The organism is Bacillus sp. M5A3_1b, assembly GCF_053345335.1.
The window spans coordinates 112,971-170,641 of the sequence record NZ_JBKEZY010000007.1; the positions used below are offsets into that span (position 1 = coordinate 112,971).

At 33.8% G+C, this 57,671-nt stretch carries 60 protein-coding genes and 15 pseudogenes (2 of these 75 cut by a window edge); 15 read left to right on the forward strand and 60 right to left on the reverse strand.

What is annotated here, in order from left to right; all coding sequences use genetic code 11:
* Positions 1-1,157: pseudogene (locus ACLBWW_RS20190) on the forward strand (IS1182 family transposase) (it extends 253 nt beyond the left edge of the window).
* 129 nt (positions 1,158-1,286) lie between these two features.
* Here ACLBWW_RS20190 and ACLBWW_RS20195 read toward each other — a convergent pair.
* The 11 genes and pseudogenes from ACLBWW_RS20195 to ACLBWW_RS20245 form a co-directional block, all read right to left on the reverse strand.
* Positions 1,287-1,643 (reverse strand): annotated as a pseudogene (locus ACLBWW_RS20195) (JAB domain-containing protein); the annotation flags it as partial.
* A gap of 178 nt (positions 1,644-1,821) precedes the next feature.
* On the reverse strand, positions 1,822-2,382 hold the full coding sequence (locus ACLBWW_RS20200) for a hypothetical protein (RefSeq protein WP_447614198.1): 561 nt from the start codon (positions 2,380-2,382) through the stop codon (positions 1,822-1,824).
* 637 nt (positions 2,383-3,019) lie between these two features.
* A complete protein-coding gene (locus tag ACLBWW_RS20205; protein WP_447614199.1) occupies positions 3,020-3,466 on the reverse strand; it encodes a hypothetical protein in 447 nt (148 codons plus the stop codon).
* Between the two features lie 124 nt (positions 3,467-3,590).
* Positions 3,591-4,466 (reverse strand): hypothetical protein, encoded by an 876-nt coding sequence (locus ACLBWW_RS20210; RefSeq protein ID WP_447614200.1) that lies wholly within the window; start codon positions 4,464-4,466, stop codon positions 3,591-3,593.
* A 335-nt stretch (positions 4,467-4,801) separates the two neighbouring features.
* Positions 4,802-5,815: a DUF262 domain-containing protein gene (locus tag ACLBWW_RS20215; protein WP_447614201.1), complete on the reverse strand. Its 1,014-nt coding sequence runs from the start codon at positions 5,813-5,815 to the stop codon at positions 4,802-4,804.
* Between the two features lie 5 nt (positions 5,816-5,820).
* A complete protein-coding gene (locus ACLBWW_RS20220; RefSeq protein WP_447614202.1) occupies positions 5,821-6,429 on the reverse strand; it encodes a hypothetical protein in 609 nt (202 codons plus the stop codon).
* 759 nt (positions 6,430-7,188) lie between these two features.
* Positions 7,189-7,425: pseudogene (locus tag ACLBWW_RS20225) on the reverse strand (nucleoside triphosphate pyrophosphohydrolase); the annotation flags it as partial.
* A gap of 386 nt (positions 7,426-7,811) precedes the next feature.
* Positions 7,812-8,798: an HNH endonuclease gene (locus ACLBWW_RS20230; protein WP_447614203.1), complete on the reverse strand. Its 987-nt coding sequence runs from the start codon at positions 8,796-8,798 to the stop codon at positions 7,812-7,814.
* A gap of 122 nt (positions 8,799-8,920) precedes the next feature.
* Positions 8,921-10,129, reverse strand: coding sequence for a DNA cytosine methyltransferase (locus ACLBWW_RS20235; protein ID WP_098877628.1), 1,209 nt, complete (start codon positions 10,127-10,129; stop codon positions 8,921-8,923).
* Between the two features lie 2 nt (positions 10,130-10,131).
* Positions 10,132-11,205 (reverse strand): DNA cytosine methyltransferase, encoded by a 1,074-nt coding sequence (locus ACLBWW_RS20240; RefSeq protein WP_447614204.1) that lies wholly within the window; start codon positions 11,203-11,205, stop codon positions 10,132-10,134.
* A 55-nt stretch (positions 11,206-11,260) separates the two neighbouring features.
* Positions 11,261-11,488 (reverse strand): single-stranded DNA-binding protein, encoded by a 228-nt coding sequence (locus tag ACLBWW_RS20245; protein WP_002125643.1) that lies wholly within the window; start codon positions 11,486-11,488, stop codon positions 11,261-11,263.
* 446 nt (positions 11,489-11,934) lie between these two features.
* Here ACLBWW_RS20245 and ACLBWW_RS20250 point away from each other — a divergent pair, with 446 nt between their 5' ends.
* The gene (locus tag ACLBWW_RS20250; protein ID WP_447614205.1) at positions 11,935-12,900 is read left to right on the forward strand and encodes a restriction endonuclease PLD domain-containing protein; all 966 of its coding nucleotides are present in this window, start codon (positions 11,935-11,937) and stop codon (positions 12,898-12,900) included.
* A gap of 185 nt (positions 12,901-13,085) precedes the next feature.
* Here ACLBWW_RS20250 and ACLBWW_RS20255 read toward each other — a convergent pair whose 3' ends face one another.
* The 3 genes from ACLBWW_RS20255 to ACLBWW_RS20265 are packed head-to-tail and all read right to left on the reverse strand — an operon-like array spanning position 13,086 to position 16,343.
* Positions 13,086-14,060: a tripartite tricarboxylate transporter substrate binding protein gene (locus ACLBWW_RS20255; protein WP_447614206.1), complete on the reverse strand. Its 975-nt coding sequence runs from the start codon at positions 14,058-14,060 to the stop codon at positions 13,086-13,088.
* Entirely contained in the window at positions 14,057-14,734 is a 678-nt protein-coding gene (locus ACLBWW_RS20260; RefSeq protein WP_048545545.1) for a response regulator, read from the reverse strand. The genes ACLBWW_RS20255 and ACLBWW_RS20260 overlap by 4 nt, the downstream gene beginning before the upstream one ends.
* Positions 14,735-14,753: 19 nt before the next feature.
* The gene (locus ACLBWW_RS20265; RefSeq protein ID WP_048545550.1) at positions 14,754-16,343 is read right to left on the reverse strand and encodes an ATP-binding protein; all 1,590 of its coding nucleotides are present in this window, start codon (positions 16,341-16,343) and stop codon (positions 14,754-14,756) included.
* 225 nt (positions 16,344-16,568) lie between these two features.
* Here ACLBWW_RS20265 and ACLBWW_RS20270 point away from each other — a divergent pair, with 225 nt between their 5' ends.
* On the forward strand, positions 16,569-17,891 hold the full coding sequence (locus ACLBWW_RS20270; protein WP_000035846.1) for an MFS transporter: 1,323 nt from the start codon (positions 16,569-16,571) through the stop codon (positions 17,889-17,891).
* A gap of 536 nt (positions 17,892-18,427) precedes the next feature.
* Positions 18,428-19,375, forward strand: coding sequence for a class A beta-lactamase BlaIII (blaIII, locus tag ACLBWW_RS20275; protein WP_048545552.1), 948 nt, complete (start codon positions 18,428-18,430; stop codon positions 19,373-19,375).
* Between the two features lie 217 nt (positions 19,376-19,592).
* On the opposite strand, the gene ACLBWW_RS20280 is transcribed toward blaIII, so the two are convergent.
* The 5 genes from ACLBWW_RS20280 to ACLBWW_RS20300 form a co-directional block, all read right to left on the reverse strand.
* Positions 19,593-19,751, reverse strand: a complete 159-nt coding sequence (locus tag ACLBWW_RS20280) for a hypothetical protein (protein ID WP_002087303.1) — start codon at positions 19,749-19,751, stop codon at positions 19,593-19,595.
* A gap of 156 nt (positions 19,752-19,907) precedes the next feature.
* On the reverse strand, positions 19,908-20,069 hold the full coding sequence (locus ACLBWW_RS20285; RefSeq protein ID WP_162937125.1) for a hypothetical protein: 162 nt from the start codon (positions 20,067-20,069) through the stop codon (positions 19,908-19,910).
* A 287-nt stretch (positions 20,070-20,356) separates the two neighbouring features.
* A complete protein-coding gene (locus tag ACLBWW_RS20290) occupies positions 20,357-20,881 on the reverse strand; it encodes a hypothetical protein (protein ID WP_048545554.1) in 525 nt (174 codons plus the stop codon).
* Positions 20,882-21,267: 386 nt separating this feature from the next.
* Complete coding sequence (locus tag ACLBWW_RS20295; RefSeq protein ID WP_048545555.1) at positions 21,268-21,651, reverse strand: DUF1433 domain-containing protein; 384 nt, start codon at positions 21,649-21,651, stop codon at positions 21,268-21,270.
* 81 nt (positions 21,652-21,732) lie between these two features.
* On the reverse strand, positions 21,733-22,119 hold the full coding sequence (locus ACLBWW_RS20300; RefSeq protein ID WP_048545557.1) for a DUF1433 domain-containing protein: 387 nt from the start codon (positions 22,117-22,119) through the stop codon (positions 21,733-21,735).
* A 58-nt stretch (positions 22,120-22,177) separates the two neighbouring features.
* On the opposite strand from ACLBWW_RS20300, the gene ACLBWW_RS20305 reads away from it, so the two are divergent.
* The 3 genes and pseudogenes from ACLBWW_RS20305 to ACLBWW_RS20315 all read left to right on the forward strand — a co-directional run.
* Positions 22,178-23,359: a cytoplasmic protein gene (locus tag ACLBWW_RS20305; protein WP_048545559.1), complete on the forward strand. Its 1,182-nt coding sequence runs from the start codon at positions 22,178-22,180 to the stop codon at positions 23,357-23,359.
* A 12-nt stretch (positions 23,360-23,371) separates the two neighbouring features.
* Complete coding sequence (locus ACLBWW_RS20310; protein ID WP_000968640.1) at positions 23,372-23,755, forward strand: hypothetical protein; 384 nt, start codon at positions 23,372-23,374, stop codon at positions 23,753-23,755.
* A gap of 175 nt (positions 23,756-23,930) precedes the next feature.
* Positions 23,931-24,170 (forward strand): annotated as a pseudogene (locus ACLBWW_RS20315) (tyrosine-type recombinase/integrase); the annotation flags it as partial.
* An 82-nt stretch (positions 24,171-24,252) separates the two neighbouring features.
* Here the strand turns inward: ACLBWW_RS20315 and ACLBWW_RS20320 are convergent.
* From ACLBWW_RS20320 to ACLBWW_RS20330, 3 genes and pseudogenes are all read right to left on the reverse strand, one after another.
* Positions 24,253-24,534: a hypothetical protein gene (locus tag ACLBWW_RS20320; RefSeq protein WP_000242739.1), complete on the reverse strand. Its 282-nt coding sequence runs from the start codon at positions 24,532-24,534 to the stop codon at positions 24,253-24,255.
* A 21-nt stretch (positions 24,535-24,555) separates the two neighbouring features.
* Entirely contained in the window at positions 24,556-24,747 is a 192-nt protein-coding gene (locus ACLBWW_RS20325) for a DUF4176 domain-containing protein (protein ID WP_000639126.1), read from the reverse strand.
* Positions 24,748-25,071: 324 nt separating this feature from the next.
* Positions 25,072-25,722: pseudogene (locus ACLBWW_RS20330) on the reverse strand (Yip1 family protein).
* A 451-nt stretch (positions 25,723-26,173) separates the two neighbouring features.
* Here ACLBWW_RS20330 and ACLBWW_RS20335 point away from each other — a divergent pair.
* Complete coding sequence (locus tag ACLBWW_RS20335) at positions 26,174-27,268, forward strand: response regulator aspartate phosphatase (protein WP_048545564.1); 1,095 nt, start codon at positions 26,174-26,176, stop codon at positions 27,266-27,268.
* A complete protein-coding gene (locus ACLBWW_RS20340; protein WP_048545566.1) occupies positions 27,268-27,552 on the forward strand; it encodes a hypothetical protein in 285 nt (94 codons plus the stop codon). The genes ACLBWW_RS20335 and ACLBWW_RS20340 overlap by 1 nt, the downstream gene beginning before the upstream one ends.
* Positions 27,553-27,706: 154 nt before the next feature.
* On the opposite strand, the gene ACLBWW_RS20345 is transcribed toward ACLBWW_RS20340, so the two are convergent.
* The 7 genes and pseudogenes from ACLBWW_RS20345 to ACLBWW_RS20375 form a co-directional block, all read right to left on the reverse strand.
* Complete coding sequence (locus ACLBWW_RS20345) at positions 27,707-28,162, reverse strand: SMI1/KNR4 family protein (RefSeq protein ID WP_048545568.1); 456 nt, start codon at positions 28,160-28,162, stop codon at positions 27,707-27,709.
* 14 nt (positions 28,163-28,176) lie between these two features.
* A pseudogene (locus ACLBWW_RS20350) lies at positions 28,177-28,281 on the reverse strand (HNH endonuclease); the annotation flags it as partial.
* On the reverse strand, positions 28,277-28,798 hold the full coding sequence (locus tag ACLBWW_RS20355; RefSeq protein WP_048545570.1) for a SecY-interacting protein Syd: 522 nt from the start codon (positions 28,796-28,798) through the stop codon (positions 28,277-28,279). The gene ACLBWW_RS20355 and the pseudogene ACLBWW_RS20350, both read right to left, overlap by 5 nt.
* A gap of 28 nt (positions 28,799-28,826) precedes the next feature.
* Positions 28,827-28,967, reverse strand: a pseudogene (locus ACLBWW_RS20360) (hypothetical protein); the annotation flags it as partial.
* Between the two features lie 104 nt (positions 28,968-29,071).
* Positions 29,072-29,263: a hypothetical protein gene (locus ACLBWW_RS20365; RefSeq protein WP_048545572.1), complete on the reverse strand. Its 192-nt coding sequence runs from the start codon at positions 29,261-29,263 to the stop codon at positions 29,072-29,074.
* A gap of 11 nt (positions 29,264-29,274) precedes the next feature.
* Positions 29,275-29,367: pseudogene (locus ACLBWW_RS20370) on the reverse strand (DUF4176 domain-containing protein); the annotation flags it as partial.
* Between the two features lie 13 nt (positions 29,368-29,380).
* Positions 29,381-30,049, reverse strand: a complete 669-nt coding sequence (locus ACLBWW_RS20375) for a hypothetical protein (protein WP_048545574.1) — start codon at positions 30,047-30,049, stop codon at positions 29,381-29,383.
* A 127-nt stretch (positions 30,050-30,176) separates the two neighbouring features.
* On the opposite strand from ACLBWW_RS20375, the pseudogene ACLBWW_RS20380 reads away from it, so the two are divergent.
* Positions 30,177-30,440: pseudogene (locus ACLBWW_RS20380) on the forward strand (tyrosine-type recombinase/integrase); the annotation flags it as partial.
* Positions 30,441-30,497: 57 nt separating this feature from the next.
* On the opposite strand, the gene ACLBWW_RS20385 reads toward ACLBWW_RS20380, so the two are convergent.
* From ACLBWW_RS20385 to ACLBWW_RS20395, 3 genes and pseudogenes are all read right to left on the reverse strand, one after another.
* Positions 30,498-30,887 carry an immunity 50 family protein gene (locus tag ACLBWW_RS20385; protein WP_000566920.1) on the reverse strand — a complete coding sequence of 130 codons (390 nt, stop codon included), beginning with the start codon at positions 30,885-30,887 and terminating at the stop codon, positions 30,498-30,500.
* An 11-nt stretch (positions 30,888-30,898) separates the two neighbouring features.
* Positions 30,899-31,369: an HNH/endonuclease VII fold putative polymorphic toxin gene (locus ACLBWW_RS20390; RefSeq protein ID WP_371399647.1), complete on the reverse strand. Its 471-nt coding sequence runs from the start codon at positions 31,367-31,369 to the stop codon at positions 30,899-30,901.
* Positions 31,366-32,323: pseudogene (locus ACLBWW_RS20395) on the reverse strand (cytoplasmic protein); the annotation flags it as partial. The gene ACLBWW_RS20390 and the pseudogene ACLBWW_RS20395, both read right to left, overlap by 4 nt.
* A 270-nt stretch (positions 32,324-32,593) precedes the next feature.
* Here ACLBWW_RS20395 and ACLBWW_RS20400 point away from each other — a divergent pair.
* Positions 32,594-33,388, forward strand: coding sequence for a hypothetical protein (locus ACLBWW_RS20400; protein ID WP_048545576.1), 795 nt, complete (start codon positions 32,594-32,596; stop codon positions 33,386-33,388).
* A gap of 180 nt (positions 33,389-33,568) precedes the next feature.
* On the opposite strand, the gene ACLBWW_RS20405 is transcribed toward ACLBWW_RS20400, so the two are convergent.
* The 19 genes and pseudogenes from ACLBWW_RS20405 to ACLBWW_RS20495 form a co-directional block, all read right to left on the reverse strand.
* On the reverse strand, positions 33,569-33,949 hold the full coding sequence (locus ACLBWW_RS20405) for a BA_1872 family lipoprotein (protein WP_048545577.1): 381 nt from the start codon (positions 33,947-33,949) through the stop codon (positions 33,569-33,571).
* Between the two features lie 80 nt (positions 33,950-34,029).
* Positions 34,030-34,314, reverse strand: coding sequence for a DUF4176 domain-containing protein (locus ACLBWW_RS20410; RefSeq protein WP_000250499.1), 285 nt, complete (start codon positions 34,312-34,314; stop codon positions 34,030-34,032).
* Between the two features lies 1 nt (position 34,315).
* Positions 34,316-34,525, reverse strand: coding sequence for a hypothetical protein (locus ACLBWW_RS20415; RefSeq protein ID WP_098068697.1), 210 nt, complete (start codon positions 34,523-34,525; stop codon positions 34,316-34,318).
* A gap of 14 nt (positions 34,526-34,539) precedes the next feature.
* A complete protein-coding gene (locus tag ACLBWW_RS20420; protein ID WP_447614207.1) occupies positions 34,540-35,808 on the reverse strand; it encodes a T7SS effector LXG polymorphic toxin in 1,269 nt (422 codons plus the stop codon).
* A complete protein-coding gene (locus tag ACLBWW_RS20425) occupies positions 35,805-36,167 on the reverse strand; it encodes a DUF3958 family protein (protein ID WP_048545583.1) in 363 nt (120 codons plus the stop codon). The genes ACLBWW_RS20420 and ACLBWW_RS20425 overlap by 4 nt, the downstream gene beginning before the upstream one ends.
* 40 nt (positions 36,168-36,207) lie before the next feature.
* On the reverse strand, positions 36,208-36,483 hold the full coding sequence (locus ACLBWW_RS20430) for a TIGR04197 family type VII secretion effector (RefSeq protein WP_048545836.1): 276 nt from the start codon (positions 36,481-36,483) through the stop codon (positions 36,208-36,210).
* A gap of 159 nt (positions 36,484-36,642) precedes the next feature.
* Positions 36,643-36,939, reverse strand: coding sequence for a WXG100 family type VII secretion target (locus ACLBWW_RS20435; protein ID WP_048545585.1), 297 nt, complete (start codon positions 36,937-36,939; stop codon positions 36,643-36,645).
* Positions 36,940-37,123: 184 nt separating this feature from the next.
* A pseudogene (locus tag ACLBWW_RS20440) lies at positions 37,124-37,332 on the reverse strand (ornithine cyclodeaminase family protein); the annotation flags it as partial.
* 10 nt (positions 37,333-37,342) lie between these two features.
* A complete protein-coding gene (locus ACLBWW_RS20445) occupies positions 37,343-37,606 on the reverse strand; it encodes a DUF4176 domain-containing protein (protein WP_048545587.1) in 264 nt (87 codons plus the stop codon).
* 252 nt (positions 37,607-37,858) lie between these two features.
* Positions 37,859-38,530, reverse strand: coding sequence for a hypothetical protein (locus ACLBWW_RS20450; protein ID WP_048545589.1), 672 nt, complete (start codon positions 38,528-38,530; stop codon positions 37,859-37,861).
* 1 nt (position 38,531) lies between these two features.
* Positions 38,532-39,914: a T7SS effector LXG polymorphic toxin gene (locus ACLBWW_RS20455; RefSeq protein ID WP_048545591.1), complete on the reverse strand. Its 1,383-nt coding sequence runs from the start codon at positions 39,912-39,914 to the stop codon at positions 38,532-38,534.
* Positions 39,911-40,273 (reverse strand): DUF3958 family protein, encoded by a 363-nt coding sequence (locus ACLBWW_RS20460; RefSeq protein WP_048545593.1) that lies wholly within the window; start codon positions 40,271-40,273, stop codon positions 39,911-39,913. Before ACLBWW_RS20460 ends, ACLBWW_RS20455 begins: the two co-directional genes overlap by 4 nt.
* Positions 40,274-40,313: 40 nt before the next feature.
* A complete protein-coding gene (locus ACLBWW_RS20465) occupies positions 40,314-40,589 on the reverse strand; it encodes a TIGR04197 family type VII secretion effector (RefSeq protein WP_048545595.1) in 276 nt (91 codons plus the stop codon).
* 160 nt (positions 40,590-40,749) lie between these two features.
* Positions 40,750-41,046, reverse strand: coding sequence for a WXG100 family type VII secretion target (locus ACLBWW_RS20470; RefSeq protein WP_000918602.1), 297 nt, complete (start codon positions 41,044-41,046; stop codon positions 40,750-40,752).
* 132 nt (positions 41,047-41,178) lie between these two features.
* A pseudogene (locus ACLBWW_RS20475) lies at positions 41,179-41,272 on the reverse strand (ornithine cyclodeaminase); the annotation flags it as partial.
* Positions 41,273-41,393: 121 nt separating this feature from the next.
* Positions 41,394-42,062 (reverse strand): annotated as a pseudogene (locus tag ACLBWW_RS20480) (hypothetical protein).
* A 183-nt stretch (positions 42,063-42,245) separates the two neighbouring features.
* Positions 42,246-43,223: an ornithine cyclodeaminase family protein gene (locus ACLBWW_RS20485; protein WP_048545599.1), complete on the reverse strand. Its 978-nt coding sequence runs from the start codon at positions 43,221-43,223 to the stop codon at positions 42,246-42,248.
* Between the two features lie 19 nt (positions 43,224-43,242).
* Positions 43,243-44,295 carry a proline racemase family protein gene (locus ACLBWW_RS20490; RefSeq protein ID WP_095205730.1) on the reverse strand — a complete coding sequence of 351 codons (1,053 nt, stop codon included), beginning with the start codon at positions 44,293-44,295 and terminating at the stop codon, positions 43,243-43,245.
* Between the two features lie 186 nt (positions 44,296-44,481).
* Complete coding sequence (locus ACLBWW_RS20495) at positions 44,482-44,943, reverse strand: VOC family protein (protein WP_048545603.1); 462 nt, start codon at positions 44,941-44,943, stop codon at positions 44,482-44,484.
* 131 nt (positions 44,944-45,074) lie between these two features.
* Between ACLBWW_RS20495 and ACLBWW_RS20500 the strand changes: the two are divergent.
* Positions 45,075-45,275, forward strand: a pseudogene (locus ACLBWW_RS20500) (YflJ family protein); the annotation flags it as partial.
* A gap of 202 nt (positions 45,276-45,477) precedes the next feature.
* Here ACLBWW_RS20500 and ACLBWW_RS20505 read toward each other — a convergent pair.
* The 6 genes from ACLBWW_RS20505 to ACLBWW_RS20530 all read right to left on the reverse strand — a co-directional run bounded on the left by ACLBWW_RS20505 (position 45,478) and on the right by ACLBWW_RS20530 (position 50,207).
* Complete coding sequence (locus ACLBWW_RS20505; RefSeq protein WP_048545605.1) at positions 45,478-46,431, reverse strand: TRM11 family SAM-dependent methyltransferase; 954 nt, start codon at positions 46,429-46,431, stop codon at positions 45,478-45,480.
* Between the two features lie 229 nt (positions 46,432-46,660).
* On the reverse strand, positions 46,661-47,374 hold the full coding sequence (locus ACLBWW_RS20510; RefSeq protein ID WP_048545607.1) for a hypothetical protein: 714 nt from the start codon (positions 47,372-47,374) through the stop codon (positions 46,661-46,663).
* Positions 47,375-47,443: 69 nt separating this feature from the next.
* Entirely contained in the window at positions 47,444-48,493 is a 1,050-nt protein-coding gene (locus ACLBWW_RS20515; protein ID WP_048545609.1) for a M42 family metallopeptidase, read from the reverse strand.
* A 150-nt stretch (positions 48,494-48,643) separates the two neighbouring features.
* Positions 48,644-48,970, reverse strand: coding sequence for a nucleoside triphosphate pyrophosphohydrolase (locus ACLBWW_RS20520; RefSeq protein WP_048545611.1), 327 nt, complete (start codon positions 48,968-48,970; stop codon positions 48,644-48,646).
* A gap of 17 nt (positions 48,971-48,987) precedes the next feature.
* Entirely contained in the window at positions 48,988-49,305 is a 318-nt protein-coding gene (locus tag ACLBWW_RS20525; protein ID WP_048545615.1) for a hypothetical protein, read from the reverse strand.
* 113 nt (positions 49,306-49,418) lie between these two features.
* Complete coding sequence (locus tag ACLBWW_RS20530) at positions 49,419-50,207, reverse strand: enoyl-CoA hydratase (protein WP_000454176.1); 789 nt, start codon at positions 50,205-50,207, stop codon at positions 49,419-49,421.
* Positions 50,208-50,449: 242 nt separating this feature from the next.
* On the opposite strand from ACLBWW_RS20530, the pseudogene ACLBWW_RS20535 reads away from it, so the two are divergent.
* Positions 50,450-51,061, forward strand: a pseudogene (locus ACLBWW_RS20535) (O-antigen ligase family protein); the annotation flags it as partial.
* Between the two features lie 256 nt (positions 51,062-51,317).
* Here ACLBWW_RS20535 and ACLBWW_RS20540 read toward each other — a convergent pair.
* Complete coding sequence (locus tag ACLBWW_RS20540; protein ID WP_048545617.1) at positions 51,318-52,796, reverse strand: SulP family inorganic anion transporter; 1,479 nt, start codon at positions 52,794-52,796, stop codon at positions 51,318-51,320.
* 187 nt (positions 52,797-52,983) lie between these two features.
* Between ACLBWW_RS20540 and ACLBWW_RS20545 the strand changes: the two genes are divergently transcribed.
* Positions 52,984-53,454: a hypothetical protein gene (locus ACLBWW_RS20545; protein ID WP_048545619.1), complete on the forward strand. Its 471-nt coding sequence runs from the start codon at positions 52,984-52,986 to the stop codon at positions 53,452-53,454.
* Between the two features lie 479 nt (positions 53,455-53,933).
* On the forward strand, positions 53,934-54,131 hold the full coding sequence (locus tag ACLBWW_RS20550; protein ID WP_048545620.1) for a hypothetical protein: 198 nt from the start codon (positions 53,934-53,936) through the stop codon (positions 54,129-54,131).
* A gap of 584 nt (positions 54,132-54,715) precedes the next feature.
* Here the strand turns inward: ACLBWW_RS20550 and ACLBWW_RS20555 are convergent.
* Both ACLBWW_RS20555 and ACLBWW_RS20560 read right to left on the reverse strand, forming a co-directional pair.
* Positions 54,716-56,272, reverse strand: coding sequence for a fatty acid--CoA ligase (locus ACLBWW_RS20555; protein WP_048545622.1), 1,557 nt, complete (start codon positions 56,270-56,272; stop codon positions 54,716-54,718).
* 313 nt (positions 56,273-56,585) lie between these two features.
* On the reverse strand, positions 56,586-57,671 hold the 3' portion of the coding sequence (locus ACLBWW_RS20560; RefSeq protein ID WP_002007015.1) for a coproporphyrinogen III oxidase. 405 nt of this gene lie beyond the right edge of the window; the window shows 1,086 of its 1,491 coding nt (coding positions 406-1,491); its start codon lies beyond the right edge, outside the window; its stop codon occupies positions 56,586-56,588.

The following is a 57,671-nucleotide window of genomic DNA, read 5'->3' on the forward strand; positions in this document are numbered from 1 at the left end:
ATATGTCCTTTAAATATTTCTTAGATATGGCACCAGAAGATACGGTCATTGACCCTAGTTCATTAACGAAGTTCCGCAAGCTTCGTCTAACAGATATAGGTTTACTTGACATGCTCATTCAAAAAACAGTGGAAATTGCACTCGAAAAAAACTTGATTAAAAATAAATCTATTATTGTTGATGCCACGCATACAAAAGCACGCTTCAATCAAAAATCACCGAAAGAATGAAGGAAAAGTTTCCACCAAAAACAATGACAGATGACTTAAGTGACGAACTTGAATATTGTCAAAAAGTGATTGAAACAGTAGAAAAAGAGGAAATCATTCGTGAATATCCAAATGTGAAAGAAAAACTGAATTATTTAAAAGAAATCGTAGAAGATCACCAAGAATACCTTCAATTTTCGCAAGATCCTGATGCACGAATTGGGCATAAAACAGCGGATTCTTCTTTCTTTGGTTATAAAACACATATTGCGATGAATGAAGAACGCATCATTACAGCTGCGGTGATTACAACGGGTGAAAAAAGCGATGGAAAATACCTTCAAACATTGATTGAAAAAACTCGTGAAACAGGGATGGAAATTGATACAGTTATTGGAGATACTGCTTATTCGGAGAAAAATAATATTCAATACGCCAACCAAAATCAATTACAATTAGTATCGAAATTAAACCCTATTGTGACACAAGGACCGCGTCAAAAAGAAGATGAATTTGAGTTTAATAAAGATGCCGGTATGTATGTCTGTAAAGCTGGACATATGACATATGGCTGTTCGTAGAGCACGCACAGGTAAAAAAGGAACAAACAATAATCAAAGTCATACCTACTATTTTGATATTGAAAAATGCAAGGTATGCCCATTCAAAAGTGGGTGTTACAAAGAAGGCGCTAAAAGTAAAACATATTCTGTAACAATAAAATCCACTGAACATAAGGAACAACAAGCATTTCAAGAAAGTGCATATTTTAAAGAAAAGGGGAAAGAGCGTTATAAAATTGAAGCGAAAAATAGTGAACTTAAGCATAGACACGGGTATGATGTGGCATCTTCCTCGGGTCCGATTGGCATGCAACTGCAAGGTGCAATGGCTATATTCGCTGTTAATTTAAAACGAATCCTAACCTTGATGAAAGAAACAAAGTAAAAAAGAATGAAAAGTCGCCTTTCTTGTTTTGCATCTGGTTTATCAACCAAAAAACGTAAATTTTTCAGTGGCCTCGTTTTCAACGAACGTCTTTTTTTACTTATTGTGGAACATACACGTTCCCCATTGATTATGCGCAACGATAATGGAAGCAGCATTTGAAATAATTGCTGGTTTCAGCACCTCTCTCGGATGAACGATACTGGCATTTAAGCTGCCAATATGATAAACATTAATGGCCGTTGGTTGATTTTTAGTATCTAGACAAAGTACGATGAAATACTCTCGATCTACTTCTCCTAAAAACTGCTTCAACAATACATTTGAACCTTCTGGAGATTTAATTCTTCTTTCCTTATAAAGAAGACTCACCTCTTTTACCATTTTTAGGCGAACGATGTTTACTCTTTTTGCTGGTTTGTTTATACCAACAGGTGTTTCCAATAATTCCAGCTGTTTCCCTAGTTTTACTTTATAACATTCCATCTCTTCTTCCTCCAATCATAACGAAAGTGTTGCTCCTCATACTTAAAAGAACAACCCTTCTTGTACTAATTCATGTAAATAATATATACTTATTAGATTGGAGTTTACCTTTAACTTAACAATAAATATTTGTACCTTAATTTATGTATAATCCAGGAGCAACGCTATAATAGTTGACTTACTTTTTCCAATCCCATTTTTTCCATACTACTTGATCCCCGTATTTTTTTTGTACTTCATCTTTTAACATCCATAAGAAATTACATGAGTTTTCAAATTCCTCAGTCAGACAACCTGAAACAAATTGATGACAATTATCGAAAAGTACATGATAGTTTCGGCTCTTTCCCAATTTTTCTATGGCTCTTGCTCCAACATCAGCAAAACCAATTTCCCAATCATGTTTATTGTCATAGGGAATGTAAATTTCATAGTTAAATGTAGTTATATGACTAGTAAATTCTTCAAAGGTATTTTCAATAATTTCTCCTCTTGCATTAAGTGCAATTATTCTGTCATTTCCTATATAAATACCCGAATGTCCACTAATACCAAAACCAATTTCAGTAAAAACTGGAGTACCAAAGCTTGGTCGGATATCTTTTGGTTCGTTAAACCATTTGGATGGTGCATCAATAACCTTATCGACTGACTCTACCGCTTCATCCACAATTTTAAAAGCAATTTTTAATGGTTCCGTAACTACAAAGCCCACCAAATCAAAAAACTCCCTCATCATTTACTTAAACCTCCATTAATTAGATTCTCAAATTCATTTTATTAACACTCTTAGTAAATCAGTTTAAACAGAAGCATCCTCCTTTCTTCCAAATAAAAAAGATAAAATCAACAAGGTTAAATTAGAAAGTTAAAGAGGGACAAGACTAAAAGCCCTATTTACCATTTATACTTTCATATTTTTTTACCGTATTATTGATTTCATCTTATTATTATTGATTAATTTATTTTGCCAACATCTATGGTTGTTATTCTCTTTATAACCAAAATGGAAGTAAGATATACACCCAACAACTTTAAAATTATTAAAATCTTTATAAGTCAAAAATCCCTACCGAGTATCATAAGGAAAGTTTTCATATTCCCCCTTTTTTACATGTACAACTGTTTACATTATTGCTACTGTACAACTCATTTAACTTTTATCTCAAATGATTGAAAGCAAGCTCCTTTTTATCTTAAAGGTTCATTGTTATTTACAATATCGTCCACCGATTGATACATAAGAACAAAGTTAATTTTGACCATAAAATATTCATTAACATATAGAGAAATAGAGCAAAATATCAGAATGATTGGAAGTAATTTTTCTACGGTATTTTGCTCAACAAAAAAATTCATTTAAATTAAAGTATAAATTAAAAAACAAGTCTTTCTAGAACATCGTTCCAAACTTCTTCTTTAATTGTATTACTATTAAAATTGTGCGACGGACTTAATCTACCGGATATACGTAAACCTTCTATATCTTCATATTTGTTTAATATGTACTCAAAATCAAATTTACTTATTACTTTTGATGGGTCACCTAAAGGAATTATTTCAAATGGCAAGATAAATTCCCCATTCCAAATTTCATTCTCTGTTACGTCTTTTGCTTTAGATTTGACAACAAAAGGAACTGTAAATTCTTGTTTTTTAGAATTATAGAGCATACCAAAACTACCTATTAACATATTTTCTGATTTTGTTTTATAACCTTTATTAATACTTTCTTTATCACTTGGCTTAACCGCCCATTTTTTTCCACCAACAGATGCCCAAGCATTGGTAATATTGTAGCTTGAAAAAATATAAATTTTCATATCATCTTCCTCCTTATTAATGTAGTAGTATTTATTATATTTTTAAATTTCAGCTTAGAACAACCTTATTCTAATTACTGTTCGGTTAACCGTAACTAATCTAAACGATGTTTCTAATAATTTCTTACCATTGCTCTAAAAGAGATATATTGTTAGCTGTTATCAGATAAACTATAAGCATTCCATCATCGTTACTGTTATTAAGAACAATAGGAAACTGAACGCTTTCGTTTACTCTCAATAATCCTAAGGTTCTTGATCCAGCCCCTTTATAATTTTTGGTTGAGCAATAATCTTTCACAACATTTATTGTATCTTTCCACCCAGTATCATCATTTAATAGACGTCCGGAAAGATCATTAGGCGATAAAAGATCCACCAACTCCTCAATAAAACAAAGGTTATTTGTATCATCCCTGAGTTCCTTAGTTCTATATCTATCTTTAGCATCTAATCCATGTTTTGTATTCTCAACATAGAGATATCGCGCCCCTTTATGTGGTTGCTTTGGCTTCACGTCATAGTACTTCGGTATATCGGGTATCGTAAATTTAAATTCTGGCCATTTGCTATATAGAATATCTTGTTCTTCATTTTTAGAATCCCCACTGGTTGTCTTTACTTGATAAAGTAATGCACGTTCCATGCAACTTCCATCAGTATTATAGTCTATATGAATAAACATTAAGTCTCCTAGTTCACAACCCTGATGTGTTCCAATACGCTTAATTCGTGGATGACCATGAGTAAAATTTGAAAACATAAATAATTTTTTAGAGGTATATCTATCGTATATACCTTCCCACTCCCTTTTTAAGTCTAAGAAGTTTTTATGCATACTTTTGACTATTGCAGTTTCTTGTGTTGAGCCAGCATTTTTGTAAACAGCGTTAAAATAATCCACTGCTGATAAAAATAATTCAGTCCTCAAATGATCCCTTTTCTTCCGAAATGGGATTTTTTTCATAAAAAATCTAATTGACTTAAACAAATTAACCACTTTAGATACACATCCTTACACCCTTATACTTTTATATCAAGAATTGCAAATTCCACAGTAAGCTGAATTTTACCTGCCCCCAAATTTAATACACTAAAAGTTTTCCCTCCATTATTCTTTGTAATAGACACTGATGAATCATATGTCCCTTTTTAAGCCTGAATATTCACATTTCACTCTCATTAAACATACTTAATTTAACAATATCATATAAAGCTATCGAATTAATATAAATATAAACATAAAAGGAAATACAAAAGGGAGCCTTGCTAATAGCTGCAAAGCTCCTTTATTATAAAATAAACTATCTAATTTAATAGCATTAAATAAAGAATTTATATTACATTTAAATTTCTTTCCAATATTTGTCCTCTGATAACTCTAGCCTGTCTACTATTTGTACCAGAATACATATATGTATAGTAAAGGCTGTAATCATTTTCTTCCTTACCCTTATTCTTATTTTCTAGTATTTTCTCTTCAAGTTGTATTAGTTCATTCTTTAACCTATCGATTTCTACTTCATTTATATTAGTGTATAATTCTACAAATAATGTAAAGAAATTAGATTTTCTAAGCCATATTGAGTCAACAGGTAGGTTCAGCGATTCAATAAATTTAAATGTGCTTATAAATTTTTCTTTAATTTCACTGGCATTAGGAAAATAATCATTAAACTCAATAATACATTTTTCAATTTCTCTATCCCTACTAAAATAACCTTCATGAACTATCGTAGAAAGTATAAGCAATACAAAATGTAAGTCTTCCATTCTACTTATCTTAGATTCGGTTAGAAATGGAAGCTCAGATAAGCTGATTTGTTCTAAAATTTCTTTTGCTACTTCTATAAACTTCCCATCATAAACAGCATTATGAAGCTCAATTTCTGTTAATCCGTATCTTGTAGAATTTATTCTTTTAAATATTTCAATTATTTCTTCACTACTTATGTCTCCAAGGTCCCTTATAACTATATTATATCCCAAAAACTCTCTCTTAGCCGTTTCTGATAGGTCTTTAAATTTAGAAACTATAGTTCCAAATACAGAAGAATCTTCAGTTTCGTTAATATATTGAACTATTGTATTTAATCTTTGCTGTCCATCTACTACTACTTCCTGAGTTTCAATCTTTTGTATATCAATTCCAGATTGAGCTATATAAATTTCTGGAATTGGTAATCCTTGAAGCAATGTATCTATAAAATTTTCTTTATGTTCACTACTCCAGACAAATCTACGTTGAAAAGCTGGTTGTAATATGAGAGTAGGATTCTCCGATGTTAATCTTGTATACAAATCTGATATTTTTTTAGTACTAGGAGTCGCTAATAATTGTTTTGCCATCTTTTTCACCCCAACTTCAATTTATTATAATAACTATCTATATTTATGTAATAATATTTTTCTAAATAATCATAATTTTTATACAATCCACCTGCTACCTTATAATCTCCAACTTCAGATTTACCATAAGATATAGACTTAAAAAATTTAAACCAATCATTCTTTAATAACTCCACTTGGAATGATAATGGAAGTAGATCCGGCCTCATCCAACCTTTAACTAAGTAACGTAGAAAATTTGCATAATCTTTCTTCTCTTCTAGAGAAATAAATTTATATTGAGAATCTAATTGATACTGATAATCACAAATTTTTTCATAATAATAGTCAAAGAGAGCCTCATTAACAAGAACCACATCTATATCAGAATCATAGGTGAACGGAGTATCCTTAATATAACTAAAACCAAATTTTCCTGAACCTACTATAAAAACCTCATGAAAACTTATATCAAAATTGCTCGCAACTCTATTTCTAAATTCAAAATATTCTTGCTCTCTGTCTTTAAACACAAAAGGTATACCATGAAAAAAGTACTTTCTTATGAAGTTAATTTTTGTATCCTTTGTATCAGCATTTATTAGTACATCATTAAATTCACCAATATTCTCCAATGTTTACACCCCAATCCTTTTAACGGTAAATCTTTATTTTTGAAAATTAATAATATTAGATTAATATCACGAAAGAAAAAAAGGTACTTATATATTCTACCATATATTACATAATCCCTGCTATAGTTTAATAGCAAGGATTACCAAAACCTCATTTACTTATGATACGGTTCACAATATCATAAACTAACAATGTCGCAGTTATAGCCAATTTTCTTCAATCATTTCTTGATAAGCCCTAACACCTTCTATTAAAATCCCTGTTCCAGGGACTAGTTTGATTGCCTCAATAATCCCTTCACCTTCCCCCTTAAATATTGCTTATTTCTTATCAGACATAAAACATCTCTCCTTAACTTATCAATTTGCCGGTAATTTTAATACCTCCCAATGCAGCTAACTATGAGTATGTTACCACATAGAGATGAGAAATATATGCCACTTTATACATAATACCTTACAACTACTTACTACAAGAAACTGATTGAACAGCGGTCAAGATTCTGGTCAAGAAATTTCATCTTTCTACGTTACAGGATTTGCATAAAAAAATACAAAACACCCTATAAACCCTTGATACAACTACCTTTCTGCTTGATATTACCGAAATGTAAAATATATGCTTCTTATCTTGACAGGATGAAGATCGCTAGTTCGAGTCCATTCGAGGTCATATTTGCTTGCTATTACTGAATTTCTTAGTAATTCTGACAGTAGTAAAATATAGTGGTTGTTGGCAGACATTCCATGCACCAAAGAGCCTCTTTCTTCTGCTTTCTTTTTACCGATGTTGTTGATATTTCTTCTAGTGTTGTACCCAACGTGTTCGGATAGGGCGTTTATTAGTTCTAGTAGGTCGGATAGTTCTTCTTGTACTTCTTTGCATAGTTCTTTTATGTATTCTTTTTCCTTTAGAATTCTTGTTGTGGGTGTTTTTCCATTGATTTTTATTATTTGTGGGATTTTGTTTCGGATTAGTTTGTTGTAGGCTAGTATGGGGATGCTTTCATTATTTTGATCTTCCATTAATGGTATCACACTCAAATAAAGATATTTTGTATATAAATTTATTATCATTAGTTTTAGAAGATTATTCTTAGGCCAAATTTGAATCTATACATTCATTTTTATTAATATAATTCTCTCTATTAAATGTAATTAAAACTTTTAACTCTCTTATTTAACATTGCCTAAATAACCATCCCTCATTCAAAATTCTTTTGAGATCATACTACATCACAAAACTTTTAAATTACACTAGAAATCATTTAAATATACACGTAGTTAATAAAAAACAAAAATACAGTAAAGTAGAGTGAAATTACAACCGCCCTACTTTACCTAAAACAATATATATAACTATTAAGAATAGAAACCGATCTTTATAATCTACCTGATGTTAGAAAGAGCCCAAACACATTATCTCTATGATAACGAATACTTTCAATTGCAGGCTTAAAAAAATCCTCTTCAGGAATAGAAATTTGCTTTCCATTGTATTTTTGTAAAAAATCACTTTCAATTGCAGGATGTACTCTTAGCGTATAATCATCATTTAATGTGAAGAATCCCTTATCAAATGCCCAGTGAATATCCCTACTTAAAGCTAATCCATTATTAGGGAGGTATGATCCAGTATGACTTTTAGGTCTTATATGTGCAGCTTCTAGATTAAGAAAATTATTACACCTAATAACACTTCCAGTTACTGCGCATTTCCCCTTGTATGCCACCATAGTAAAATCTCTAAAACTAGTAGCATTAAATAAATCTTCAATTTTTGTGTCAGATGTTTCCATTTTTTTAGTAACACTAGTATCTACAACTATTTGTAAGGGTGTTATAGATAATTGATCAATCTTTGCTTCAATCTCATCCAAAATCCCTTCATAAATCGCATGTTTACCACCAATATCACTTTCATCAATAATAGTTTCACACCTTTGATAAAGTGCAGATTCAATGGGTGTTATTCTTTCTAAATAATAAACAGTTTGCCTTGCTTCTTCTATAATTTCATCTTTTTTCATTACAATAATATCTCCTGCTTCAAAAAAATACTGACACATTTCTAAAGCATTATTGGAATAGATTCTATATTCATCTCTAGGTTTTGCAGAGGTACTTCCATTATATTTATCATTATGATAAATATAATTACAATAGATTTTTTCTTTATGTTCTGTGTATAAAGGTATAATCGGTAATAAAGATGAATCATTTTTCACACTTTTAGACAATGGCGGAAAAAAAGAAAGAACCTTCTCATCTTTAGAAATATATATGTACCTTCCTCTAGATGCCTTATCGCCAGGTTTTTTAATACTTCCTAACTCTTGCTGTCCTAATTTTTTCATGTAATATGTCATAGTTTGTACCCCCTGTGTATGTAATTGATTTCACCCTAAGTATAAGCTCCATCCTTTCATAATCATTTAGCATATTTTAACATAAAAAAAAGAAGCCTGTACAAGCTTCTCTAAAAAACTATTTATAATAGTACTTCTATAGCCTCAGCTAATTTCCCTGAGAATTTGGGCGGAACCGCATTTCCAATCATTTTATAATTATCTCCTGCACTAGATATAAACTCATAGTCATCATCAAAGGTCTGTAATCTAGCAGCTTCACGTACAGTAATTGTACGCGCCTGAGTAGAATCAGGATGAATATGTCTTAAACCATCTTTATAAAGATGAGCTGGAATGGTATTACTAGGCTGATCCCATCGTAATACATGATACTTATGAACATTTGAATTTTTCCCTGTAATTTGAGTGTAAAGCTGTTTTAACGCTTCACTAGACGTATATTTATATTGACCACTTTCAATATCTTCAGCTAATAGTTTAAAAATTCCAATGTCCCGTTTACTATGAAATCTCGGTAAATGATTTGGAATTTCATAATTTAAAGAATGTGAAATTTTTTTACCATTAACTTTGATTTCTTTATCTAAAGGTAATAATTTAGGTAAATCTTTAATTGTGTCATTCACCGTTTGAGTAGATTCTTTATATTTTGGAAGATGTTCCACATAGAATGATTTTAGAAGTTTTTGCGCATCTGGATACAAGTCCTTTCTTAGACCGATAATGATTACACGTTTTCTTTTCTGTGGGACACCATATTCCGATAAATCTATTTGTGCATAACTTTTCAAGTCATCAACTATTTCATATCCAGATTGTTCAATGGCATTCTGCATAAGCTCTGTAACAGGTGTACCTCCAGGTTTAGCACTTAATATTCCAGGTACATTCTCAAAGACAAATAATTTCGGTTGATATTTCCTTACAATCTCTAAATAACTCTCGAATAAATAATTTCTATAGTCATCTCTCATACCATTTTCATCACGTATTCTACCCGCTACTGAGTATGCTTGACAAGGAGGACCACCAATTATTAAATCTAATGACTTTCCCTGTAGCAATTTATCTAGTCCTTCATGGGTTCCATAATTCGGATCATTGATCCAACCATTAAATAACTCTTCAGTTCGTTGAATATCGAATCTCAGTACTCTTTTGTCAGCATCTTCTATCTTCCATTTTGTTACTAATCTATTTATAAGATTTTGCACTTGAGGCTTTTCCCATTCTACAGCAGCTACCATGTTAAAATTAGCTTTTTTTTCAAATCCTTCAGAAAGTCCTCCACAACCAGCAAAAATATCTATTAAATTATACTGACTCATCGCTATTCTCCATCTATATTCAAATATTTTTTTAGTTGTATGCCTAAGTGATATCCTAATAATGGGGGCACGGCATTACCAACTTGCTTATATTGTTCTGTTTTGTTACCTGAAAATCTAAAGTCATCTGGAAACGATTGTAATCGAGCATTTTCTCTAACTGTCGGTACCCTATTATATTTATAGTGAAAATGATTCCGATGCCCTGTATCAATAGTCTTGGAAGGCTTTTTGCTATGATAACGAGTCCAAGCTTCATTAAACTTTCTACTCTCTCCTACACCAGGTGGTAAATCTTTATGATTTCCTCCTTCTGGAACTTGAGAGATGACATTGATCACTTCAGGTGTATGCCTTGTCCCTACATGGTTATATAAGTTTTTGGCATACTTTCTCATTTTTTTTTGATACACTGTTTTAGGAATATTTAAATATTCACTAATATCTGTGCCTAAATCCTGTTCGAAATCATGTAAATCACCAATGGCATCTTCACATGTTACATAATTTTCTGGGGTAAGAACCGGTTCTGGAAATTCAAATTCCATACCATTTGACAATCCAACAAAAAATAAACGTTTTCTTATTTGCGGAATTCCATAATCAGGAGCATATAAAACTTTGGAAGTTATTGTATATCCTAAATTTTCAAATTCCTTCATAATAGCTTCCTTTGCTTTTCCTTTATATAAAGTGGCTAAGCCAGGCACATTTTCTAATACAAAAGCTTTAGGCTGAAAAAATGCAACAGCATTTACCATAGCCTCAAACAGCGTATTACGCTCATCATTTTCATTACGTTTTCCAGTCAATGAGAAACCTTGACAAGGAGGACCACCAATTATTAAGTCGATACTTTTATTATCTGTAAGATGCGCCATTTCTAATATAGTAGATCCTTGAAATAGATCTCCATTCATAGCAATAGCCCCATTATGATTTTCCTTAAAACTCTTTAAAGCAGGCTCATTATTATCAATGCCTAGTAAAACATCATAACCTGCATCCATAAATCCCCTTGATAAACCACCGCAACCACAAAACATATCAATAACTGTAGGTTTTTTATTATTCAATATTCTCAACTCCAAATAACAATCCATTTTACATAAATAATTATCGATTAACATACTATTTTTTCTTATATTGTTGCTGATTTGCACTACTTTTAATCCCAATTTCTATTTTTTCATTTAGTTCACCATATTTTACTTCATGCAAAAATAAAGAACCTAGCGAGCGTCTATCGCCAATAGCTAAACGATTCCATTCATAACCTTTAAATAAATCCTTAATCAAAAATATCTCACCAGAATTTAAATTTTCAACTTCTTGAATGGCCAACTTCAAACAATCCATTTTGTTCAGTTCCCCTTTGAAATAAATTAACACTCAACATAAACATATACATATGTTTATAATAGAACAAACGTTTATATAAGTAAAGAAAATAGTAACCTTAAAGAGTATTTTAATACTCTTTAAGGTTACATAATTTTAGAAAAGCTTTCTTCCGAAATTAACCATCTAGTAATTTCGGAAGAAAATTTTTCTAATTTTAGTCCCTACAATTGGATTTTATTAAATAAAAAACTTAACTGAAAGAAATGTTCAATAGATTTAGGTAAAATTTAAGATTTAATTATTAATTACAACTACACTAACCATAATTCATATATTATTAGATCTAAAATCTTAATAATCATTTGTTTGATTATTCCCTAAATTAAAACTTTTTATATTGAAATCATTCCGCTAAATCAATTAAAATAAAATTAAATCTTATAAATAAAAGAGGGACTGATATGCTTTTTACCGATAATCTTGAAACAAAAATCTTCACTTCCCACCAGTACTTTACCTGTGATGAACTTATAATTATTTCAGGATATGTTGGACCAAATCCAGTTCAACGCTTGAGAACACTCCCCATAAATTCAACTGTAATTTATGGAATGTTTGGTAGTGAATCAATATCAAACCGGTTACATGATACATTAATCAACATACATAATCCACCGCATATCAATATTCTATATTCAAATATACCTATTCATTCAAAATGCTATATATGGAGAAATAATGGTAATATTGTATATGCTTTAATAGGTTCAGCAAACTTTAGTACAAATGTTTTAAACATTCCATTTAGGGAAAACTTAGCAGAAACCACTATTGATACCTTTTCTGATTTAAATACGTATTTAAATCAGATTCTATCAAATACTGTGGAGTGTACTTCTGCTACATTTATACCTAAGGATCCCATCCCTCATTCTCTCACAGATACTAGAAATATTTGTAGTATGATTTTATATAATCCAGCTACAGGAGAGGTTCCACTCAGTAGTGGATTAAACTGGGGACATAGCCCTAACGGTCACAACAATCCGGGTGACGGGTATATTCCTATCCGTACAAGCCATATTCGAGCGTATCCACGACTATTTCCCCCTAAACAAGCGCACCCTATTAGAAGTTTAGGTCTTGGTAGGTCGAATAGACAAAATGATTCTATCGAATTAATTTGGGATGATGGTGTACTAATGGATGCTGCTCTTGAAGGATCACAGCCCCTTAACGGTAGACAATACCCCAAAAACTTATGCTCTTTTCCAAACAAAAACGTCTTAGGGGTTTATATTAGAAAAAGGTTAGGTCTTCCACCTAATGCTCTAGTTGCAAGAAATAATCTCTTACAATATGGTAGAGATGATATTCACCTTTCTCTTCTCCAGGATGGAACATTCTATGCAGATTTTTCCGTTTAATAAAGCACAAAATAAACAAGGAATGCTAGCATTCCTTGTTTTAATTTTCATACTCTAGTATTTAGATAACACTCACCTATAATGCATCGTCAACTTCAATATTTTTCAGTTCAATAAGTATCCGACCTTTAACAATCAAATCCTTAGTTTTTATTCCAAATACTGTATTCAATACGTTGTAAAATTTAATAATCCTTATCATTCCCCACTAACTCCCCATACTCCTGACTACTCTGCTCAAGAAATATCATACTCTCCCCACTCCCCTTATAAAAATCCTCCCAACCCCGCTCCCTCAAAATCCCCTTCCAACTCTCACTCTCAACCATCTTCTTAATAACACCATCCCAATAAGCAACCTCTTCCTCCGTCATATCTTTCGGGCCCATAATTCCTTTCCAGTGCTGGAAGATGACGTTGATTCCTTGTTCTTTCCATGTTGGGATTTCTGGTAGTCGGTCTAGTCGTTTTGGTGCGGATACGGCTAGTATTTTTATTTTGCCGGATTTGTATTGTTTTTCGGCTTCGGATAGGGTCATGGTTGCGGCGCCTATTTGTTTGTTCGTTAGGGCGTTTATGATTTTTTCTTTGTTTTCGTAGACGAAGAATTGTAGTTCGGCAGGGTTTATGCCGAATGCTTTGCTTACTTGTACGAATGATAGGTGATCGTCGTTCCCTAGGCCGGGGGCAACGCCGATTTTGAAGTTTTTCTTGTTTTGTTTTAGTTGTTCCATTAGTTGTTTTGCATTTTCTATATTCGAGTCTTTTGATACGACAACGACTTCCCAGTCCGATGCGAGTGTCGCGAGCGGCGTGAAGTCTTTATATGTTAGTTTACTGTGGCCTAGTAGGTTGTTCGTTATGAGTAAGCTTGAGTTAATCGCCAGTACGTGACCGCCTTTTTGTTTCGTATATTTCCATCCGACGTCACCGCTGCCACCGACTTTGTTTGTGACTGTGATTGGTTTTGTGAAGATTTTTTCTTCTGTTAGCGTTTTTTGCATCGCTCGTGCCGTTAAGTCCCATCCTGCTCCTTGAACGTTTGGTGCAACGATTTCTACTTTGTCGATGTTCACTGTATTCGTATGGGATTTTTCCGAAGAACAACCAGCTATTACTCCTGTCATGATCCATATACATAGTAATAATCGCTTTTTCATAGTCCTCGTCCTATGCGATATTTTCGTTCTGGTCGTCCGATAATGCCGTATGTGTACTCTACTGTGCATTCGTTTATCGCTACTAAGTATTCTAAATATCTTCTTGCGGTTGTTCTGGAGGCCCCCATTTGTTCTCCCATTTCTTCTATTGTAATGCCCGCTTCGAATCCTTTTATAATCCCTTTCACTTTTTGCAGCGTTAACGGATCCACACCAGTCGGTAAGTTTTTTATGTCTTGTGTTTGCGAAATGCCGAAGAAGTTATCGATGAGTGCTTGATTTACTTCATTGTTACTATGTAAGAGTTGCTTCTTTCTTTTATAGTCTTCAATTGTGCGAACGAATTTTTCTAGCGTGACCGGTTTTATAAGGTAGTTGCTTACGCCGTTTCGAATTGCTTTTTCTAACATATGGTTTTCATTCGCCGCAGTAACCATAATGACGTCAACGTTTGGAAAGTCAGCATGAATTTTCGGTAGTAAGTCTGTTCCGATTCCGTCTGGTAAATAGTTATCTAATAGAAGCAAATCGATTTCTTCCCTTTGTAGTAGTTCCATCGTTTCTTTTGCGTTCAATGCTTTTCCAATCACTTTTACGTCCTTTATTTTTGATAAAAACTCTTTCTGAATTTGTGCGACGCGGAAATCATCTTCTGCAATTGCAACCTTCAACATATGACCATCCCCCTGTTTGTCATGTACTTTCTCTCAATGTTTTCGGAAGGTAAATTGTAAAAATAGCTCCCCCATTTTTCTCGTTTTGAATTTCAATTGTTCCCCCTAGTAGATCTACCATTTCTTTTACATTTGCTAGTCCGTACCCACGATCATTCCCTTTCGTTGAAAATCCTTTTTGAAAAATGGTCGTGATTTTTTCAGCTGGTATTCCTGCTCCACTATCTATTACTTCAAACACAATGTCGTGCCCAATATCCGTAACAAAGAAGGAAACATTCTTTTCCTCTTGCTCACTCACCGCATCAAACCCATTGTCGATTATGTTTCCAAGAATCGTAATAAGATGCGAAACTTTTATATGATCTGGTAACGGATGAAGCGCACTATCTCCTTCAATATGAAAATCGATTTTCTTTTCAGACGCTGTTCCGATTTTCCCTAATAAAATAGCTTGTACTTTCGCATCATGAATTTGATGGAATAAAATATGGTTTTGGCTTTGATGAATATTAGATTCTTGCTGGATAAATTCAATCGCTTCTTTGTAATGTCCTAACTGAAGTAATCCTGATAAGACGAAAAGTTTATTTGTAAATTCATGTGTTTGAGCGCGTAAGTCCTCGGAATACTTTCTTACCTCAGATATCGTATTAACAAGGTTTTGCAGTTCTGTTTTATCTCTAAAGCTACATACAACTCCTACCGTACTGTTATTTTCAAGTATCGGCGTCCTATTTAAAATAAACACTTTATCTTGAAATACGATTTCTTGATCGTTTTCTAGCACTCTCTCCATATTAAATTCCGGTAAAACTTTTGAAATGTGCTGCTGCATATAATCATCATTCACATGTAGCATCTCTTCTGCCGACGTGTTCATCATCGTAATAAAACCATTTTGATCAATAGCGATAATCCCTTCTTTTATAGATAGTAGTATCGCACTTCGTTCCCGGTATAACGCTGCAATTTCATTCGGTTCTAAACCGAGTGTATCTTTACGAATACTACGCGCTAAAAGAATGCCGCCAACAATTCCAACTAGTAACACCGCTAAAGAAAAGAGTATAATTTCTTTCGTTCTACTCAGTATGTTAGATTCAATACCTTTTATTAAAAACTCTACTGTCACAACGCCTACTACTTGATCGTAGTCTCCGTTATGAACAATAATAGGCGCCTTCGCCATTAAAGCTGGGCCACTTGCACCATTTCCTTCGAGCGTATAGTATCCTCCAAAAGTGAGTGCTTCATAGTTATATGGATTGTTACTTTTTGTTCCAATCAACTCAGAATTAGAATGGGAATACATAACCCCGTAGCGATCTTCCACAATTACATAATCTGCACCAGCTTGCTCGCGAACTTGTTCCGCAATGGATTGAATCGTACTTTTATGCTCGTTGTATTGAAAAGCATCTTTTATAGCTGGCATAAAAGAAAGTGACTTCGCCGTTTGCAGTGCTAGCTGCTCTACTTGACGCTTCGTATCAACGGACTGAATATAAACAAATATTCCTGCTAACAGGAGAACGACAAATAAAATTAACGTAATAATTAAGCTTACTATTTTCGTTTGCAATGATACTTTACTTGATTTCTTCATGCTTCATATCCTTTGATAAAATATTCAAAAATATCAATCTCCTTTTTCTATTATTATGACAAAACTAATAATGAAGCAACTATTAAAACTCTCCATGTACATAAAGTACAAAAAGAATAAAATTGTCATAATATTGAGATTTTATTCTATAAACAGTACAATTCAACTACATTGAACACGCTTTCATAATTATCATTTTATTTATAAGCAAGAGGAGGAATTATTATGGCTCAAGCAAAATCAAACCGAGTCGCCGGCAATATCTTTAAAGGTTCCGTCGGCAATTTAATTGAATGGTACGACTGGTACGTTTACTCTGCTTTCGCTGTTTACTTCTCAGCAGAGTTCTTTCCTAAAGGAGATCCAACGAGTCAGTTACTGAACACAGCAGCTATTTTCGCAGTCGGATTTTTAATGCGCCCTATCGGAAGTTTATTAATGGGACGCTATGCAGATCGGCACGGACGCCGGGCAGCATTAACCCTTTCCATTACGGTTATGGCCGGTGGTTCTTTAATTATCGCCTGTACACCTAGTTACGAAAGTATCGGTATTATGGCGCCAATTATTTTAGTTCTCGCCCGCTTACTGCAAGGATTATCACTCGGCGGAGAGTACGGAACTTCCGCAACATATTTATCTGAAATGGCTAGTAGTGGACGCCGTGGTTTTTATTCAAGTTTTCAATATGTAACGCTCGTTGCTGGGCAAATGGTTGCGTTAGGCGTTCAAATTGTTCTTCAGCAATTACTAAGCGAACCAGATATGAAAGCTTGGGGATGGCGTATTCCATTCATTATTGGTGCGATGGGAGCAGTAGCTGTATTATGGCTTCGACGTACAATGGATGAATCAGAGCAGTTCTCAAATATGGAATCGAAAAACCGCGAAAGCGCAGGAACCGTTCGCGCTCTTATGAAACACCCGAAAGCAGTATTAACAGTAGTCGGCCTAACACTAGGGGGCACTGTTGCATTCTATACGTACACAACATATTTACAAAAGTTCATGGTAAACACAGTCGGTCTCCCGAAAGAAGTTGTAAGCTGGATTAACTTTGCCGCACTACTTATATTCGTTGTACTTCAACCAATTGCAGGGCTATTATCCGATAAAATTGGACGCCGCCCACTATTAATGGCTTTCGGTATTCTCGGAACTTTACTAACAGCACCAATCTTCTTCTTTATGGAAAAAACAACAGAACCAATCGTAGCATTTTTACTCATGATGGTCGGACTTATTATCGTTACTGGTTACACTTCCATTAACGCAATTGTAAAAGCAGAACTCTTCCCAACCGAAATTCGCGCACTCGGCGTAGGTTTACCGTATGCACTAACTGTTGCGATATTTGGCGGAACAGCCGAATTCATCGCTTTATGGCTAAAGAGCATCGGAATGGAGTCACTATTCTACTTTTATGTAGCTGGATGTATCGCGATAAGCTTTATTACGTATTGGCGTATGGATGAGTCATCGAAGACTTCGCAGATTGAGGCGGAGCTTAGTGGTGGAGATAAACTAGCTAATAATAAATCTAGTTAAAATTACGTATTCTATGTTCTTCGTTTACCTGAACTCGATTTGCTTTATCTAAAAAAGCATAATTCATTAATATACAATTTAAAAACCTCTACTTATATGTAGAGGTTTTTGTATGACGAAAAAACACGTAGTTCCATTGTTATTTTACAAACCCCAAATTCTTCCTCATCTTAAAGTGGAACAAATTTATTACTTAGAGTGTCTAATAAGTGTATTTCTAATAGTAGTTGTCCAGATTGGATACAACATATCCCGTTTGACATCTATTTTTATGTATTACAAAAAAAAAGAAAGGACTTATTATTCCCAAAAGTAAAAAATATGTATTGTAATACTTTCACAGGTGAACCATTACAAGTGGAAACAAAAAAGAAACAGCCCAAACCGTGACTTATCAATCATATAAACGTTTTGGATGTCCTTTAACCTGTGAAATTTTAGCTGCAGTAGTATTGTTACCCTATGCCATCTTTAATTGCATTGGTATTTAGAATACTAGACAAAATCCATATATTTTTGAAAGAGGTTGAAAATTTATGTTCGTTTTAAACAAGTTCTTTAACATTTTACATTACAAAAAGATTGTGCCTGTAGTATTACTTTCATGTGTATCACTTATAGGTTGTTCCAATAGTAACACTCAATCTGAACCACCTAAACAAACGAATCAAGCTACTCAAATTAAGCAAGAAAATACAGGTAATCAATCTTTCGCTAAACTTGAAAAAGAATATGATGCTAAGCTTGGTATTTATGCACTGGACACAGGTACAAATCAAACTGTTGCTTATCATTCAGATGATCGTTTTGCATTTGCATCTACATCTAAATCATTAGCTGTGGGCGCTCTTTTACGCAAGAACTCATTAGAAGCTCTTGATCAAAGGATTACGTATACTCATGAAGATCTTTCTAATTATAATCCAATTACTGAAAAGCATGTTGATACAGGACTGACGTTAAAAGAACTTGCAGATGCTTCTGTTCGATATAGTGACAGCACAGCACATAATTTGATTCTTAAACAGTTAGGGGGGCCCTCTGAATTTGAAAAAATCTTGAGAGAAATGGGAGATACTGTTACTACTTCAGAACGATTTGAACCTGAATTAAATGAAGTGCATCCAGGAGAAACACATGATACCAGCACACCAGAAGCGATAGCTAAGACACTTCAATCATTTACATTAGGAACTGCACTTCCAATAGAAAAACGTGAACTATTAGTAGATTGGATGAAGAGAAATACAACTGGAGATAAATTGATTCGTGCGGGCGTACCAAAAGGATGGGAAGTAGCTGATAAAACAGGCGCGGGATCTTACGGAACAAGAAATGATATCGCAATTATTTGGCCACCAAATAAAAAGCCGATTGTTCTTGCTATACTTTCTAATCATGATAAAGAAGATGCTAAATACGATGATAAACTTATTGCAGACGCAACCAAGGTCGTGTTAAATACCTTAAAAGCTACGGAATAAATGATAATAGGTTAAAAGTTTTCTATTTTAGGCGGGTGTTTTCATCAACTAAAAATTTAATAGTGTCCCAAAAACGAAATTTGGTGCTAACTTGTAATAAAAAGCTCATTTTTATTGTTTGGGGATAAATGATTCTTTAAGCTTGATGGCAATTTGGTGCTATTCCTAAAACATCTGGACTGTAATAGCCAACTAAAAAATGCAAACAAAAAGACCTTTAATCAGTCGTTTTGTTTGCATTTCCTTTTTCTAAAACTACAGAAAAGATAAGTACTATAGTTAACACCATAATAAACCTTACTTCACTTCCATCACTTACAAAAAATGAATACAAAGTATAAATTAAAATTAATATTCCATAAATAACTTTGTGCAATGAACTCCCCCCTTTTTGCCGTATATATTTTAGTCTAAAAATTTAATTCAAGCCCTATATCAAAATGAAAATAAAAATAAAAAGCACCTGTGATATACACAAAGTGCTTTTCTCTTGTCAATTTATCTATTTTCACTATATTTATCTATTTTCTTTTTATAACTCAAATTTCTTCGAATCATACTTTTCTAGAGTTTGCTGCCATTCATTTTGTTCATATGGAATATATTTATCTGTCTGTACATCTTCAACATTTTCTCCACCTGTTAATAATCTCCTGTACTTAAAAGAGTGCCCTGTTAATACTGTTGTAATCATTTTGTATTGCCCTCCTTTTGTTTGATTACTTGTATCATAAAACAAGTATCTGAAGTTAATATGTAGTCCATCTAGAGTGTATGTAAATTTAGAAAATCTCTAATAAAATGTTTATGTTGTAACGTTACCACCAAAACTAGTGCTTCCAACACCATGATTTGAAGAGATAGTAACCTATATTCTAGCCCCAATTCCTCCTACAGTTCTATATTGAGTAAAACTAGTTAATCCCTACAATATAAAAAGAGCACCCCTTTTGGATGCTCTTCGTTATAACTATATATTATTTAATTTCCCTCTTTTGTTGGTACCATTTTTCCTTCTTGAGAGTCTGTACCCTCTGTTCTTTCAACAGTTTTTGCATGTTCTGGTTTTTCAGGGGCTCCCATTTCAAATCCAGATTGAGAATCTGTACCTTCTTTTGCTGGTACCATTTTTCCTTCTTGAGAACCTGTACCTTCTGTTCTTTCAACAGTTTTTGCATGTTCTGGTTTTTCAGGGGCTCCCATTTCAAATCCAGGCTGAGAATCTGTACCTTCTTTTGTTGGTATCATTTTTCCTTCTTGAGAACCTGTACCTTCTGTTCTTTCAACAGTTTTTGCGTCTCCTTTAGGAGTTGCTGGCACTGCATCTTTAGGTAAATCAAAGTTTTGTGAGAAAGACATTGTTCCATCTGCACTTTGTGTAATTACTTGATTTGAACTATTTTCATTTGACTTTAAATTGTCCATTTTCGCATCATCTGCACCTACTGCACCTCCCGCTACCAATCCTGTACTTAAAAGTGCTCCTGCTAATAATGTTTTAATCATTTTTCATTACCTCCTGTTTATTTGTAATATTCATCAAAAAAGTATCTAGAGTTAATGTTTTAGTCATTATCTTTATCTACTTGCTTTTTTGATTACATTTAGCATAAGACAAGAATCTATAGTTGATATGGACTGTATCTGGAGATTATGTAAAGAAAAATAGATGATCAATTGTATATCCTAATGGATGCTTAGACAAAATTGAAACTTTATATGAGTTTGAACAATTGAGTTCCCCTTTGTTTTTGGGTGTGAGGTTTTTAGCTGGGGTGGAGTGAGGGACTAACCTTTTCTAATTTGAAAGCAAACTTTTTATTATTAGTTTACATTCATATTTTCAACTCTTTTATTTTTCTATAATAAAAATAAAAGAGTAATCACAAAGACTACTCTTGTTTCTTTTCCTTCTCTTCTTTTTCAATTTCAGATACTGATTTTTTAGGGTTTTTTATTAGTTTTCCAAGTTCTCCAGAACGTGTGAAATCATCTTCGAAATTTTCTGTAGTACTAATATAAGCTATAAAATACAATTCTTCATTATTGTTTATATAACCTTTTAATCTGGGAACACCCATTGGACTTACACTGTGTTCTTTAAATGTAATCGATTTTACATCTTGAATATTGTAATGAATATACTTTTCTACTCGTGCCTCTTGTGCCTTCCAAAACTTTTCTTCTATTTCTTTTTGTTTTAAGTATTCCATTGTAAAATATCCTCCTGCTATGATCACCACAGCAGATACAACCAAGATCATTACTTTCTTCATTGGAAATCCCCTTATATTCAAAGCTAGTTAACATATGCTCTTTCTAAAATAGGGTACAGAAACCAAGAGTAGTTGCAAGAACTACTCTTGGTTTTTTGCTTTCTCTTCTTTTTCAATTTTAGATACCGATTTTGCTGGTTTTTTCATGTAGTTATCATATAGTTCTCCAGAACATCCAAAATGATCTTCAAAATTCTCTGTGGTACTAATACTTGCTACAAACCACAATTCTTGATCACCATTTATATATCCTTTTATAGTAGGGATTCCCATCGGATTCAACTCTTGTTTTGTAAACGTAATAGATTTCACATCTTTAATATTGTAATGAATATATTTTTCTACTCTTGTTTCTTGTGTTTTCCAAAACTTTTCTTCTTTTTCTTTTTGTTTTAAGTATTCCATTGTAAAATACCCTCCTGCTATAATACAAATAATGGATATGAAAATTACCAACTTCTTCTTCATAGGAAATCCCCTTATATTTCAATATAGTTAAAATATACCATGAAATGAGTTGAAACATATGAGTGAATTTAAAAAGAATACCATTGCAACAGATGAAGATTTTTTCAAACTATCAAGTGATGTTTATAACGATGAATTTTTACACAAAGGAGCCTCAATAGAAGGGGTTAATGGTCAAACCTGGAGGGTCATAGAATCAATAGATGCAGATTCTCAAAAAGTAAAAAATGGATTAGAAGCTATCGCGGTAGTACCAGCAGACAAATATGATGAAAATGCAACACATTATGATGAGATAATCCTAGCATTTCGTGGGACAGAGCCTAACCAATTAGCAGATTTCGAAACAGATATCGATCAAATTACGTTTGGAATTAAAGCACATTCTAAAGTAATTACTCCAAGTAATAGTCAAACAATAAAACCGGATTCTGCAACATCATTTGATACTGGATTAAAATGGGCAAAAAATGACATCGTAGCAAAATATAACCCTTCTTCTCTTCATACCACTGGACATAGTAAAGGTGGTGCAGAAGCAGACCTTATCGCTACAGAATTAGATTGTTATGCAACTACATATGCTGCACCGAATCCCTATCGTATACTAAGTCCTGAAGCAAAAAGACGAGTAGATGAAGGGAAAATGGACAATAAAGCAACTGATTATACACATGAAAATGACCCGATTGGTAACCACACTCAATTCGGTGCACCTCTAATTGGTAAGCAATACACAGTGAGACAGAACGATACAAAACAAGGACTTTTTACACGTTTAACTATGGACGGACACGGCAGAGATACATTTAAGGGATCCTTTCATTCAAATGGAAGCCCCATATTAAAATTAGAACCTGAAGATATTATAAAACAAGCAAAAAAAATTCAAACACTCAGCAATCGATTATCAGATATCGCAAAAAATATAGAAGAGTTTCAAAGAAGAGAAGCTGAAGCGGTTCAAAAGTTGAAAAGTCAATTAAAATATGAAACAGGGCCAGGTGGGAAATATCATCTATTAGAAGCATACGAAATAGATGAAGCCATCTCACGAATTGCCAAAACGAAAGAAGGTGGAAATGACTATTTTCACGATGTACACATAGCAGAAGAATTAATTCATCTTTTAAGAAAAGAACAAAAAAGTTTAAGTAGATTTGGGGACGAAATTAGTGATGCAGCAAATTCACTAAGAGATAAAGACAATCAATTAGCAGGGAATTTTCAGTTTAGATAAGGAGATAATTATATGATGGATTTTATGGGGGAAATTAAAAAGATAGAAAAGCAAATCGAAAGTGTTACAGGAGATTTAGCGGATCAGGTTGTTGAGGAGTTACAAGCTGCTAAAAAACAGATTGAAAGAGAAATGCAGCGTATGATGTTAAAAACAGAAGTAGGGTTTAAATCAATAGACATTATAAAAGAAGATACATATGCTCTTCAAAAAAACATAGGGGTATTTCATGAATTACAAACAAGTCTAAGAGATATAGCAGCAGAACTAGAGAAAAGTTTCGAAAGTAAAACTGGTAGTAAAATAAATGAAACATTAAAAAAATATGAAAAACAAATTAACAACAACATTTTTAATGAGCATGTTCACTTAGCAAACAGTTGCGGAAAAAAATAAGGGAAATAGAAAAAAGTCCTCTTAATATAGGACTCTTTTTTTGTTATTCCTGAAACATTGCCTTCTCAACAATTCCCTTAATATCCTCAATTCATATAACAAAAGTATACATTCAAAATCCTATAAACAAAGAGGTCGAAAATCTATGAATAAAAAACCACATATTATTGATGTCCAACCCATTAGTAAGATTCAGGCTTATCGACAATTGCAAAAAGCCGGAGATTTTGCCAATGTAGAATCCATTGGTACTCACACCATGCGAAAAACCTTCGGCTATTGGTTCTATAAACAAACAAAAGATGTTGCTATGTTACAAGAAATTCTTAACCATAGCACACCACACATCCCCCTCAAATATATTGGAATTAATAAAGAAGAAAAAGATAATATTCTTGATACATTTCAAATTTAATTCACTTAAAATTACTATTTCAATCATCATAAAAAGACCTTTTATTTTAAAATAAAAGGTCTTTTTTATAAACATATATGTATTAAGATTTATATTTTTTTACGGTACAAGGAATAGTTACAATGTACAAATCTATAGCATAGATTGTAACCCAGATACCTTTACCTTCAGCTTCTAACTTTTTATCTAGTTGAGACAAATGCTCTGAAACTTTTCTTTTTCCCCATCTTCTAGGAAACCATTGAAAAACCTTAGGAACATTATATTTTTTATTATACCAAGTATTCAATCTCCAAAAAATGAAAAAAACCAAAACAATAATTATGATGCGAAAAATATCAGAATATGAAATTCCTAAAACCATATTATATTTTCTCCATTTCCACTAAAACTCAGATAATTTACTTCTTAATTCTAATTCATCCTCTGTTTCGAAACCCTTAAATAATAAATGAATTATTTGATTATGATTAAAAAACACATTATATTCTTTTGATAAATTACCATGAGGATATGGACAAGAAACATAATCGCATAATTTATTATCAGCTTGTTGTTGCTTTCTTCCATAAATCATAAGAGGTTGATTAATTTCTTCTATAAGAGCTACAGAACCAATTGGTAATAATTAGCCTCCAATTGGAAAATAAGGGACAAACAAGGACAATCTACTCAGCTACCCTAAGATTTTAATGGTTTAATATTTTGATTTTCAAGTTAGCCTTCACAAATTCCTGTTAACACTGATAATAAGAAAAACAGGCCGTAACGGGCGATCAATTTGATCATAAAGGTCATACGCTTCGCCAAGTGGAACATCCGAATCATGTGGTTGTTCACCCTGTAACAATTACTAACAGCAAGTAGAAAACGTTTGGATAAATAAAAAGCAAATAAATTATTAAAAGATTGTAACCCCTACTATAAGAAATACTATTATTACTAAAGGAAGAATGATAATCATAAAGGATATTATTATTGTTAATAATGCTTTCCATGCTGAAAATTGGTGTGCTTCTCCTAAACATTTTAAGGAAATAATGATTGTCCAAATTCCAATAACTATATCAATTATGGCAAAAATAAGAAACAAAATCGTTAAAGTTATGCTATTATCCATTTCCGGTGTCTCACTCGTAAAGTTTTCTATCCCAAACAAGAAAAATGAAGGCACCCAAACTAATATAAGAGAATAAACGTAAGGGATATAAGAATAGGCAACTGAGTAACGTGTTTTTTCAAAGGTACCTTGTCCACCAAGTTTTTTTGCCACCCAATTAAATAACGCTGGTAGCAAAAAATAATAAATTAAGAAAGCAACGAAGGTACCGAATATAACCATTGAGATTATTGAAACTGGACTACTTATTGAATCCGCCATATTTTTAGAAGATGCTCAATCTAAAGTCTGTACGAATGAGCCTAATAAAATGAGTAAAAACACATTCTTAGGTTTGGATATAAAAATTTCTTTCATTGTATCACGTGGTTTTGTCCAAATGGAGAACCAAGGATTAAGTGCACGTTTAAATTGATTTTCTGGAGTTTCCATATAAAAAACATTCCCCTTTCTTAAAAGATATTAAATATAAATTCCTAATTATCCCAATTATGTACATATAAATATTAAAGCATAAATAGTCGGTTATTTAAATGTAAATATTCAATCATTTAATTTCATCTGGAACTTAGGGGTAGTGCTTCTTAGCAATTACCTCTATATTGTCTTGCATTTTTAACTATGGGCTAAGTAGTTACTTTCATTTTTGAGTACCTCACATTCTTTAATACATTGGATAAAGTGAAACTTTAATCAGTGGGGGGGGTTCTTCATCCCCCACTGTGCCGAATGTTTGAATTTACTAAACACAAAGCATTAATGAATTTCTTCTTTTAAAATAAAATTGTTAAACAAATGTTGAGAAATACCAAAATTTAATTTCCATTATATTCTATTCTTGCTATCATTTAATGTAAGACTATTCAGAAAAGGAAGGGATTATATGCGTGTTCCAGTGAAGGAGAATGAACAGATTTCAAAATTATTTAATGACTGGTATCAAGCTATACTACAACATCAAAATGTACAAGCAACAAACTTAAAACAAAAAGTTGAAGATAAGCTTTCCAGTATAAAAGAAGATAAAAATTTATTATTATACTATTCATTGTTAGATTTTAGATATAAAGTACTAACCGATGGACTTAACATTACAAAAGATAGCTTTAATGAAATTAACTCCTTTGATATACCTGATAGTAGTTTTTTATCCTATTATTATCACTTCTTCAAAGCTATTCACAGCACAATTCTTGCAGACTATAATGAAGCAAAAGAATATTTTGAGAAGGCGAAAAAACTTTTAATGTACGCAATGAATGAAGTAGAAGGAGCTGAATTTAATTACCGTTTAGCTTCATTTTATTATCAAATCTATAAACCGCTTTTAGCTATTGATTACATACGAATAGCTAAAGATATTTTCTCTAAACACACAGGCTATAAAATTAATGTAGCATTATGTGACAATGTTTTTGGATTAGCTTGTATAGATTTAAGGCAATTTGAACAAGCCGAAGAAAGTTTTAACACTGCCATAGATATTCTAAAAAGTAAAAATGAAAGAACATTGTTACTACGTGTTAGAAATAACATCGGACTATTATATGCAAATCAAAATCTATCCTCTTTAGCAATTCGTCACTTATCAGAGGTTACAGAAAATATACCAAATCACTTTAAAGCCCTATATTTACAAGCAGATGAAAATTTAAAATTAGGCGAAACGGCAGTAGCATCTCAACTCATCGAAAAAGGCTTAAACATTTGCAATGAATTAGCAAATAAAGAATATCAATATCGCTTTAAAATCTTAGAAAAATTGAACAACACGTCTAACACTACAGAATTAGAAACTGTTTTATTAGCAGGAGTTTCATACTTTAAAAAAGAAGAGTTATGGGATTGCATTGAAGAATATGCAGAACGATTAGCGAATAAATTTTATGCAGAGGAACATCATGTGAAGGCTAGTAAATATTTTTATATGAGTAATGAAGCAAAGAAAAAACTATTAGCTAAAGGGGCGTTAAAGTAATGAAAAAGTTTAGATTAACAATAGCAGGTTTAACGTTAGCTGGAATTATGACTTTTGGTATAAGTAACAACTTAGAATTTTCGGCATTAAACAAAGGTGACACACCTGCACCACAAAGACCTGATTTAGTATTTAGTGATGGGCATATTGGTACTTCTCCAGAATATACACATGGAGAAGGGTGGTCTTCATCTTACACACACGGGGAGCCTTGGGGTATAGCTGATGGTAATACTGGTGCACCTGCTTACGACCACGGAAGATCGCCTGCGCCAAAAGCTTAATTGTTTCATAAAGAAAGTCATACTAATGGTCCCTTACATTTCATACAGTACATTTTAATTACTATAAAAACAATAAAAACTTCTTCTTAACTTGGGGATAATATTAAAAAGACTTATGCGTAATTCACATAAGTCTTACTTTTGTTACTCATAATTATTCGTCCTCGTCTTCAAACTCATATAAGCTATCAAGTAATTCTGCAAAAGATGAACAAACAGGATAGATTGATTCTTCCATTTCTTCTTCCTCATGGTCCCAAAATACGACTGTTGGTGACTGAGGATTATTTCGGTAATCAAAGCATAGAAGGTTACCAAACGGGTCTCTAGCAAAAGGATATACTTTATCTACCAATCTATCTTTTATACCATTATATGTTTGCAGCATAGAAATTTTTCTCTCAGAGTCTAAGGTTAAAAGATTATTAAGTGAATCTTCATCCTGATTAGGAATATTGAATGTATCTGGAGTAGGATAGCCACAATCATATTTCTTTACACACTCAATAAAATCATTAGGAAATTTAATACCAAAGTACTGTTCTAATTGTTCAATTTGTTCATCTGTAACTTTTTTCTCACTTACATTAATCCATGTAATGTTGTTCATAATTATAAACCTCCCTATTTATCACTATCTTTTCTCTCAATTTTATATCCACCTGTATGACCAGTATCGTGATGTATCTGATAATCTACAAGTTGTATTCGACCAGGTTCCTGATTATGAAAGATTTAAAATTAATTCTGCTAAACTATCACAGATCACTTCGAAGCTTCCGATTTCGTAATCTTCTAACTTTACTTGTCCATTTTCATTATCTACAACTACCAAGAGACCATTAAATTCCATACCGATAGGAATATTATTCAGTAGATTATCATGTGCGCTTTGGTATCCTTGTAAAGATACATAGAAATCATGCAGTTCAATTCCTGGTATAACAGGATTTAATTCAAAATCATAACCTAAATAATTACCTCCTAAGTCTAAAAACCAATAAGAATTATAATATTCTTTAATTGAATTATGTAATTGTATCCCCAAATCTTTTTCTATATTAGAAAAATCATGAATTATATTTTTCTCTAAAGGTTTCCAGCATACGTACCCCTTTATATCTGGTTCTCCTTCATAGATAAAAGTCTCTGCTTCTTCTATCCATAAAGATTTTGGCAATGAATTATTACAATCTTGCCACTCTCTAATTATTTTATCAAAACAATTTTCCATTTCATTTTTCATTTTTTATTTACCGCCTAATGTATGATGTTCAATACATTTCTGAAGCATTTCTACATATACTGCATCTTTTCTCCCATGCTCCAATCGCTTTTTCTGCGTTATGAATCCCTCCAAAACCAGGATGTAGTGGCAGCGGAACAACAACAGCTTGACCACCACCAATATGGTGATGGACTAATTTAGTTCCACGTAATCCGGTAAAATCATATTGTAGAAATTCCCCTCTAAATCCTTAATGATTTAGAGGGGAATTTCCCTATCACATAAGTAATATCAGTTCTTATTAAATTTACTGTGTATCAATTCAAAGAATTTATTTGCACCAAGTGAAATTGCGCCAATAATAAGAACACCAATAATAAAATAAATCTTTTTAAATAAGTTGTAAGGAGATAAAATAGCAACCACAAGAAGTATTATAATTGCAACGAATGTGACTAATTTCCCAACTTTAAATGCTTGCATATCAGCTTTCCTCCTTCTGGATAAAAACAGCCAATATAGTCATACATCACAGGTTCTTTAACCATAAGTTTTTGTTTCCTTCCATAAATCACAATACTTAAAATTCAATAAACCTCTTTAAAAGGTTTCATGTGTTCTACCCCCATCTTCTATATGCTTCCTTAAATAATAGTACCTATGGAGTTCCATAATGAAATGAAACAAAATAAACGAAAGCATGGAGTATACACACATTAATACAATTGCTACCATCTTTTGTGTTGCAAAACCAAGACTGATATTAGCAACGAGTTGACCCAATCCTACAAAAGCCACTACTCCGAAACCAGAGTTTTTTTTCGATGATTTTGATTTTTTGATTGGTTCCTGAAGTTTTTTAATATGATTTTTATAATAATGATTCAAAGCAAAAATATACAAACCAACTGAAAAAACAAAATAGATGGGAGTTTGTAATCCTAACATTTCATATGCAAACTTTTGGGTTATAACTAATAATCCTACTGAACATACGATGCCAAATACCCCACGAAATAGAGTGTATTGTAATTGCCGCTTCCTAGGATTTATAACAATCCATATTGCCCATACATTTAAAAAAGCAATTGGTGGAACTATTATGTACATATATATCGGTTGAACAGGATTCGCAAAAGCAGGCAAAAGCACAAATATATCTGCTATCCCAATCACAAGAGTAATTATAGTCGATCTTATATCATTTACAGCATAAAGAGCCATATAATATTCAAAAACTTTTTTATTAAAATCTGTATTTTTTTTCATGTTAATTAAACCACCCCGCTACTGTTGACCAAGTTTTTTTCGCACCCGTTTTCACCATATCCTTAATACTATCATCTTCACCATCACCATCTAAATCAACATCCCATTTTACACCTTCTGTGAAATATTATTCCCTTCTCGAAAAGAAGATCAACCCATTAATAAGATCTAGGCTTATCAAAAATTTCAAAAAGCCAAAGATTTTGCTGGTATCGAATCTATTGGGACTCACACCATGAGCAAAATCTTCGGCTATTGGTTCTATAAACAAACTAAAGATGTATACATGTTGCAAGACATACTCAATCACAGCACACCACAAATTACACTTAAATACATTGGTATCAATAAAGAAGAAAAAGATAATGTCCTTGATACATTCCTTATTTAATCCAAAAATATTAAAATATGAATACTATAAAAATTAACTATCTACTTCCCATCAAAATTATGGTAATCCTATTAAGCCTGGGGTTACCCCTTCTACCTTTGCCCATTCAAACGAGCACTCAACTAACATTTGATTCTTACACTTAATTTTTAATAAACCTTCTTCTATCGTATTTATTTCAAAATAATCAATTATATTTTCTGTTCCTAAACCTTTTATTGTTAAATTATGAATAGTAAAGAAAGATATCTCTACATAAATTACATCCCACTTATTCCATCGTTTTGGCTTGTTTTCAACATTTTCCTTTGTCATCAATTGAATAACTAAAGTAGGACCATCTCTTTTAAGACGCACATCTAATAACTCTGATTCTTCAAACTTTGGTATTTTCCCAAAAATACTAATTAACGCTTGTGGATTTAAAAATTTAAATTGATCAATCATTTTTATACTCCCTATTTTTTATTTCTCTTCTCAAAATAATAATGATCCTCCATACCATCTACCTGTCCTGTTCGTGTATTGTATTCAGGTCTTACATTATGATGCGGTGGCTGATCTCCAATTCCACCTTCTCCAAACTTATGACCCTCTGAATGATCTTGAATTATAATTTTTTGACCTTTTACTTCATATGTTAATTCTCGAGTCATAATAGGCTGTTTATTATCATTTAATATCCTTTTACCATTACTATCTGTTAATGGTACCATTTTTTGACTAATCGGGTGTTGAAATCTAGGTATATTTAATTGTCTTTTAATTTCTTTTAAACTAGCTCCCCTAGATTCATGAGAATTTTTCCCCTCAATCTTCTTAACTCCAAAGGTTTGATTTATATTATCATTTAATCCTTTACTTTTTTCTCTACTTGCATATACAAATAAATCTTCAACTTTAGGCAATTCATTTTTGAATGTACCCATACCTGCAAAAGCAAAGCGATCTCTCATTTGTAAATTACTTGTAATATGCGAAAAAGTTTGCGGAATCTCGTTTTTTGCTAGTTTGGTCACTTTACCCGCTTGACCTAATTTACTTGCTTTACTTAATCCTTTATCACCAATAAGTCCTAATCCAACTTGTGTTAAAGCATAACTTCCCCATTTAGCACGACTTTCAGCATCTCCATTTATTACATCATTAATAAATGAATCTGACAATGCATTATACATGGTACTAAGGGTATCAATAGGGTGCAAAGCAGCGTTCCCCATGTTTTCCCACGTTTCCCAATCTCCTAAAGCTTTTATTCCGTCTATTGTATCGCTAACTGCTTGTCCCGTACCATCTACAATACCGTCCCAAATTTTTTCACCAGTAGATTTTTCCGGTAGCTTACCACACATTTCACCTTCTTCAATTGAATTGGCAGCTTGTCGTGCCCTCTCTTCTGTAATCGCTTGAATTGAAGTTGTCCATTCCATATTCAAACCTTGTGTACTAAACGTACCACTTACCGGACTAAACCCTTTCCCATTTTGAACTTCCGCAAGACCTGCAGCAATACTAGATGCTAGTTGAAGTACTGTATCATAATTACTACTAGAAGTATAATTAAATTCATATAGATGCTCTAGTTTTTCTTCAAGTTTTTTTCTCATCTCAACTAAAACAGCCACAAGTGCATCTATTCCAGGCATTGGTGTAACGGCATTCATCATTTCTATACTTGCAATCGATTGATTAATTTCTTGAATTTGTTCTCTTATTTCTTGTTCGATAACATCCGTTGAAGCTACCTTTGATTGAAATTGACTTGGAAAGGCATTGTTTTGGCGGATTAGTTCTTCACATAAGTAAATAATACCTTGCGCTAAAGGACGAAAGGTTTTTACAAAAAATGATTTTGCACTACTATATGTTTGCCCTTGTAAAACAACCACTAAAAACTACTAAACATAAAACAAATAAAATTGTATTTTTAAAAATTTTCAACATCATTCTCCTTTCTATTCACAATAAAAAATTCACCACTAAACTTATAAAACAACTATAATAAGGGGTAGCATCAACATAGACTTATATTCTCTATAAAACCTGATATAATAGGTTTTTACAACCTTAGCATACAATTTTTCACTTTCGGTAATGTGCCCCCTATTTGAAGGGTAATTGAAATATTAAGACCAACTGATAGAGGTGTTTATGTGGAATTATTTGAGTATTATAAAAAGAAAGGGAAGTTTAAATTTTTTATTGGAATTGGTGTTTTTATTTTGGCACTATGTGCTGTATATGAAAAGTGGGGACATATTAATTGGGGACAGGTTATTTTTATTGTTATAGTTTCGTTTGTTTTTTTAGGAATTGGTTTTTTGCAATTAAGAAAAGGGAAGTTATTAGAAAAAAATAGTGTTAAAAATAGTATAACACTTTGGGATACTAATACTTTTGTATTATTAGAATTACCAGAAGGTAATAAACATTTTGGATTATATACTCCTGATGGAGCTTATGTAGCAGGGACAAAGCTAATTTCAACTGATATGATGACAGTATCTTCTTTAAAAAATAAACACGTTGTTGGATTGGAAGCAAGTGATGGAGAAATTCTTGCATACTTTCATAGTGAAGTTGAAAATTATGATTGGGCTATTTATGATTCGAATTATAATTGTGTAGGTATGTTTAAAGAAAATATGATACAAGGATTTGGAATGGTACGTGGTTCTTTGATGAATGAAAAAGAGATAAAAATTTCTGAGATAGAAGTGGAATTTGATTTTTTCGAAACGTCTTTTCGTACAATGGATAATCGTATATTAATAAACTGCAAGAGGGGATATATGCCTTTAGAATGGAGTGAAAGATTTGGCTTAAATGTACCTATTATTAAATTAGGTAATAATATTTCTAATACTGAAAAAATATTTGGTTTAGGTATTCTTCTTTATATTTTAGAAACAATTAAAGTAAGAAAAAGTAGGATTTTTAATGATTAGAATTAAATATTTACATTATAAAATTTATTGATCTTTTATTAGGGATTACATCGCTGAAAGTAAAATATTGTATACTTCGGAATTACTTTACGTTCACTTCTTGAAATTGATGAGTATTTGTTATGCCAGAACCAACTGGAAATGGAAACGGCAAGCGAGTATACTCCGCTTGCCGTTTTTTCATAGCTTCGTATGTATTTGAATTCCTTTTGCTTTCTCTTCTTCACCCTTCACACGTACAATTAAATCATATGATCCGGGTTTTGGTGTTTCAAAAGAAAGCAAACCTTCTTTTTGAGAAGTGACTTCTTCTTCATAAATGACCTTATCGTCTTTTGTGACTTGCAATAAAATCGTACCTTCTTCAACTGCTGCCTCATAAGGAATTTCCACATTTCCTTTTTCAGCTTTAAGAGTTTGTACATCGTAATACCCCTGCAAAGAACCAATTGTTAAAGTCGTTTCGCCATTTTTTTGAACCTTTGTGACTTTTGTTGCTGTATTACATGCGCTTAACAATACAACAAGAGTGAAAATAAGAAATGAATGAAGCAATTTCATAGAGATTCCCCTTCCTTTAAATATATATGTATTAACATTCATCCATTAACTATTTCAAAAACACTAACAGCTTAAAAGAATCACCGTTTTTCTTCAACTTCTTTTTTAAATAATTTTTGAAACTCTAATTCTGTTTCATTAATAAAACCAAGATGTAAAACACTAGAAATATCTTCATGATTCAAAAAGAAATTATACTCCGAAGAAATATTACCATGAGGAAAATAACAACATACATAATCCCATGTTCTTTTTGTTTCAGAATCCATCTGTTTTCTTCCATAAACCATTAATGGATGTTCCCAATCTTTAAACATTACAACAGAACCTATTGGAAGTAATTCTAACTCTAAATTTTGTACCATCTTAGTTTCTCCTTCTTAAAATAGCCTTTTTTATAATGAAATAAGTGACAGAAAACAACAAACAAGTACCAATTGTACCAAAAACTGCAACCGAAATGTTACCTGCTAATGTTTCATTTGGATCCAATGCATTAGGTAAAATTGTACCAAAAATTGCAATACAAGCTAATATAATCATAAGATATTTAAAATTTTTCACTTTTTTATTCATACTAATTATCTCCTTTATTCCTTAACACTAACTTCTAAACCAAATCCCCATAAACCTACACCAGGACCAAATGGTGCATGGAATTTGAATCCACTTTTTCCAGCTTCAAAAGATCCACCGAGTGTTCCAAGCGATGCAGATCCCCCAATTTGTAACTTTTTATCCATAAATGGAATAGGAATTTTTATAGCACTCTCATATTTTACTAGAGTAGCTTCAGCTCCTATATGTAAATTTCCATTTTCCACATGAGCACCTAACTCTGCAGAAGCAAGCGCTACTTTAGCTTCATCTCCAGCTCCAAAAACAATATCCTCTTGTTCTATTCCAGCTTGAGCTACTGTAAACCCAACTTTAGGTCCATAAGTTTGTTCCCTCTTTTCTTTATCTTTTACATTAAATTGATCATAAGTACGAGAACTTACAAATGGCTCTGCTTCAAGTGTAAGACCTTTAATAAATATACCACCATATCCCTTTTCCTCAGTAAATGATTTTTCATACTTTTTACCATTTATTATACTACCAATTCCTTTTACAACTACTCCAGTAACTGTTGCTACTCCATTAGCTGTTTCCTCAGCTTTTTCCTTTACCTCTTTTGAATCCATCAAAAACCAATCATTTTTAACAACTTCTTTTTCAATTTGAACAGCATGAACTTTATCTTCTGATTTTTTTTGAATAGCTACTGCCCATTCCATATTTAATTCTTTCACACTAAATATGCCTGTTAAAGCACTAAACCCTTTCCCACTTTGAACTTCCGCAAGACCTGCAGCAATACTAGTTGCTAATTGAATTGCTGTACTATAATTATTACTAGAGGTCTGATTGAATTGATACAAATGATCCAGCTTTTCTTGCAGTTTTTGCCTCATAACAATAAAAAGATTCGCCATAGCATCCATACCCGGCATTGGCATAGCTTGATTGATAGCTTCCATACTTGTTTTCATTCGGTCAATTTCTCGAATTTGTTCTAATATCTCATGTTCAATTACATCTGTCAAAGCTACTTGTGATTGAAAGTCACTTGGAAAGGCATTATTCTGACGGATTAATTCTTCACACAAATAAATGATTCCTTGTGCCAAAGGTCGAAAGGTTTGTACAAAAAATGCTTTTGCACTGCTATATGTTTGCCCCTGTAACACAGTATCAGTTGCAAAAGCATCAATCGACTGAATTGCTTGTTCCATACCTTGAATGGTGGCCGTACATACAGCATTCATACTTTGAGTTTGGTTTTGTACTTCTCCCAAATACATATTTAAACTCATGCATTGACCTCCCTTGTTAATTGTTGTTGTTGAAAGGAAAGGTCGTTTTCTAAATCACTAAGTTCTCGTCTTTCTTTAAGCAACGTTTCTTTTTTGTTTTCCAATTCAAATGTGACTTTTCGTTCAATATGTTGTGCATCTTGATACGTATTCATAAAAAACTGAGACATTTCTCTATCACCATGCCAAGTTCCTAAAATTCGATCAAACAAACGACGATTTCGACTTCTACATTCATAAAAATCTGCTTCCGCTTGTTCTTGAGCTTGAATCGCAGATTGATTTCGGTCCTGTTCTTCAAATATACTTCGTAACTTTTGATTTACTTGATTAATTTGTTTTTCAATATCTTGACTCATCATATTCCTCCTACTATTTTACTTTACGTAGGTTGTCACATTAGCGAAAGGTATTATGAAGTTCATTATCCATTCTCTCAAACTCGTTAGATACCAAATGAATATTATCAACCGCTTGTTGAAAGGCAGCGGAAAATTGTTTCGTCAAGTCTAAAACTTGCTGATTCGCTTCTTGTGATTTGAAATTAACAGACAACGTTGTACGCGTCGCCTTTGTTATAGAATGACTGGTTGCACTTTGAATCCTATCAGAGGCTAATCCCATTTTCGTAGCAATTTGCGTTGCTGTTTGTAAATTACTTTGAAATTGTCCCATTCTTTCAAACCCTTTCATTAAATTTTCCAAACGCATCAAAGAAACCTCAATAAATATATATCCCTATCAATATCACTCGCTGGGCATGCAATCAAATGAGCCATACAATATAATCTGTATGGCTCATTTGAAATGCTTGTTATATAGAATAAAGCGTTTTTAATTCAAACCGAAATTACGTGATAATTCTTCATCATGAGAAGCAACAGCCTCTGCAGTTTTATTAAGCTGCATATTAATTTCTTGTAATAACTGTGCGAAGTTTTGTACTTTTGGCTTTAATTGATTGAACTGTTGATCAAAACCATCGAAAGCACGACCTTCCCATTCTCCTCTTAATTCATTTTGTAAGTTTTGTAGTTGACTTAAAATATCCTCAATTTGATTTGCACCTTGTCCATATCGAGTCGCTTTTGATTTAAGCTCCTCTGGTGACATACGAATTTGTCCAGCCATTTTCATTTCCCCTTTAATACATAATGAGTAACATATAAATTGGTTATTTTTACTAAATAAAATTATAATATTTTATTATGAATTTTTAAACACTTTATCTTTCTATTGAATATTAGAATATTGATATTCAATTTTCCTTGCTTTACAAAATTTCATGCAAAAAAGACCACCAAAAGGCAGTCCCTCAAAACTCAATCCTATTCCCTACCCCGCGCTCCACCGCTTTCTCATACAAATACTTCCCAACGATAATATCTACTACTGCCAAACCAACTGATTTGAAAATAGTAATCTCTTCGTCGTTTTCGCGGCCGGCTTTTTCTCCACTTATAATTTAACCAAGTTCGGCGTGGAGATTGCTAGTTTTATCGGAATTTGGAGGTCACCTGTTTCTAGATCACATTCAATTAAGCAATCCTACAAATGCCTCTTCTTCCTCATCTATAAAACCTACAAATATAATTTCTTCAATAGCATCATGATTAAATACAAATGTATAATCAGGATCAATATATCCTTCTGGATAAAAACAGCCTATGTAGTCATACATAACCGGTTCTTCAACCATAAGTAGTTGTTTTCTTCCGTAAATTACAACCTTTTTTGTCCCACCTTTTAACAGAACAATAGAGCCATTTGGTAACAGCTTTTCTGTAGAAAATTGCATAATTCTCCGCCCTTTCTTATACGGCTGATATATTTTTCAAAGATTATTTGAATAGCGCAGAATCTCACTTGCACCATCCTGTCGTTTTCGATTAAGTATTATTTATCCCTATCACCCAAAGTAGAAAAAGATATCTCTGCTATCTAAATGTAATTCCACATTCATGAGATTAACTCTCCCTCCTATTGTTTCTATCCTTTAACCAACTATAAGAAGAATGCGATTATATACTTGAAATGCAACAAATCCTCTTTAAAAGCCTATACGTATTTTTCCTCCATCTTCTATATGCTTCCGTAAATAATAATACTTATGGAGTTCTATAATCATATAAAACAAACCAAACGAAAACACTGTGCATGCACACATAAATACAATTGCCCCCATCTGTTGTGTTGCAATGCTAAGAATTATATTAGCAATTAACTGCCCCAATCCAGCTGCAATAGCTGCTACTTTTACACCACCAGTTCCTTTCGACGACTTTGATTTTTTTCTTGGTTCCTGAAGTTTTTCAATATGATTTTTATAAAAATAATACAAAGCAACACCATACAAACCAAATGAAAGAATAAAATAGATAGGAGTTTGTAATTGCAACACTTCATAGGCAAATTTTTGCGTTATAACCAATAATCCGACTGAACATATGGTGCCATATACTCCTCGAAATAGAGTGTATTGTAATTGTCGTTTCCGAGGATTGATAGCAATCCATATCGCCCACAAATTTAAAAAAATAACTGGAGGAGTTACTATATATACATAGAGTAATCGAAAAGGATTCGCGAACGCAGGCAAAAGAACAAACACGTCTGCCCCCAAAAGGACAAGACCAATTACGTGGACTCTTATTTCATTTACAGGATAAAGAGCCATATAATGTGCAAAAGCTTTCTTATTAAAATCTATACTTTTTTTCATATTAATTAAACCACCCCGCTACTGTTGACCAAGCTTTTTTCGCACCCGTTTTCACCATATCCTTAATACTGTCATCTTCACCATCACCATCTAAATCAACATCCCATTTCACACCTTCTGTGAAATATGTTAGTCCTACTGAAACAGCAAATCCAACTGCGGCAACCGCCAGAACTGGTGCTGCTGGAAGGGCCATAACTGTAAGAGCTGTTGCCCCTACGGTTACTGCTCCTCCTACAACAACATTACCAATAATATCTCCTGCGATTTTATCACTTGATTCATTATTTTTGATATTCTCACTTGTATCCATATATGAGTCTATACCCACACTAAACCATCCAAGCTTATCCTTTAAAGCCATTTTAGACGCACTTACCACACTTCCATTTTTTATAAGAGCATCTATTTCTTTTATCGTCTTGCTAGCATTTCCATTTTTCATTTTTGCCGCGACATCATCTACATAATAAATCTTATAATCCCTATACTTTCCATTAATTTTTTTATTGCCCTTAAAACCGGAATATTCTCTTACAAGGACGCGTTGTGCCCTTCTGTCCAAATCGTATGTTACCTTATAACCATTAATTACTTTATGAGCTGTATTCCCTACTACAACTGCACCTGTAAGTGTTCCGAATGTATTCCCCGGTCCATCCAATGGTGCATTCCAACTGAATCCAGTCATACCTAAAAATGAATCTTTTTTATCTACTTCACCAGATTCAGAATCCTTATTTAACCTTTCAACTTCACGAGCTCTATCTTCTGTAATTTTTTGAATAGGCCCCATCCAATCCATATTCAATCCTTGTGTACTAAATGTACCGCTGACAACACTAAACCCTTTCCCACTTTGAACTTCCGCAAGACCTGCAGCAATACTAGCTGCTAATTGAAGTGCTGTACTATAATTATTACTAGAGTTCTGATCGAATTGATACAAATGATCCAGCTTTTCTTGCAGTTTTTGCCTCATAACAATAAAAAGATTTACCATAGCATCCATACCTGGCATTGGCATAGCTTGATTGACAGCTTCCATACTTGTTTTCATTCGGTCAATTTCTCGAATTTGTTCTAATATCTCGTGTTCAATTACATCTGTCGAAGCTACTTGTGATTGAAAGTCACTTGGAAAAGCATCATTTTGACGGATTAATTCTTCACATAAGTAAATGATTCCTTGTGCTAAAGGACGAAAGGTTTGTACAAAAAATGATTTTGCACTGCTATAAGTTTGTCCTTGTAGAACAGTATCAATTGCAAAAGCGTCAATCGACTGAATGGCTTGTTCCATACCTTGAATGGTAGCGGTACATACAGCATTCATGCTTTGAGCTTGGCTTCGTACTTCTCCCAAATACATATTTAAACTCATGAATTAGCCTCCTTTACTAATTGTTGTTGCTGATATGAAAGATCATTTTCTAAGTCACTAAGATCTCGTTTCTCTTTAAACAATGTTTCTTTTTGGCTTTCCAATTCAAATGTAAGTTTTCGTTCTATGTATTGTGCTTCTTGACGCATATCCATAAAAAACAATGACATTTCTCTATCTTTATGCCAAGTTCCTAAAATACGATCAAACAAACGATGGTTTTGATTCTTCCATGCATGAAAATCTTCTTCTACTTTTTCCTGTTTTTGAATCGCAGATTGATTTCGATCCTGTTCTTCAAATACACTTCGTAACTTTTGATTTACTTGATTAATTTGTTTTTCAATATCTTGACTCATCATATTCCTCCTACTATTTTACTTTACGTAGGTTGTCACATTAGCGAAAAGTATTGTGAAGTTCGTTATCCATTCTCTCAAATTCATTAGATACCAAATGAATATTATCAACCGCTTGTTGAAAGGCGGCGGAAAATTGTTTCGTCAAGTCTAAAACTTGCTGATTCGCTTCTTGTGATTTGAAATTAACAGACAACGTTGTACGCGTCGCCTTTGTTATAGAACGACTTGTTGCACTTTGAATCCTATCAGAGGCTGATCCCATTTTCGTAGCAATTTGCGTTGCTGTTTGTAAATTACTTTGAAATTGTCCCATTCTTTCAAACCCTTTCTATAAGTTTTCCAAACGCATCAAAGAAATCTCATTAAATATATATCCCTATCAATATCACTCGCTGGGCATGCAATCAAATGAGCCATACAATATAAGCTGTATGGCTCATTTGAAATGCTTGTTATATAGAGTAAAGCAATTTTTATTTCAAACCGAAATTACGTGATAATTCTTCATCATGAGAAGCAACAGCCTCTGCAGTTTTATTCAGCTGCATATTAATTTCTTGCAATAGCTGTGCAAAGTTTTGTACTTTTGGCTTTAATTCATTGAACTGTTGATCAAAACCTTCGAAAGCACGACCTTCCCATTCTCCTCTTAATTCATTTTGTAAGTTTTGTAATTGACTTAAAATGTCCTCAATTTGATTTGCACCTTGTCCATATCGAGTCGCTTTCGATTTAAGCTCCTCTGGTGACATACGAATTTGTCCAGCCATTTTCATTTCCCCTTTAATACATAATGAGCAAAATATATATTGGTTAATTTTACTAAACATATTATAATCTATTATTCTGAACTTTTAAACGTTTTATCTTTCTATTGAATATTAGAATATAAATATTCAATTCTAATCATTAAATATCCTACTTTTTCTTGATTTACAAGATTTTATGCAAAAAAGACCACCAAAAGGCAGTCTCAAAACTTAATCCTATTCCCCGTCCTTCCTTTATCTAAATGTAATTCTATATTCATGATCTTGCTTCTCCCTTTTCTTTTCCGTAGTCTTTACTGACTATAGGAGAACCGCGATTATATACTTATATATTCAATACAGACTCTTTAAAAGGTTTCATGTGTTCTACCCCCATCTTCTATATGCTTCCTTAAATAATAGTACCTATGGAGTTCCATAATGAAATGAAACAAAATAAACGAAAGCATGGAGTATACACACATTAATACAATTGCTACCATCTTTTGTGTTGCAAAACCAAGACTGATATTAGCAATGAGTTGACCCAATCCTACAAAAGCCAATACTCCGAAACCAGAGTTTTTTTTCGATGACTTTGATTTTTTGATTGGTCCCTGAAGTTTTCTAATATGATTTTTATAATACTAATTCAAAGCAAAAATATACAAACCAACTGAAAAAACAAAATAGATGGGAGTTTGTAATCCTAACATTCCATATGCAAACTTTTGGGTTATAACTAATAATCCTACTGAACATACGATGCCAAATACCCCACGAAATAGAGTGTATTGTAATTGCCGTTTCCTAGGATTTATAACAATCCATATTGTCCATACATTTAAAAAAACAACTGGTGGAACTATAATATACATATATAGTGGTTGAACAGGATTCGCAAAAGCAGGCAAAAGCACAAATATATCTGCTATCCCAATAACAAGAGTAATTATAGTCGCTCTTATATCATTTACAGCATAAAGAGCCATATAATATTCAAAAGCTTTTTTATTAAAATCTGTATTCCTTTTCATGTTAATTAAACCACCCCGCTACCGTTGACCAAGCTTTTTTCATTTCCCCTTTAATACATAATGAGTAAAGTATGCATTGGTTAATTTCACTAAATATATTATAATGTTTTATTATGAATTTTCAAATATTCCATCTTACTTTACAAGATTTTACGCAGAAAAAGACCACCAAAAGGCGGTCCCTCAAAACTCAATCCTATTCCCCACTCCGCGCTCCACCGCTTTCTCATACAAATACTTCGCAACGATAATATCTACTACTGCCAAACCAACCGATTTAAAAACAGTAATCTCTTCATCGTTCTCCCTACCTGCTTTTTCTCCGCTTATGATTTGTCCGAGTTCAGCGTAAATGTTGCTTGCCTCAAATAGACCTTCTTGTATCGGAACTTGAAGGTCACCTGTTTCTTCTAGTGCTGCTTCTTTTGATTCGACTACTACTTTGTTTGCATTAGCAATGGCGTGGGATGGTAGTTCTTGCATGTTCGGTTTGAATGAGCCGGCGGCGTTTACGTGGACGCCTTTTTGTAGTTTTTCTGAGAAGACTGGTGTGGATGCGTTCGTAGCTGTGACAATAATGTCAGCTTCGCTTATTGCTTCATTTGCATTTGTGTGAACATATGCAGGTTTATTGAATCTCTCTTGTATAAATTGCGCAAATGCATACGCTTTTTCTTCTGTTCGATTGTATAAAATGACTTTTTCGATATCTCTTACCGCAAATACTGCTTCGGCAATTCCCTTCGCCTGTTCACCGGTCCCGATTATGCATAAAGTTTTTGCGTTATGACGAGCTAAATGTTTTGTCGCTACTCCTGATAGGGCCCCTGTTCGAATCATCGTTAAGTAGGACCCCTCTAAAAGTGCGAGCGGTTCTCCCGTTTGAAAGTCTGATAGCATCACAATCCCGTTTATCGTTTTCTTTCCTATCTTTTTGTTCTCGGGGACTACTGTTACGACCTTTAAGCCAAGTGCCTCAAGTCCTTCCGCTACTGAAGGCATAATTAATGCCGTATTTTGCTCGTTCGCAAATGGCAATGAGCCGCGAATTGGTGTAATCGTTCTTTCTGCGGAAAATTCTTTTAAAGCAAGCGCCGCGTATTCAATGACTTCATTCATATTTACTAAGTTTCGTTGTTCGTTCGCGCTTATGACTAGCATATCTTTCCACCTCCTCCTCTTATCCTAACAAAAATCCCCGATTCAAATCATCTCTCGGATCTATAACGAACTGATGAAACCCTGTAATAAATGCATGCCCCGTTACTTTCGGAACGACAGCTTCATATGTATCTACCGCTGTTACCGACAATACTTCCCCCTCGAATTTCCCGTCAGTAATGCATTCGTGGACGAAAAGTTCTCCCTTTTGTAAAGCATCTTTTTCAAAAAGAGTTGCGATTCTTGCGGAAGTTCCTGTGCCACAAGGAGAACGATCTACTTGCCCATCAGCAAAAATCGTTACATTTCGTAAAGTTGCGCCTTTCCCTTTCGGTTCATCTGAGAAAATAACGCCGTATATTCCTTTTAGCCCTTCTTCAAGTGGGTGCTTTACCTCCATTTGGCTCTCGATGTAGTGCTTAATTTTACCGCCCCACGTTTGAATAGCAGATAAGTCCTTGAAATCAACTTTCAAACCAAATTCTTTACTATCTACTACCGCATAAAAAGCTCCGCCAAACGCGATATCTACTTGAAATTCATAGTTATCTATTTTAATAGGAACATCTTTCTTATATACAAATGAAGGAACGTTTTCAAATGATACAGACTCTACTTCGCTCCCGTTATATTTTGCGTACGCAATCACTTCCCCAGCAGGGCTATCAATAATGAACTTTTGTTCCTCACCTGTCACTTCAAACATACCTGTTTCAATTCCGACTGTAATAACAGCAATAATGCCATGACCACACATCGTACTCCAGCCTTCATTGTGCATAAATAATACACCAAAATCAGCGTGAGCACTTGCAGGTGGAGTAATGATACAACCGTACATACCGTGATGCCCTCTCGGTTCATACATAAGAACCTCGCGAAGATGGTCCAAATTCTCCATACAGTACGCGCGTCTTTCTAGCTGCGTTTCTCCTTTTATTTCTGGCACGCCGCCTGTAATAATTCGAAGCGGTTCCCCAGCTACGTGAGCATCAATTGTCGTGTACACTTTACTAACCTTCATTTCTATCTCTCCCCTATATGTTGATACTATTTTTATTGCAAATATCATGCCAACGCATAGGGTATAAATTTGTATACATTGTAAAAAAAAGCATACACTACTGTCTATTTTTTTATACAGTAGACAGTTAGTGATTATTAACCAGCACAAAACAAAAAAGCCATAACGTCACTACTTGAGCAAAGTTATGGTTCCTTTTTAAATTATTTTGCGGGATTTGAGCCAATATCAAATTTATATTTCACTCGGTAATTTTTCCCACTCACTTAAATACATGACATCTTGTTTTACGTTTTTCTTTTCAGGAAGTAAGCATAGAAACTCTAAAGAATTACCGTCAGGATCATAAAAATAAAGATTCGCAGTAGGTGTCCACGTCTGGACCATAGGCTCGGAAGGTTCAAGACCGAAAGCGGCTCTTGGTTTTATTCCTTTATTAAGAAGCCATTCTCTTGCATGAATGATTTCTTCATAATTAACCTTGAATGCAAAGTGACTTTTATTGAATTCCTCTTCTGATACCTCCCAAATGCCCAGCATTTGTTCCTTCTTATTATCTTTATCAAACCAAAAGAATGCTACACGTCGTTCTTCAATTGTGCGAGCATGAAATAATCCAAGTTTAGTATAAAATTCTTTTGCTACTTCTAAATTTCTTGTTTTAACATGTGTTTCATATAAAGTACCTGGAAACAAAGCATATTCCCCCTTTATATTTTTAGAAATTCTTACTATAAAGCCTATTTTTATAAACTAAAAATAGAAGTGATATCATATTCTTCTTACATGTTTTTCAAATTTGTAGCACTAATGCTGAATAAAATAGAAAATTCTCTCCCCCCGCCACATATACTGTTCAAAAGCAAAAAGGAAGTGATCCAATGTACTACGGAACAAAAGGCTGGTACGTAGCCGAACTAAAAAAATTAGGCGTGCGTTACCACGAAGGGCGAAAACTAGAAAGTTACCGCGGACACGTATTACGCAATTTATTACTTGCACAACAAGAGAAATTAAAAGAACAGTAATATGCTAATGTAGCGATATCGGTGATTCTCGGAATATATCAACGATTTTTCAAATATATCAGCGATTCAGTACAATATATCAACGATTTTTTAAATATATCGACTTACCGACAAATTACGTCAAATCACTCCTCCATTCCACCAACCAATCACACATCAATATCAAACAAAAAAGGTCACCCAAACGGGTGACCTTCCTTTCTTATTCACAAACAAGAATTTGTCTAGTAAATGATCCTTTTCTTGTAATACAGCGATCTGTAATTTCAAATCCTGCTTCATGAATCATGTCGTCCATTGTTTCCATCGTGACAACGACTACCTTTTTAGCGATGCGGCGCGCACTTGAAAGAATAGAGAACTGGTCTTCTGGTGTTGCATGCGTAAATAAGTCGTACGGCATATCGATAATTGCAACGTCGTAGTTCTCAGTAATTTCTTCAATTGGGCCTTTTGTTACTGTTCCTTCAAATCCGAAGTGTGCGATATTTTTTCTCGTTCCAAGAACTACAAGTGGGTTTATATCTCTACCAACGATGTTAATTCCCATAGAAAGTGCTTCTACTACTACTGTTCCAATACCGCAGCACGGGTCAATTGCTCTTACTCCATCTGGATTTGGTACAGCGATATTGGCAACCGATCTCGCAACACGTGTGCTAAGAGATGTCGAATAACTATGCGGTTTTTTTATGTGATGATACCAAACTGGTTCACTTTCTACATAGTGTCCGAAGTACCAGCGTCCTCCAAGAGGAACAATCCCGAATACACGCTCTGGATTACGAACATCCGCTTCTCCTTCAATATGCATGCCGAGGTCTCGTTCAATGAGACGTCTTTCCCCATATTCAATTTTATTTTCTCCAACCAGGTCATTGATTTTAACGAAGATAACTTTAAACGACGCTCCCGCCAAATCAATTTGTTCCACTTGTTTTAAAATACTTTCTAAGTCGTCTCCTTCATACATAACCTCAACGCGCTCTTTAATAAATGCACTTCTACTCGGGTCAATTTTGACATCACTTTTCAAAATATTAACGTGAGACTCCATTCCAAAGAACGAGCGCATTTCCAAATAACATAAAGCACGCTCCTCCTCACGAAATGCATACGTATATATACATGCAGGTGTTGTACTATGATTACTCAATCTATTATCATCCTTTATCGTTTAAAATTATTATGATTACAATTATTCGAATATCTTTTTTACGTAAAATTAAATGATATCACATGCCGGAAATAAAGAGAAACGTTAATAAATAAAAGAGACTGCCTATTGGCAATCTCTTTATTTTTATTAACAGAAAGAAGTTACATTCTGAACTTGTTCTTCCTAGTAATCTAGCATACCACCATCAGTTGCTTCTCCTAATGTATCATTTGAAATTGTCCTTAACGTATACATTCCCTTCCTCTAAAGGAATTTTTTTCTGATCAACCCGTTTCGCTTTTCCCGTTTCAAGATCGGTTTGGAAAGTTGAAAAATACCACATTCCTTCTCCATTATCATAATTCCCAATAAGAAACTTCCCTTTATCTAAAGCTTTAAAACAAGTTCCTGCAATACCAAAATCATCTTCATTAATTTTCACTTCGAGCACTTTCCCTTTATGAATGTAAAAAGCTTTCGCTGTTGAAAAATTAGAAGACTCACGTTGCAGTGCTACGAAAAAATCTGGTGTACCTTTACTTACAAATCCATTTTTTCTAGACGTATTAAATACAAACTCTCCAATTTTCGCCTCTTGCAAATATAATGTCGCGCTTGTAGATTGTAAGGCAAGCTGATATTCACCTTTATATATTTGATCCCCTTCTTGTGCACCAACCCAAGGCTCTTTTTGCGTTTCATGTTGTTCATTATTCGAAAAAACATGCAAAGTATACGCTTCTCCCTCAGTAGAATTCATTGAAACAGTGTAGCGACTTTGCACTTGTGGATTTATTTGTGATCCTTGTATTTTTCTACTCTCTTTTTTATTCCCCTCGGTATCCTCTACCTTCGTCACTACTTTTTCATCTGAACCTTCTTGAGCACATCCACTTAACGCTAAACTTACGACGATACTACCCATCAATAATTTCTTCATCTTGCCCCCCAAAATGAAAAGCTGATTAAAAATAATATTTTTAATCAGCTCTCTCTATTTTCTATGAAATTATTCTTCAATTAAATGAGACATTACATATGCATATACTAACGCTTCTGTATGTGCAATCGAACTTTCATGTGTACGCTCAAATGCATGAGAAGAATCAATACCCGCTCCAATTAATGCATGTTTCACATCAAATCCAGCGTGAATCGCAGCTGATGCATCCGATCCATAGTAAGGATAAATATCTACTTTATATTCAATATTGTTCGTTTTCGCAAGCTCTACTAAATGTTTACGCAGTGCATAATGATACGGACCGCTAGAGTCTTTTGCACAAATAGATACTGTATATTCGTCAGATGCTTGACCATCACCTAACGCTCCCATATCAACCGCTAAATACTCAACCGTTTCTTCTGGAATGTTAGAGTTACCACCGTATCCAATCTCTTCATTATTAGAAATTAAGAAATGCGTTGTATATGGTAATGTTACGTTTTCGTCTTGTAATCTCTTAATTAATTTTAATAAAATCGCAACACTTACTTTGTCATCTAAATGACGTGATTTTATGTATCCACTCTCTGTAATTTGAACGCGCGGATCGAATGAAACGAAGTCTCCTACTTCAATTCCTAATTCACGTACTTCATCAGCTGAAAAGACACGCTCATCAATACGAACCTCAATATTTTTCTCGTCGCGTTTCGCTTCACCTGCATCTTTATATACATGCACAGATGTTTGATGCATTAAAATCGTTCCTGTATAAGTCTTACCGCTTGATGTTTCAATTTCGCAATATTCCCCCTCTACAGAGTTCCAGCGAAATCCGCCAATCATAGAAAGACTTAGACGACCGTCAGGCTTAATTTCTTTCACCATCGCCCCTAACGTATCAACGTGTGCCGTTAATAAACGGTGCTGTGCATCATTTTTCCCTTTTACCGTTAAAATAAGAGCGCCTTTATTGTTACGCTTCGTTTCTACGTTCCACTCACTTACATAGTTTTCAATAAAACGAATGATTTTCTCTGTATTTCCAGACGGACTCGGAATAGAGACAAGCTCCTTAATAAGTTCCATCGTTTCTTTCGTATGATGTGCCATTGTCGTTTCCTCCTCATTTTCTCTACTATTCAGTATACCGAATTTACTATAAATCCTCTACTAATATAGCTTAATTTTCTAAATTATATTAAAATTCACTTTAACAAAAAAAACATAGCGTTATTCATAAACACTATGCTTTCTATCAAACTATTCTTCTGACACATCTAATAAATAAATGCCTCTTTCAAACCCACCGCGCTCTATTTCTTTTTGCTTTCGTAGACTTTCTACATCTTCAATTGTTGCACCTTCTGCACGCGCTAAAGAGATAATTACTTCCAGTGCATCCGCAAGTGAATCTAGCGCATGTTCACGCTCTTTCATAGAAGCAAATTCACGAATTTCTTCCGTTCCAATTTTCGCTAAAGCTTGTATGTATGCTTGTCCTGTTAATTTTTGTGCTGTATATGTTTTTCCAGACCTTAAAATCTTCTCTGGAACACGATCTCTTACTAACTTGTTATATGCTGACATCATTCAACCTCCCATATTTAATAACATCCGAGCTCTGCTTTATAGAAAAACCATTTTTTCTTCACGCACGCACTAAGCATATCAATTCCTGATCCATGTGCCCTTACGTGCGGAAAGAAATAGTACTCTGATTCTTCTTCCTTACTATATAAAGTTTGGTACTCAGCTGGAATTGCTTCTTTTTTCACATCTTTTTCTTTCGTCACCTCGGCAGAAAACGCAACGCTTGGATGTCCTTCAAAAAACAATGCAGTTCGCACCGCCATAGATGGTGTACTATGTAAAGCATAATATGCTATTACAACCATGCCAATAACACCAATAATTTTCTTCATATATTACTCCTAAAAAAAAAGTGCTAACACAATTATACTAAAATGTGTTAGCACTTTCTCCCCTTTACCTTAAATTAACCGGCAGTAAAACTACCATTAATTCAAATTTCACTTTATTCCCCTTTAAATGCAGGCAAACGTTTTTCTAAAAATGCAGCAATGCCTTCTTTATGATCCGCTGTTTGTCTCATCGCATATTGGCCGCGCTTTTCAAGTTGCAATGTTTGTTCTAAATTAGAACGATTTACTTCACATAAAATTTGCTTCGTTTGAATCATCGCTTTAATCGGCTTTTGTGACCATTCACTAATTTTTTGCTTCACAGCCGTTTGGAAATCCTCACCGATTACTTCATCAATTAAACCGATATCAAGCGCTTCTGTTGCTGATAATTTCTTTCCTTCCCAAATAATTTGCTTCGTCATATTTTCACCGACGCGCTTTTGAAGGAAGAAATGGCCGCCACCATCTGGAATTAAAGCGATTCCAATAAAGTTCATCGCAATAACGGATGATATATCTGCCATCACATAGTCAGCTGTTAACGCAATACTTAACCCAAGACCAGCAGTCGGTCCATGAATCGCACTAATCACAAGCTTAGGCATCGTATATAAAGTTACAACAACTTCAGAAATAGTATTCATAATGCCATCAAACTTGCTTTCATCATTACTTGAAAGCATCGATTTAATATCTCCACCCGCAGAAAAACCACGGCCGTTTCCGCATAACACAACAATGTGTGCAGAACTCTCCGCTACTTCTTTCAGTTTTTGTAATAGCTCTTTTAACGTTGGTTCATCTAATGCATTTAACACCTCTGGGCGATTGACCATAACTGTTGCAACGTGCCCTTCATATTTCACAATGACAGATTCTGTTTTACTTGTTACTTCCATTATATATACCCCTCTTTTCTACATAAAGATTATACTTATATAATTATAGAAAGCAGGTGAAAAATCCTTCTTTTTTCTTAATTTTCTGTCTAATAATCTCGTAATTTGTATATAGCCTCGTATAAAACATACAATTCCGTTAAAAAATATAGCAATTAAAGTCGGTTTATCGATACTTTCCATCTATTTACCATTTATATATAGAAGTGCTGAAATAAAGGAATGAAGAAATGGAGGCACATATGGTTACTAAGTTAAAACAGATGGATAACTACTTCCCGCATTTCCTACTGCTATTCATTGTGTTTCAACCAATTTTAGATCTATTAACATCTTTTTCAATTTATATATTACACATGAGCGCAACCGTCGGAATTGTAGTCCGTTTCGCCTTTATGCTTCTTGCATTAGGTTATCTACTTCTTCATCATAAACAACACGGTGCAAAAAAGTATATTCTCTACTTATGTCTCTTTGGCATCGTACTCGCAATCGGCCTTATAAATAATTTAATGGTCAAATCTCCAGTTTCATTTGGAGAAGAAGTGAAATTTATTTTGAAAAGTGTATATCCAATTGTACTACTGTTTGGATATATTATCGCACTAAAAGAATTAAAAAATAACGAATATGTATTTCATAAAATCATTACGTATTTCTTATATGCAACGTTAATTTTAAGTATTTCAATCATCGCGGCTATGGCAACTGGTACAGATTTCCAAAGCTATCCGAACTCAAAGATTGGTTCAAGAGGATGGTTCTTTGCTGGAAATGATTTAAGTTCCATTTTTGCAATTATGTTCCCAATCGTTGTCTTATACTCTGTTCATAAAACAACTTCTTTCTCAAAAGAAACAACAATTGAGCGTACAATCCCAATTTTCACTCCGTGTGGTAACTGTTGTACATCAATTATTCCCCTCTAGCTTAAAGCTTTTCCTTCTGAAAAAAGGAATTCTCAAAATTCATATACATTTTTATAATATTACGTTCCTAATCTAGAATGTTACTATAATGCTAAGATTAACAAACTTCAATAACCACAAAACATTGTGATATAAAGATGTTGAATACAATAAAAAAACACTCTCATACGAGAGCATTTTCTTATATAGCCTCAGCTTTTACAAACTGTAATTTATCTTTCTGCTCATTACTCGCCATCGTTACTAACGTATTTTCAATATGAGCAGGCACTTGTTCTAGCGTCACACTCGCACCTACTTTATCCGACTGCTCAACAAAGTTTAACAATGCCATCGCTCCTGATACATCCATATAGCGCACATCTTTCATACGTAAAACAACTGGAGACTTTACGTCTTGTAAAGTATGAAAAACACGATCCACTGTTAAAAATGAAAGTGGGCCTTTAATTTTATATGTCGCGTCTTTTTCTTTTACAATAGAAGCTTTACGGTCTTTACATTTCACCATGTATATCATGAACGAAAGAATAATACCGAACGCAACAGCAATCATTAAATCAAACTTCACTGTGACAACCATCGTTACAAGCATAACAATGACATCACCTTTTGGTGCTACATGCATTTTCTTCATGCTTTCCCAATCAAACATGCCAATACCAGTTAAAATTAAAATACCTGATAATACAGCAAGCGGAATGTATTGTACAACTGACCCAAGTCCCATAATGAAAATAAATAATATAACACTATGCATACTCGCTGAAAGCGCCGTTTTACCACCGCTTCTTATATTCACGATAGACCGTACAGTCGCCCCTGCGCCTGCTAATCCACCAAACAATCCGCTCATCATATTACCGATACCTTGTCCGACCAGTTCTTTATTACTTTTATGACGTGTACCCGTCACATTATCCATTACAACCGATGTTAACAACGAGTCAATCGATCCTAATAAAGCAATACTAAGCGCTGGTAAAATAAGTTCTGCGATGCCTGTTCCACTTAAAGATGGAATATGAAGCGTCGGCATTGCTTCTGGAATCGTTCCAATCTTCTCAATCACCTTATTTAATGACAAGTTTCCGATAAACGGTAACTTCACTGTAAGCCCTTCTAACGCAGAAGAAATGAAAGGAAGCATAGCTGTCACACCAACTAATGCAACTAAACTAGACGGAATAGCCTTAATCCATTTTCCAGAAACAATCATTACAATAATCGTTAATACGACGAGTAGAAAACTATTTTGCACATGCTTCATTTCACCTAAAATAATAATTAATGCGATTCCGTTCATAAATCCTGAAACGACAGAATACGGAATATATCGCACGTAAGAACCAAGCTTACATACACCGAATAAAATTTGAAACAGTCCCGCCATCATAAAGGCTATAAAACTCGCCTCTAATCCGTGCGTCGCAATAACCCCTGTTGCGATAACAGTAATCGGCCCAGTTGGCCCAGTAACTTGCCCAGGTGTACCACCAAATAACGCCGCAAATAAACCTGCAAAAATCGCACCATACAATCCGACTAGTGCTCCTTCAGACGTTCCCGTTGCAGCAATACCAAATGCAATGGCAAGTGGCAACGCAACAATTGCGACAGTAAAACCTGCTAAACATTCCTTTGCTATTTTTTGAAACATAAAAAAACCACCTTTGTATAAAGTCCATGTTCCATTGTACACCTAAAAGAATATATTCGTTAGTCCACTTTTTACAGTATCGTGACGTAAACGCATTCAATTGTAAGCTTCCGCTGCATCTTTGGAAACCATTGTAACTGTGCTATAATAGATAAATTAAATCTTTTATTATATATTTGGAGGCACTATGCTAACTTTTGAAGAAAAATTATCGATTATTGAATCTTTCCCTGAATTAGAAAGAAAGAACGTATCATTAAAACGCGTGAACTTTCACTTTGAAGAAAGTCGTTTAGATAAAAAGAACGTTGTATATCATTTACATCCAAACGGAAACGGCTTTGTATATGCAAGCTTCATTAAAGGTTATAAAACAGATGATAAAGGCATGATTAACATCCGTGAGTTTTCAGAAGAAGAACTGCGTTCATTAATTGAAAAAGTAATTGAACGTCTATCACAGGAGCCAGAAGAAATTGTTACACCAATGGAACCTGCTGCAGAAGAAGAATGGAAGAACGAAGACGGCCACATCCTAACTCTTATTCAAGAGGATGATATGTGGAACGTGTACGCTGGTGTAAACTTAGACGGTACATTCAACTCTTACCCAGAAGCTGCGGAATACCTTGATGAAGAAGGATTTTCACGTAAATAAAAGTAGAAAATGGGCATCCCAACATGACCATCAAACAATGTTGCGAACCCCATTTAATTCAACAATTTTTATAACAGTAAAAACCCCTCAAGCATTCATATGCTTGAGGGGTTTTCAATTAAAAGGTAGAACAGCTAAAATTCCTTATATTAAGAACAAAGTGGAATTATTCCTAGACCAATTAATAGAGCTGCAGCAGCCGCTGGAATTGGTACAGGAATCTGGATACCTTCTACAAATAAGAAATATTGACCACTTACTATTTTAAAACAAACTAATTGTATGGCTATTCCTCCCTTCTGTTAGATTAATACGTTGTATTAATTAATCTTATTATAGATATAATTAAATTGTTTGTTTTTTAAAAGTTACTATGTTACCATCTCTTCAATATCTTCACCTTTCTTTTTGACTATATAAACTCCTTCCTCACACTGTTTCTATTAATTTACATAAAATGATCTAGAGGAGGATTAAAAATGAATACAACTGCTAGATTAGTAAATTGGAAAGAACATGGAGATATGATTATTTTGGAATGTGAATCAAATGGAAAATGCTTCGAGATATCAACGTATAAACAAAGAATATATAATGCCCACCTTTTGTCAGATGACGTATATGTTCGTTTAGATTCATCTGATAATATAATTGGAATAGATATCTATAAGAAGTAAGAAAAGCCCTCTATTTTTTGTAGGTGGGCTTTATCTTTATTACAAAACACCAAAGTATACTCTCTTTTTCTCATGAAGTTTATGTAATTATACATATTCACAAAAAATAAACTAAATGAATATTACATGTAGTAAAATATAACTTGTGGACACGTTCTATAAAGCAGATTCTTTTAAAAGGCGTAACATATCAATCATTATAGGGGATGTGGCGTTACTCCGATACTGATCTCAGATCTCTTATATTTTGTGAACTAACAATCTAGTGTATATAGACGATTCTGTTTTATAGTATGTGTTTACACTTATAACAAAGGGGTAATACGGATAGATTCGTATGAAATGAAAATGGTTCAAGTCGGAGAGAGGCACCTTAGGGTGTCTTTTCTTTTATACATTACATCCCTTTTGTTCTTTCACCTTACTTCAAATACACGAATCACTCTTCATTAAGAAAAAACGAGAATTAAGTGAAGATCAATTGACCTTCACTTAATTCTCCACCTCTACAAAAGAACAAAGATATTGCTTCGTCTATTTAAAAACAGGCGAAAATCACATAGGTATAGTGCATCCCACACTTTCTATTTTTTCGCATCTTTCAACGACTCTCTCAGCACAAACTTCTGTAATTTCCCACTCGCATTACGAGGAAGTTCATCCACAAATAAATAGTGACGTGGACGTTTATAATCTGCTAATTCATCACTTTCTTTACAATATATTTCTAAATCATTTTCTGTAATCGCTTCATCTTTCTTTACAACAACAGCCACAACACGTTCTCCCCATAATTCATCTGGCTCACCAAGCACCGCAACATCTAATACACCAGGATGACTATGTAGAAAATCTTCAATCTCACGTGGATAAATATTAACACCTCCGCTAATTACCATATCATCCACACGATCTGCGACGAATAAATAGCCATCTTTATCGAAATAACCTAAATCACCAGAGTGATACCATCCTTTATACATCGATTTTGCATTTGCTTCTTCTCGGTTATGATAACCAGCCATCATAGTTGGGCCGCGTAAAATAATCTCCCCTACTTCATAAGGAGGTAATACCTCATCTGGTTCTGCTGGTGCATCATCATTTGGTTTTACAATGCGGATTTCATGACTAAAGCACGGTGTTCCTGCTGAACCTGCTTTCGTAATTTGATCTTCTTCTACAAGAAACGCAACAACTGGTCCCATTTCTGTCATTCCGTATATTTGTACGAGATCAATATAAAGACGTTCTTTACATTCCTTCACTAATGCTGGAGCCATTGCCGCTCCTCCATATATACCAATCTTCATCGATGTTAAATCGTACTGCGTTAAATCTTTTTGCAGTAACATATTCCACATCGTCGGTGCTGCAAAAAATGTCGTAATCTTCTCTTCTTGAATCGTATGTAATACTCTATCCGTATCAAAGTGATGTAAAATAACATTCTTTCCACCAACTTGAATACGCGGAATGATTCCAGCATTTAACTCGCCGCAATGATATAAAGGTGCTACTACAAGTCCGGCACTATCTCTATTATATTTTAAGAAATACGTACAAATCATACTATGCTCAGTCATTTCACGATGACGATGCAATACGCCTTTCGGATGACCTGTCGTACCGCTCGTATACAGCATAGAACAATAATCCATTTCATCAATTTCGATATCTACTTTGTCAGAAGATGCCGCATTCACTTTTTCATGGTAAGAACTAGCATAGGAAGGTGTATCGTCTTCTACGTACCAAAAAGACGAATTTGGAAAATCTCGTTCAATGATAGCAACAGTTGATTCAACCGCTTTTTCAAAGACTACTACTTTCGAGGCTGCATCTTGAAGGATATACGATAATTCTTTTGCTTTTAAACGGAAGTTAATCGGGTTAAAGATCGCCCCAATTTTCGCACAAGCTAAGTAAACGTTTACAAATTCACGGCAATTATATAAGTAAACAGATACAGTATCTCCCTTTCTTACCCCTTCTTTCAATAGAGCTTGCGCCGTTTTATTTATTTGTTCATCCCACTGTTTATATGTCCAGCGAATATTTTTTTCCGGCTCTACTAACGCCTCTTTATTCGGATACTTACCAACAGCTAAATCAAATATTCTCCCTATCGTCATGTACATGCCAACAATTTCCCCCTTTTCTCTTTCATAAATCTATCATTTCGTCTATAAGTAGACATTGTCCTCCAATTATTTGACTAATTTTTCTGATTATTATCGACATAGTTTTACAATCAGTGCCGCTTGGCGGTAAGTGAAATTATATCGGCGGTTTTCCGAATATATCGACCACAACTTGAAATATATCAGCGATTTTTAAAATATATCGACCGCAACTCAATTTATATCAGCGATTTTTCGAATATATCAACTTACCGACAAAAACTGACAAAATAAAAAAGAGGCTGTTCCAAATGGAACAACCTCTTTCTTCTTATACAAATAGCTCTTCTAAAATTTTCAGTTTGTCTTCTGTATATTTTACGAAGCCATCGTTATATGATTTTGGATCTTTCGGATTTGCGAAGTGCGTAATTGCACCTGTCTTCGGATGAACAAATTTACTTGATGCACCACAACCAAGTCCGATAATCGATTGAACTTCTTCCATAATAACAATGTTATAAATACTTTCTTGCGTCGGCATTGCATAACCAACGTTCTCTAAGTTACCTAAAATATTCTTTTGACGATATAGGTAATATGGTACGTAATTATGTTTTTGCGTCCACTCTTCTGCTTCGTGCATCATCGCTGTAATTTCTTCGCGACCTGCTACTTTATATTTACGTTTGTTTTGCGTCATTTCAGAAGCACGTTTGAATGATAACGTATGAACTGTTAACGATTCTGGCATTAACTTTTCTGTCTCATCTAACGTGTGCTTGAAAATATCTAAGCCTTCACCAGGAAGACCAATAATTAAATCCATATTAATATTGTTCATTCCCATTTCACGAGCTAAATGATACTTCTCAATTGTTTCTTCTACAGTATGGTGACGTCCAATCGCTTTTAATGTCTCTTGATGGTATGACTGCGGATTAATACTAATACGGTCAATGTTCCATTTATTTAACACTTCTAGCTTCGCTGGCGTAATTGTATCTGGGCGACCTGCCTCAACTGTTACTTCACGCACATTTTTCACATCTGGGAACGCTTCATACATTTCTTCATACAGCATATCCATCTCTTCTGCTGTAATACTTGTCGGTGTACCGCCGCCGTAATAAATCGTCGTAACTGTTACACCTTTTTCTTTTAAAAACTTACCAATTTCACGAACTTCATAATGTAAACCACCTAAGAATGAATCAACAGAGCCTTGGCGTCCGTTAATTGCATACGCCGGGAATGTACAATATGCACATTTTGTTGGGCAGAATGGAATACCGATATAAATACTTACTTCCTCTTTCAAACGGTATAAATCCGGAACTACCGCTAATTGGCAATCAACAATACGCTGAAGAAGTTCAATTTTCTCTTCATGAATTAAGTAGCTTTCACGAAGTTC

Bases quoted from the DNA above. Each gene is read 5' to 3' on its own strand.
- ACLBWW_RS20200 (WP_447614198.1), bottom strand. From the start codon at position 2,382: ATGATGAGGGAGTTTTTTGATTTGGTGGGCTTTGTAGTTACGGAACCA.
- ACLBWW_RS20205 (WP_447614199.1), bottom strand. From the start codon at position 3,466: ATGAAAATTTATATTTTTTCAAGCTACAATATTACCAATGCTTGGGCA.
- ACLBWW_RS20215 (WP_447614201.1), bottom strand. From the start codon at position 5,815: ATGGCAAAACAATTATTAGCGACTCCTAGTACTAAAAAAATATCAGAT.
- ACLBWW_RS20230 (WP_447614203.1), bottom strand. From the start codon at position 8,798: ATGACATATTACATGAAAAAATTAGGACAGCAAGAGTTAGGAAGTATT.
- ACLBWW_RS20235 (WP_098877628.1), bottom strand. From the start codon at position 10,129: ATGAGTCAGTATAATTTAATAGATATTTTTGCTGGTTGTGGAGGACTT.
- ACLBWW_RS20245 (WP_002125643.1), bottom strand. From the start codon at position 11,488: ATGGATTGTTTGAAGTTGGCCATTCAAGAAGTTGAAAATTTAAATTCT.
- ACLBWW_RS20250 (WP_447614205.1), top strand. From the start codon at position 11,935: ATGCTTTTTACCGATAATCTTGAAACAAAAATCTTCACTTCCCACCAG.
- ACLBWW_RS20255 (WP_447614206.1), bottom strand. From the start codon at position 14,060: ATGAAAAAGCGATTATTACTATGTATATGGATCATGACAGGAGTAATA.
- ACLBWW_RS20260 (WP_048545545.1), bottom strand. From the start codon at position 14,734: ATGTTGAAGGTTGCAATTGCAGAAGATGATTTCCGCGTCGCACAAATT.
- ACLBWW_RS20265 (WP_048545550.1), bottom strand. From the start codon at position 16,343: ATGAAGAAATCAAGTAAAGTATCATTGCAAACGAAAATAGTAAGCTTA.
- ACLBWW_RS20270 (WP_000035846.1), top strand. From the start codon at position 16,569: ATGGCTCAAGCAAAATCAAACCGAGTCGCCGGCAATATCTTTAAAGGT.
- blaIII (WP_048545552.1), top strand. From the start codon at position 18,428: ATGTTCGTTTTAAACAAGTTCTTTAACATTTTACATTACAAAAAGATT.
- ACLBWW_RS20285 (WP_162937125.1), bottom strand. From the start codon at position 20,069: ATGATTACAACAGTATTAACAGGGCACTCTTTTAAGTACAGGAGATTA.
- ACLBWW_RS20290 (WP_048545554.1), bottom strand. From the start codon at position 20,881: ATGATTAAAACATTATTAGCAGGAGCACTTTTAAGTACAGGATTGGTA.
- ACLBWW_RS20295 (WP_048545555.1), bottom strand. From the start codon at position 21,651: ATGAAGAAAGTAATGATCTTGGTTGTATCTGCTGTGGTGATCATAGCA.
- ACLBWW_RS20300 (WP_048545557.1), bottom strand. From the start codon at position 22,119: ATGAAGAAGAAGTTGGTAATTTTCATATCCATTATTTGTATTATAGCA.
- ACLBWW_RS20305 (WP_048545559.1), top strand. From the start codon at position 22,178: ATGAGTGAATTTAAAAAGAATACCATTGCAACAGATGAAGATTTTTTC.
- ACLBWW_RS20310 (WP_000968640.1), top strand. From the start codon at position 23,372: ATGATGGATTTTATGGGGGAAATTAAAAAGATAGAAAAGCAAATCGAA.
- ACLBWW_RS20320 (WP_000242739.1), bottom strand. From the start codon at position 24,534: ATGGTTTTAGGAATTTCATATTCTGATATTTTTCGCATCATAATTATT.
- ACLBWW_RS20325 (WP_000639126.1), bottom strand. From the start codon at position 24,747: ATGATTTATGGAAGAAAGCAACAACAAGCTGATAATAAATTATGCGAT.
- ACLBWW_RS20335 (WP_048545564.1), top strand. From the start codon at position 26,174: ATGCGTGTTCCAGTGAAGGAGAATGAACAGATTTCAAAATTATTTAAT.
- ACLBWW_RS20340 (WP_048545566.1), top strand. From the start codon at position 27,268: ATGAAAAAGTTTAGATTAACAATAGCAGGTTTAACGTTAGCTGGAATT.
- ACLBWW_RS20345 (WP_048545568.1), bottom strand. From the start codon at position 28,162: ATGAACAACATTACATGGATTAATGTAAGTGAGAAAAAAGTTACAGAT.
- ACLBWW_RS20355 (WP_048545570.1), bottom strand. From the start codon at position 28,798: ATGAAAAATGAAATGGAAAATTGTTTTGATAAAATAATTAGAGAGTGG.
- ACLBWW_RS20365 (WP_048545572.1), bottom strand. From the start codon at position 29,263: ATGCAAGCATTTAAAGTTGGGAAATTAGTCACATTCGTTGCAATTATA.
- ACLBWW_RS20375 (WP_048545574.1), bottom strand. From the start codon at position 30,049: ATGAAAAAAAATACAGATTTTAATAAAAAAGTTTTTGAATATTATATG.
- ACLBWW_RS20385 (WP_000566920.1), bottom strand. From the start codon at position 30,887: ATGATTGATCAATTTAAATTTTTAAATCCACAAGCGTTAATTAGTATT.
- ACLBWW_RS20390 (WP_371399647.1), bottom strand. From the start codon at position 31,369: ATGGGTACATTCAAAAATGAATTGCCTAAAGTTGAAGATTTATTTGTA.
- ACLBWW_RS20405 (WP_048545577.1), bottom strand. From the start codon at position 33,949: ATGAAATTGCTTCATTCATTTCTTATTTTCACTCTTGTTGTATTGTTA.
- ACLBWW_RS20410 (WP_000250499.1), bottom strand. From the start codon at position 34,314: ATGGTACAAAATTTAGAGTTAGAATTACTTCCAATAGGTTCTGTTGTA.
- ACLBWW_RS20415 (WP_098068697.1), bottom strand. From the start codon at position 34,525: ATGAATAAAAAAGTGAAAAATTTTAAATATCTTATGATTATATTAGCT.
- ACLBWW_RS20420 (WP_447614207.1), bottom strand. From the start codon at position 35,808: ATGAGTTTAAATATGTATTTGGGAGAAGTACAAAACCAAACTCAAAGT.
- ACLBWW_RS20425 (WP_048545583.1), bottom strand. From the start codon at position 36,167: ATGAGTCAAGATATTGAAAAACAAATTAATCAAGTAAATCAAAAGTTA.
- ACLBWW_RS20430 (WP_048545836.1), bottom strand. From the start codon at position 36,483: ATGGGACAATTTCAAAGTAATTTACAAACAGCAACGCAAATTGCTACG.
- ACLBWW_RS20435 (WP_048545585.1), bottom strand. From the start codon at position 36,939: ATGGCTGGACAAATTCGTATGTCACCAGAGGAGCTTAAATCAAAAGCG.
- ACLBWW_RS20445 (WP_048545587.1), bottom strand. From the start codon at position 37,606: ATGCAATTTTCTACAGAAAAGCTGTTACCAAATGGCTCTATTGTTCTG.
- ACLBWW_RS20450 (WP_048545589.1), bottom strand. From the start codon at position 38,530: ATGAAAAAAAGTATAGATTTTAATAAGAAAGCTTTTGCACATTATATG.
- ACLBWW_RS20455 (WP_048545591.1), bottom strand. From the start codon at position 39,914: ATGAGTTTAAATATGTATTTGGGAGAAGTACGAAGCCAAGCTCAAAGC.
- ACLBWW_RS20460 (WP_048545593.1), bottom strand. From the start codon at position 40,273: ATGAGTCAAGATATTGAAAAACAAATTAATCAAGTAAATCAAAAGTTA.
- ACLBWW_RS20465 (WP_048545595.1), bottom strand. From the start codon at position 40,589: ATGGGACAATTTCAAAGTAATTTACAAACAGCAACGCAAATTGCTACG.
- ACLBWW_RS20470 (WP_000918602.1), bottom strand. From the start codon at position 41,046: ATGGCTGGACAAATTCGTATGTCACCAGAGGAGCTTAAATCGAAAGCG.
- ACLBWW_RS20485 (WP_048545599.1), bottom strand. From the start codon at position 43,223: ATGCTAGTCATAAGCGCGAACGAACAACGAAACTTAGTAAATATGAAT.
- ACLBWW_RS20490 (WP_095205730.1), bottom strand. From the start codon at position 44,295: ATGATATTTGCAATAAAAATAGTATCAACATATAGGGGAGAGATAGAA.
- ACLBWW_RS20510 (WP_048545607.1), bottom strand. From the start codon at position 47,374: ATGAAGAAATTATTGATGGGTAGTATCGTCGTAAGTTTAGCGTTAAGT.
- ACLBWW_RS20515 (WP_048545609.1), bottom strand. From the start codon at position 48,493: ATGGCACATCATACGAAAGAAACGATGGAACTTATTAAGGAGCTTGTC.
- ACLBWW_RS20520 (WP_048545611.1), bottom strand. From the start codon at position 48,970: ATGTCAGCATATAACAAGTTAGTAAGAGATCGTGTTCCAGAGAAGATT.
- ACLBWW_RS20525 (WP_048545615.1), bottom strand. From the start codon at position 49,305: ATGAAGAAAATTATTGGTGTTATTGGCATGGTTGTAATAGCATATTAT.
- ACLBWW_RS20530 (WP_000454176.1), bottom strand. From the start codon at position 50,207: ATGGAAGTAACAAGTAAAACAGAATCTGTCATTGTGAAATATGAAGGG.
- ACLBWW_RS20540 (WP_048545617.1), bottom strand. From the start codon at position 52,796: ATGTTTCAAAAAATAGCAAAGGAATGTTTAGCAGGTTTTACTGTCGCA.
- ACLBWW_RS20545 (WP_048545619.1), top strand. From the start codon at position 52,984: ATGCTAACTTTTGAAGAAAAATTATCGATTATTGAATCTTTCCCTGAA.
- ACLBWW_RS20550 (WP_048545620.1), top strand. From the start codon at position 53,934: ATGAATACAACTGCTAGATTAGTAAATTGGAAAGAACATGGAGATATG.
- ACLBWW_RS20555 (WP_048545622.1), bottom strand. From the start codon at position 56,272: ATGTACATGACGATAGGGAGAATATTTGATTTAGCTGTTGGTAAGTAT.